We start from the raw sequence: 56,499 nt of genomic DNA on the forward strand, positions 1-56,499 counted from the left end.
TTTCTCGACCGGAATCGGGCGCCAACTGTCATCTTGCTTGCCTGTCAAAAAGGCGAGCGGCTTTTTTCTCCCTACCACGTAATCGGGCGGCAAAGTGATGACAAGCACAGCATCCCGATGATCGATGGTAATCGGATAGCCGATGCCGTAATAAGCAGATCCGAGAACAGCTTCTTCGACATACATTTCGACTTTGCTGCCTTCTTTAGCGACACGTGCCGCGATGGTGCCGGATGATACTGGCTGCCCTTCTTTAATGGAGAGATCGTGGACGCCGGCTTTATAGTAGATATAGTGATCGTCAGCCGCAACCGCGATCGATGCCTCTTTCGGAATCCAGTCTCCGATAATGAATCCTACCTGCTCCAATACAGTGTTTGCCATAGCCATTTCCCCTTTCAAGTCCATTCGTCCGAATATTCCGTCTCTTATCCGCCCATATCGGCTTTTGTCATTTTTTCGAGACAAGCTGAATATTCTGTTATATATTAATATACATCAAAACAAACTGTATTAATACAGTTGATATTAAAAAATATTTTCACTCCGGAAAGGGATGGTTGGAATGGTAAACAAACAACAGCAAATCGAGGAATTGAACAAAGCGTGGCAGGAAGATAAACGCTGGGAGAACATCGAGCGTCCATATACAGCGGAAGATGTCATTAAGCTTCGCGGATCGGTCATGATCGAGCATACACTCGCGAAACGCGGCGCAGATCGCCTCTACCGCCAGATCAATGAAATGCCTTTCGTCAACGCGCTCGGCGCACTTACCGGTAACCAGGCAGTGCAGCAAGTGAAAGCCGGGCTTCAGGCAATTTACTTGAGCGGCTGGCAAGTAGCAGCGGACGCCAACTCCGCAGGCCAGATGTACCCGGACCAAAGCTTGTACCCGGTTAACTCGGTTCCGGATGTTGTCCGCAAAATCAACCGTGCCCTTCAACGTGCAGACCAAATCGACAGCGTTGAAAACACAGAAGGCTTCGACTGGTTTGCACCGATCGTCGCAGATGCTGAAGCAGGATTCGGCGGCCCGCTCAACGTCTACGAATTGATGAAGTCGATGATCGAAGCTGGCGCAGCTGGCGTTCACTTCGAAGATCAACTCGCTTCCGAGAAAAAATGTGGACATCTTGGCGGTAAAGTATTGCTGCCGACTCAAAACGCAGTGAAAAACCTGGTCTCTGCAAGACTTGCAGCTGACGTCATGGGTGTTCCGACACTTATCATCGCCCGCACGGATGCAGATGCAGCGGATTTGATCACAAGCGATATCGATGAGCGCGACCACCAGTTCATCACCGGCGAACGCACACCGGAAGGCTTCTACCGCACAAACCCAGGCATCGACCAAGCGATTGCCCGCGGGCTTGCGTACGCACCATACGCTGACTTGATCTGGTGCGAAACGTCCCACCCGAACTTGGAAGAAGCACAACAATTCGCCGATGCCATTCATGCACAGTTCCCAGGCAAGATGCTCGCATACAATTGCTCACCTTCATTTAACTGGGCTGCGAAGCTTGACGAGGAAACCATCGCGAAATACCAAGTTGAACTTGGCAAGATGGGCTATAAATTCCAATTCGTTACACTTGCAGGATTCCATGCACTCAACCACAGCATGTTCGAACTGGCTCACGACTACAAAGACAACGGCATGGCTGCTTACTCGAAATTGCAGCAAGCTGAATTCGCTTCAGAATCAAAAGGCTACACAGCAACGCGTCACCAGCGCGAAGTGGGAACAAGCTACTTCGATGAAATCTCACAAATCGTCTCGGGCGGCACAAGCTCAACGACGGCGATGAAAGGCTCGACTGAAACCGAGCAATTCCAGACAGTGAAAGGGTGATCCGTGTGCTGACGAAATCGAATGTACAGATTACAGGTGAAGCAGTTCCAGGCATGGAGGAGATCCTGACTCCCGAAGCGTTGGAGTTCATTGAAAAGCTGCACACTCGTTTCGACAAGCGTCGGATCGAATTGCTTGAGAAACGCCAGGTGCGCCAACAAGAACTCGATAGCGGCAAAAAGCTTGATTTCCTCCCTGAAACGAAAGAAATCCGTGAAGGGGGCTGGAAGATTGCTCCCCTTCCAGAAGATATGAAAGACCGCCGAGTGGAAATCACCGGCCCGACCAACCGCAAAATGCTCATCAACGCGCTGAACTCTGGCGCGAAGATGTTCATGGCGGACCTTGAAGACGCAACAGCGCCAAGCTGGTACAACGTCATCGACGGACAAGTCAATTTGCATGATGCAGTTCGCCGGCAAATCGATTTTGAAATTCCTGAAACCGGCAAGAAATACACGCTTAATGAAAAAACAGCAGTGTTGATGGTACGTCCGCGCGGCTGGCATCTTCCCGAGAAAAATCTACTCATTGATGGAAAGCCGACTTCCGGCAGCCTGGTCGATTTCGGGCTCTACTTTTTCCACAATGCCAAAGAGCTGATAGACCGCGGCACTGGCCCTTACTTCTATTTACCGAAACTTGAAAGCCATTTGGAAGCACGCCTTTGGAACGATGTGTTCATCTTTGCACAAGATGAGCTCGGCATTCCGCAAGGCACAATCCGGGCGACGGTGTTGATCGAGACGATCATGGCAGCATTCGAAATGGACGAAATCCTTTACGAACTGCGCGACCATTCCGCCGGCCTCAACTGCGGCCGCTGGGATTATATCTTTTCTGTCATCAAGCGGATGCGCAACAATCCGGATTATATCTTTCCGGACCGCGCCCAGGTAACGATGACCGTGCCATTCATGAAAGCCTATACCTCACTATGCATCAAAATTTGCCATCGAAGAGGGGCTCCAGCGATGGGCGGCATGGCGGCACAAATCCCGGTCAAGGGCGATGAAGAAGCAAACACGGCCGCTTTCAACAAAGTTGCTGAAGACAAGCGCCGTGAAGTGACGGACGGCCATGATGGCACGTGGGTTGCCCACCCAGGCATGGTCCAGACGGCGATGGAGCAATTTGACAACTACATGCCGACACCGAACCAGATCGACAAACAGCGCGACGATGTCCACGTGGCCACAGAACAGCTGGTCGAAGTTCCTGAAGGATCGATCACTGAAGATGGCCTGCGTTCCAATATCTCAGTCGGCATCCAATATATCGCCTCTTGGCTTTCCGGAAACGGCGCTGCACCGATCAATAATTTGATGGAAGATGCAGCAACAGCGGAAATTTCCCGTTCCCAAGTGTGGCAATGGATCCGCCATCCGAAAGGCGTCTTAGAAGATGGACGTAAAGTCGACGTCAGCTTGTTCCACGAAGTCATCGAAGAAGAAGATGCTTTGATCAAACAAGCGGTCGGCGAACAGCGCTACAATGCCGGACACTACGCGGAAGCCCGCGAGTTGTTTATAAGTCTCACCTTGCAAAGTGATTTTGCTGAATTCTTGACGCTGCCAGGGTACGAAAAACTAAACTAAAAACTGGAGGAGATCACTATGAAAAACATGCAAACTTATGAGACGCGTACACACAAAGAATGCCGGGAATGCGGTTGTGAAATCAAGGAACGCCGCGAATCGATCATCTACGAATGCGAACGCTGCATCGCTAATAAAGACGAATAGATAATAAAGACGAATAGATAATAAAAAGGGAGATCCGAAATCGGATCTCCCTTTTCTATCGATTATTCCTGGTTCGATGCTTCAATGCGATAGCTTTCATCGGCTTCGATGGCGTTAAAGATATTGATATAGCGCATGCCTTGCTGCGCAGGTTCTTCCGGTGCTTCGTTTTCATCGAGAACTTCCTTAAGCGGCTGCTTTACCGGTTCTTCAACAGTCGCATCGTAATCTTCCATCAAACTTTGGAGTTCTCCGTATGAATCGATGTCTCTCGATTTTTTCACTTGTTCAAACAGGCGGTCCGATTCGTCTTGCGTCAATTCCACGTAACCGACCGTAATTCGTTGTTTTGCCATGTCTACCCCTCCAGCTTCATTGTTTCTTTTCCATACCCTTGTGAAGAAAACGGCTAAACATGCTTGGTGAAAACTGGAGATTTCCGCTATGATGGAAACAGCAGGAAAATGAGAGTGGAGGGATTCTATGCGCGTCGCCATATTCGATTTTGATGGCACTTTGTATGCAAAAGAAACATTTCAATTGATGATGAACCATCTAAAGAACCACCCGATCCATAGCCGCAGATACCGCAAGTTTTACCGTGCCATCATGCCTCCCTATATCGGCCATAAACTGAAGATTTATCCGGAAGCGAAAATGCGTGCACGTTCCGTCCAGGCTTATCTCGCAGCACTCGAAACCTTTTCAAAACAAGAGCTCGAAGAATACTTCGGTGAAATCGCAGATCTCATGCAGAATGATTTCAACCAGGAAGTCGTCGAACGCCTAAAGCAACACGTCTCCAACGAAGACTATTGCATGCTCGTATCCGGCGCATTCACGCCACTTTTGCATGCTGTAACGAAAGAACTGCCGATCGAGAAAATCATCGGCACGGAAGTCCCCTACGAAGCGGATATTCTCGCCCATCGGACACCTGTCATCCATATCCAAGGGCCACTCAAAACCGAAAAGATCCTAGAAGCACTCGGAAATGAGACAATCGATTGGAAAAACAGCTATGCTTACGGCGACAGCCTGTCAGACGTGCCTGTCCTTGAGCTTGTCGGCAATCCGGTCGCTGTTCGCCCCGAAGCCCGCCTCCGTACACTCGCCTCTGAACGCAACTGGGAAATTATCTAAAAAAAAGAACCGCAACTGCGGTTCTTTTTTTATGAAGCACTTCGCCATTCCATCAAACGAATGGCAATCGCCATGCAGATGCTGCCGAAACCAAGCAGCAGCAATAGCGGCATCGCGACTGCCTGCAGGCCGTTTCCGTAGACGGCGACACTCGTTAACGCCTGCAATCCGTATGTGATGGGCAATGCTTTCGATACCGCGAGCAGGATTTCATTGGTCACCAGCTCAATCGGCCAGAACGCACCGCCCACCATCGCCATCCCCGTGGCGACAATCGGAATAACGGCCCCGAGTTGCTGCGGTTTGGTGATGAGCGAGATGATCAACAACCCAAGTGCGACGATGGAAAATGTATAGCACGCCGCAATGGCGATCAATAACCAGAATCGGTCTCCCAGCTCAAAACCGAACGCAAAGCGGAACAGCAGGAAAATAAGGGTGATCTGGGAAAAACCGATCAAAAAACTATAGCCCAGATGGCCAAGGTACATCTGCCATTTGCGGACTGGCGAAATGATCATCCGGCTCCATGTCCCCGTCCTTTTTTCATCCACGATGCGTACCAGGCTGAACATGATTGTATAGATGACAAAGAATAAAGTCATGCCGAACAATAGCTGGAGTTGCCCGTTGTATTGAAAACTGTCTTCCTCACCTTGCAGTGATTCGACCGTTAGCGCCAGCGCCGGCTCGGACAAAGAAGATTCCATCTCTCCCCTGATTCCTGGCGTTGTTTGCTCCGCATTTTCGAGACGCAATTCTTCTGAATAGATGCGTCGCAGAAATGAATCCAGGGCAAACCGTGCCGGATCTCCCCTGCCGACAAGCAAACGGTAATCGGCTTCAAGTAAATTGACGGCTTGCGAGACGTCTCCTTCCGCTACATACGAACGGGCTTCGGATTCGGGCATTAATTCAAACTGGAATTCATCTTCGCCGTTCAAGCGCTCGAGCCAAGTTTGCGCTTGCAGCTCATTCATCGATTCATCTGCATAGACAGGTATCATTTGCGGCCCGCTTTGCCCGCCTGCCGCTGTGACGGAGACGAAAATGACGGTCAGCCCAAACATCGCCAAAACGAGCAGGGGTTTTCGGTAAAAACGGCGCCATTGCAGTAAGAACACAGCTTTCATGCCGCTCCCCCCTTTCTCGGAAATATGGCGAGTGCCAATAGCAAAAATATTACTGCCACGGCTGCAATTCGAATGAGTGGACCTGTCAGTTGGTCGATCTCAGGTTCCAGCAGCCAGGAAAAATAGGCAGACAGCGCCGCTCCATTCGGAGTCCAATTGCCGATCGCCCGAAGCATTTCCGGCATGCCGTCAAGCGGCATAAAACTGCCGCCGACAAACGCCATTAGGGAAATGACGCCGCCGGAGAAAATCGCCGGCACGGCATCGCTTTCAAGTCTCAAGGTTATAGCGACCATCAAAGCAGCAAGACCGCCGACCGCTAATGCCAGTACGATGGAAATGATGGCGATCCCCGACCAAAAAGCCCAGGAATCGGCTGCAAAAGTCTGGAACAATAGCGCCGATAAACCGAACAATAAAGTAAGCTGCACGGTGACAATTGCCGCTGCAGCGATGGCCTTGCTGCTCAAATACAACAGCGGTGGGCGGTTCGACAAACGAATGCGATCGAAGACCATCTGCTTTTGCTCCAGATTCGCCTGTCTGGCAATGGTCGACCCGACAAACAGTACGAACATAACGGCCATGCCGATTGTATAATATTGGAACGAAGTGATCGGCTCACGTGCGGTGATCGTTTCGATGCCGCCGGATACTTCCACTGACGACTCCTGTCCCGACAGCCTGGAAATCGACGCTTCAAAATTTACGGTGCGCACAAATTCGTCGAGGATGGACTCGAGTACTTCCGTTTGCGGTGAAGATAAATCCGCTACCAGCAATTCCAGTTCGCCGCTTTTGCTTTCACCGAATAGCATATTTCTCAAAGAATTTTGCGTAAAACCTTGCGGCAAGGTAATGACGGCATCTACCGTTTCTTCATCCAGGCTTTCTTGCGCCTGCGCCTGGCCCATCCGTTCGACCGTTATCAACTCACTCAAATTCTCATCTTCCAGCAGCGAGATGAGCATCGTTTGCGGACTGGCCGATTCAGCCGCCTGTTTCAACGCTTGTGTTTCTCCAGGCGGCAGCCCCATTTCCTCGATGTCACTTTGAAGCGACGCCACTTCCTGTGCTTCATCCTCTTCTGAAACAAGTGCGATGTCCATTTCCAATGCTTCCAGGTCCCCTGAAAAAATGCCGCGCAATGAAAATCCAAGAATTGCAATAAGCAAAAAAGGCATCGCCAACAGTATTAATAATTCGGAGCGGTCACGGAGCAATAACATCATGTCTTTTATTAAAAAAGCGCCCATACTGCTCCCCTCCTCAGTCCCGTAATTTGCGCCCGGTCAGCCGCAGGAATACATCTTCAAGCGTCGGCGTCTGGACATTGACGTTGACCACTTGGGCTCCGTAGCGTTCTGCTTCATGAAACAAAGCCCCAAGCAACCTTGTTCCTTTCGGGATGATCAACTTCAAGCTATGCTCCTCGGCTGTCGCGTGCTGGACTCCTTCTATTTCACTGAGTTTTGTAAAGAGTTCCGGATAATGTTGGTCGAATTCGATCAGTACTGTTTCCTGATCTGACAAAATCGCTTTGAGCTCTTCTTTCGTCCCTTCCGCGATGACTTTTCCGTGGTCCATGATGTAAACACGGTCACAGAGCTTTTCTACTTCTTCCATATAATGGCTTGTATACAGAACCGTCATTCCTTCGTCCTGGTTGAGCTTGCGGATCGTCTCTAACAGGTGGTTGCGCGATTGCGGATCGATGCCGACGGTCGGTTCGTCCATGATGAGCACTTCCGGTTCGTGCATCATTGCTGCTGCCAGATTGACTCTGCGCTGCATGCCTCCCGAATAATTTTTAACCAGTTCTTTTTTCCGGTCTGCCAAACCGACGAGCTCGAGCACATAATCGATGCGCTGTTCGAGCTTTTTCCCCGACAATCCGTAAAGACGGCCGAAGAATTTCAAGTTCTCATAAGCGCTCAATTCTTCGTATAAGGCGATTTTTTGCGGCACGACGCCAAGCACACGGCGCATTTCACCAGGCTTTTTCAATACACTCTTGCCATTAAGCCTGACATCTCCCGAGCTCGGCTTCATCAACGTGGAAATCATGGCAATCGCTGTGGACTTGCCAGCCCCGTTCGGCCCCAATAGCCCAACCGATTCCCCTTGCCTAAGCACCAAACTCACGTCATCGACCGCAATGGTATCTTTAAACTTTTTTGTCAGCTGATCCGTCTCAAGCATAAGGCACCTCTTTTCCTAAAAAACTTGTTAATTACATCCTACTGCAATTCACATTAAATGCCATTATATTCTACAAGAATATTCCAACTAATCAAAAATGATTTATATTGCAAATATCCCCCTAATAAAAGACAGAGCACCAGGAAGGCCACTCTGTCTTTTCGGTTTTACTATTTCCCTTCTTCCACATCGTTACTCAGCGTTTCCAAACAAATCTGCACACCGCGCAATAAGTCTTCATGGGACCAGCTCGGGAGCTTTCCGTGTTCAATTGCCAATTGGTGGTCCGCCGGGATATGGATAAAGCCCGACAGCATTTCCGGCTTGTTCGTGGCTGCGCAATGAAGCCCTTCATACATAATATTATTGCATAGATATGCACCGGCTGTATTGGAGATCTCCGCCGGCAACCCTGCCTGAAGCAGAGCTTGTGTCATACTGCGCACCGGCAAAGTTGATAGGTAAGCGGCGGGCCCTTGTGCGGAAATCGGTTCGTCGACCGGCTGGTAGCCTTCATTATCCGCATCGCCGTCTTTGACATTAAGTGCGACACGCTCAGGCGTAATCTTGTAGCGGCCAGCTGCGAGCCCTAAAGATACGACCGCATCAGGCTTCAACTCTTCGATCCATTTCAATATCAATTCGCCTGAATGGTTAAAATCGACCGGCAAGATGCGGCTGATGATGCGGTATCCGCCCATCTGTTCGCCGTCCAATTTCTCCGCAATTCTCATCGTCGGGTTGACCGTGTATTCCAAGAAAGGTTCGAATCCTGTCAAAAGCAAAGTTTTCATCTTTTCACACTCCCATTTTCTGAACTATTTGAATTAATAATTATTCATAAATATGTATAAAAACTCTTTTACTTGTTCTCTCGTCGTGTTAAGATTCATTTTATCGAATAAACATACAACGGAGGGAATTATTATGAAGAAATCATATTTACTTGCAGGCGGCGTTTCTGCACTGCTATTGACAGCTTGCGGCCAAGAAGACTCAGCGACTGGAGCTGCCGAGCAAAAAGAAGTACTGGAAATGGGCACATCCGCTGAGTTCGCGCCATTTGAATCACGCAACCCACAAGGCGACATCGTCGGTTTTGATATCGACCTTGCCAATTATATCGCAGATGAACTCGGCGTTGAACTGAAAATCACTGATATGAAATTCGACGGCTTGATCGGCGCTTTGCAAAATGACCGTGTCGACCTGGTTTTGGCCGGCATGTCCGCGACGGATGCCCGTAAGGAAAACGTCGACTTCTCCACGGAATACAACCATTCTGGTGAAATGTTCGTCTCCCAAAAAGACTCTGGCCTCGAGACACTTGAAGATCTGGAAGGATTGACGGTGGGTGTCCAACTCGGAACGATCCAGGAAGAAGGCGCGAAGAGCATCATCGAGGATGAAGCGATCGATTTCGAACTGAAGGCACTCGACGATTCCGGCGCGTTGATCCAGGAGATTCTTTCCAGCCGCATTGATGCCGCATATATGGATAAGCAAGTTGCGCTCGGCTATATCGAAGCACAAGGGCTCGATGCATTTGACGACCCGACGACTGCTTCTCCTGGCATGGCGGTTGCTTTCCCAAAAGGCAGTGAATTGGTTGATGAAGTCAATACCGTCCTCGCTGAAATGGAAGAGAGCGGCAAACTCGATGAACTAAAAGACAAATGGCTCACAGACGAGCAGTAAAATTCGCCCTTAGAAAAGAGTTGGAACTGTTATGAATCTTGATTTTTCACAAATCGTCCCGTATATTCCCTTCATGCTCGAAGGGATTTGGGTGACGTTAAAATTCGTCTTTTTCGCGATCATTCTCGGATCCATCCTTGGAACCGTGCTTGCGCTGTTTAAGATCGGTTCTGCTAAACCGCTGAAATGGTTCGCTGATGCTTATACGTCGATTTTTCGCGGAACACCGCTTATCTTGCAGCTGATGATCATTTATTACTCGATTCCTCAATTGACCGGCTATGACATCTCGCCGTTTCTATCCGCAATTCTTGCGTTCGGGTTGAACTCCTCCGCTTATATTTCGGAAATCATCCGCGCCGGCATCCAAGCGGTCGACAAAGGCCAGCTCGAAGCAGCACAGGCTCTTGGCGTCCCGTACGGCGCGATGATGAAAGACATCATCTTGCCGCAAGCGCTGAAGAATATCCTGCCTGCCTTGATGAATGAATTCATCACCTTGACGAAAGAATCCGCCATCGTCTCGACGATCGGCTACTTGGACTTGATGCGCCGCGCCCAAGTGGTCGGGGCAGACTTGTTCCGCAACTTTGAGCCGCTATTGTTTGTCGGCCTGATCTATTGGTGCCTGGTCATGGGCTTGACGGTAATCGGGCGCATGGTCGAAAGGAGATTGAAGCTTAGTGATTGATGTACAAGCCTTATCGAAAAAATTCGGAGACAACCTCGTATTGAGCGATATTACAACCAGCATCCAAAAAGGCGAAGTCGTTGCGATCATCGGCCCGTCCGGCTCCGGCAAATCGACTTTTCTGCGCTGCTTGAATTTACTGGAGACACCGAGCTCGGGAAGCATCGAAATCAACGGCAAGAACTTGACCGCCTCCAAAAAAGAGATTCACAAAATCCGCCAGCAAATCGGCATGGTGTTCCAGCACTTTCACCTCTTCCCTCATATGACGGTGAGAGAGAATTTGATGTATGCCCCGATGAAAGCGAAAGGCGTCAAAAAATACGATGCCGAAGAAAAGGCGCGTCAATTGCTCGAGCGCGTCGGCCTGGCGCAAAAAGCCGATGCCTACCCGAACAGCTTGTCCGGCGGCCAGAAGCAGCGTGTCGCGATTGCACGCGCACTCGCGATGGAACCGGAACTCATGCTGTTCGACGAGCCGACCTCTGCACTCGACCCGGAAATGGTCAAGGAAGTGCTGGAAGTCATGAAAGATCTTGCGAAATCCGGCATGACGATGATTATCGTCACGCATGAGATGGGCTTTGCCCGGGAAGTCGCAGACCGCGTCTTGTTTTTGGACCACGGCGTCCTTGTCGAAGAAGGCGAGCCTGAAAGCTTTTTCAAACATCCAGCGAGCGAACGCGCACGCGATTTCTTGGATAAAGTACTATAACAAAAAACGTTCATGTGATGCTCAAAACTCTTGCCCATTTTCGGCCTGTCCCCGTGCTATAATCGGTAATGCAGGAAATACCCGAAATTTGAGGTGGAAATTTTGTTCAGGAAGCTAGTCATATTAATCATTACTTTGTTTTTCATGGCGCTGATCATCTTTACAGCGGTTATGTTTTTGAAAAATGAGGAAACCCTTTATACACATGAAGACGTCGAACTCAGTATCGACAAGCCGACCTTCATCACGCTCGGTGAAGCACAGACGGAAACAAACGGAAATGTCACCACTGACATCTATCCCCTAACCTTCCTGACCTTGTCAATCGGTTCGCTGGCCATTACGGAAGAAACTTTACCGAACGGCGATGTCCTCCTCTTCGACAAAGTCGAAAATACCGGCTGGATGCCATTTACCTTTTCGATGAACCGCAGCGGCGTGGAAGATGCCATGATTACACGCTGGAATGAAGACACGATGCTGCAGCAAGAAGAAGAAATCTACGGCACTGATGCTACGCGCAATCCGTTCGGCGTCATTCGCAGCGCAGACACCGAAACGCTGCAAGGCAATATCTATGTTTCCCGCGCCCTGTCGCTCGGAAACGGTGAACGCGTGCAGGAACTGCGCCATGAGATCTACGATTTCCCTGTCGAAGAAGGCGTGATGGAAAAGAGCTTATGGCTCCCGCCGAAACACCAAAGCGAAAGCTGGATGCTCATTTCAAGCGAAGCGCTGTTCGACTCACCTGAAACAGAGACCGATTGGGTCCAATTCGCCAACGCCAACCGCCGCGCGCAATTCAATTGGCTGACGCCGGATGGCCCGCGCCAAAAGATGGCCTTGACGGATGATTTGCGGACCGAGCTTGCCTATACCATTCTAGAAGATCCGGAATCGGCGTACTCTGAATGGTTCGAGCAGACATCTTCACGCTTTTTTGAATCGATACAACAGTATTTAGCTGAATAAACCTAAATCCCCCTCGCCTAGAAATTGGCCAGGGGGATTTTTAAAATTCCTTAAGTGGCCGATTTCATCTGTTGATGGATTAAGAGCCCGATGTTCGCGATCAAATGACGGGCTTCCAGTGGATTACCCGCCCCTTCCACGAAAACCGCAGCGATGGCGACATTTTCTCCTTCCCCAAAAACCCCGACATCCGCCTGCAGGCCAGCCAGTTCACCGGTTTTGCCGTAAAACTGCACTTCCTCTTCCTCGATTGCCGCAGTCAGTTTGCGGCTTTGCTGATTGCCCAATATTTCCATGGCCCGTTTTCGCTCCCGCTCCGGCAAGACGCCTTGCATCAGGAAAGCTTCCAATAGACAAACCATATCGCTTGCACTGGTCCGGTTATCAAGCCCTTTTTCAGCCGCTTGGAAATCCATGAATTTCCGTTCGATTCGTGTATTTTGCAAATCCAGCGCGTTGCACGCCTGGTTAACGGCATCTTTCCCAAGCAACTCCAGCACCGCATTCGAGGCGGTATTATCGGAAACGATAATCATCAAGGTCAATACATCCCATAAGGCTAATTCTTTAAGTGATGGCAGATGGTCCAGCACGCCTGCTCCTCCAGTCGGCTTGTCCCCGAATGCAATTTTCCGGTCGCCCGATAGCGTGCCATTTGCGATTTGCCGGCACGCTTCGAATAACAGGGCCAATTTGATTGTACTCGCTGCGCGCATCGGGGCCTCGCTATTCATATACACTCGGCTTGACCGAAATTTTATCGCCACACTGACACGGCCTGAAGACTCGCCTATCAATTCTCTTATCGCCATTTCCACTGCTGCCACACACCTTTCCTTGATGGTTCAATTCTGCAAAAATCGTTCCAGTCCTTTAAGTCAAATTAATATTAAAAAGACAGAATAATCTGTATAATAAAAATTGAATATAGAGATGGTCCGTCGTTCTTGCGATTTTAACAGAAGGAGGATATCGTCATGGAACGCAAATGGGTGGAACGGAAAGAAGTCGAATTGCGGCTCGATGAAGAGTTCAATGCAATTTTGAACATGATCGGCGAAGGCGGCCCGGACTATGCAAGAATCGACGAAGACACAGAACCGAAGGAGTTGAAGGATTGGCTCGCTGAGGAATTCGATTCGATCTTGAACATGATCGGCGAAGGTGGCCCAGACTATGCACGGAACGATGAAGATATCGAAATGCAAATCATGAAGCACAACGAAGCCAAATCCCGAGACCTTCACTGATTGCTCCCCCTTCTTAACAGGAGGGGATTTTCTATTGAAAAAAGCACCAGCTCAGGGCTGGTGCTCAGGTTATTCCATCATTTCCGCAAGCAACGAATATGAATGCAGGCGGTCTTCCTGATAGAAAATCGGTGAATTGACAATGACTTCGTTGGCGCGGGTTTTCGAGACAAATGCTTCAAGCTTCTCGCGCACCACTTCTGGCGTGCCGACAATCATCGATTCGGATTTCAGTTTATCCCGGAACATGACAATTTCACGCGGCGTCCATACCGAGCCAAGATCATCAATCGGCGGTTGGAAAGTCGTCGGTTCGCCTTTCATCAATGCGAACATCTGCTGTTGCGAAGAAGTGGCGAGCCATTCTGCACGCTCCTGCGTATCAGCCACAATCAGTGACACGCCAACCATTGCATACGGGCTTTTCAAAGCGGCAGATGGCTTGAAGTTTTGGTGGTACAATTGCAGCGCCTGCATCGTGAAGTCCGGCGCGAAATGGCTCGCGAATGAAAACGGCAAGCCTTTTTGCGCGGCGAGTTGTGCGCTGAACCCGCTCGAACCGAGCAGCCAGAGCGGAATGTCCATGCCAGTTCCCGGGTACGCTTTGACACGGCCGACCGGTTTATCGGAGAAATAATTCTCCAATTCCATCACTTGCTGTGGGAATTCATCGCCTGTGCTGTGTAGCGTACGGCGCAAAGCATAAGCAGTCGCCTGGTCACTGCCAGGCGCACGGCCAAGGCCGAGGTCGATGCGGTCCGGATACAATGACGCGAGCGTCCCGAATTGCTCCGCAATGACCAAAGGTGCGTGGTTTGGTAGCATGACGCCGCCTGAACCGACGCGGATCGAGTTGGTTTTTCCGGCGATATGCCCGATCAACACAGACGTTGCCGAGCTGCCGATGCCTGGCATATTGTGGTGCTCCGCCAGCCAGTAGCGGTTAAATCCAAGTTTCTCTACGTGCTGCGCAAGTTCTACGCTATTTGCAAATGATTCCGTTGCGTTGCTGCCTTCATTGACTGGCGCCAAATCGAGCACCGCCACAGGAATCTGCTGAAATGTTTTTTGTGTCATATCTATAAGCACTCCTTTACCTCCCCTATTGTAACGCTCAAATTTCGGAAGGCGTACGAAAATGCTCAGAGATCGTATTTCATTGTGTCACTGAAGCTAAACTGCCCAGCGCAGGCATACCCATGCGCTGAGGAAAATGCTCACCCACAGCGCGAGGTTAATCAATAAAATGACTGGGTAGGAAACCGATTCTGCTTTCTTCTTATAGAAATAGATCACGACTAAAATTGCCTCCACTACCCATAGCGGAATCATCCAGAGAAATTCAGCTGCAACAAAGCGCTTGTCCGTGTAGTTCTCCGCGATGGCCCCTTCTGCAAAAAACATGGAAATCGAAATGGCCATAAAGCCGCTGAACAACAAATTGCCCCATAATAAGACTGCTTTCATGCACCGCCACTTCCTTTGCAAGTTTGATGAAACCTAACTTCTACAAAAGTTGATTTTATGCATTTAACTCTTGGACGATCCTATTCACTTCGTCCAACTCATCTATAGCGTAATCCGCCGCGGCTTCATTCCACCCAGCATCTTTCTTCCATACCCCGATCATGCCGGCATTTTTAGCGGCCTCTACATCCGTCGTTGGATGATCCCCGACAAACAAACTGTGGGAGGGCAAGACATTCAAGCGGGCCATCGCTCTTTCAAAAATCCGCGGATCGGGCTTTCTTAAATTCTCGCTTTCAGAAATTAAGATCACATCAAACCACTTCTCGATTCCCAAGGCTTTAATATTATCCATCTGGAACTTTCCTTTGCCATTTGAGATGATACCTAGCTTCACCCCTTGTTGTTTCAAGCTCTCCAGCGTTGCTTGAAGGCCATCGAAAGGATGGCAATGGAAACGAAAATGGGTGAGATAATCTTCCAATAAAAGTTCCACCGTTGTCTGTTCGATGTCAAATTCCTGGATCAACTGGGCATAGACCCGGTCTTTCCACACATAGCCCCGCCTGTCCAATTCAATAAAGCGCTCGGCATACACGTCCTTTGGAATATGCCCGAGAGATCCATGCATCCGTTCGTATTGATCGTCGATAAACGACACCACTGAAGCATCCCGATTGAGCAAGGTCCCATCCAAATCAAACAGCACCGCTTGAATCATCGAGATTCCTCATTCCACAATCGTTCCCCGCTCTTTCCATCTGGCGTATCAGTTAAAACAAACACATCCGGATTGCTTAAAGCACGCCATCCTTCAAATCCGAAGCCCTCTACATAACGCGACAGAAGCAAGGCCATAATATTACCGTGGGTAACGATTGCTGCTGTTTGGCCACTTTTTTCAAGCTCGCCCACGACTTGTGAAATACGGTCCAGTGCCTGTCTGCTGGATTCGCCGCCTTCAAGCACAAGATCGTGGTCATCGAATGTGCTCTTCAAGCGCTCGAACCAATCCGTAAGATTTCCTGAACTCAAGACCCGTTCTTTCAAACGCTCGTCGGTTTCGATTTCTACAGCCAACGCTTCTGCTAACGGTGCGATCGATTGGACGGCTCGCGTATACGGGCTCGAGACAATCCGCTCGATCCCCAGCTCACTCAAAAATCCGCTTAATTCTACAGCTTGTGCCATTCCGGTTTCCGTAAGCTCTGCCCCCGGCTCCTGTCCAGAAGCGGCACAATGCCTGATGATGTAAATCTTCGTCACTTGAAATCACTCCATTTCCGTTTATAAACCAAGCAAATCCGCCATGATTTCTGCGCTGCCTGGCGAGAACATGAATAGGGAAAAGCCGATGCATAGAGCACCGCCAACGAGCAAGCCGATTTTCACAACGAGCGGAAATCCTCTTTTCGGCAAAATCCCTGCGAAAAATAAACAAATTCCGATGAATAACAACAGCATATACCAGAAGCCCATCTGCCCACCCCTTTTCAATATGTTAATAACTGGACGCTTCTTGAATGAAAAGGTTCTGCTGTAATATGTCTATTGTCACTCCTGAATTCAGCTTACCATATGCCTGACTGCTTACTAGACAGAAAATCACCCGCTGCAAAAAATTGCAGCGGGTGATTTTTTTACTTATCCATCACTTCTTTAAAATAGTTCACGGTCTTCATTTCCCCGCCTATTGTTCTTGTGTTCCATGTCACTTCGGTGAAAATTTCCGCTAGCGGCGCATACATGCCGCCATGTTTTTCAGCCCATTCAAGCGCGACAGTGTTCTCGAAAAGCTGCGCCATTTTCTTCATAAAGCTCTTCGCCTCGAAGCTTTGCAGCGCCGCATCGAATCCGGCAAACGCCGTCAACTCCTCACCAAGCTCTTTCGTTTTCTCTTTCAGCAATTCCACATCAGCGCTCGCCTGCAGCTTTACCAAGCGTTTTTGGATATGGTCGATGAATATTTCATGCGCTGATAATTTATTAACGAGGCGGATCAGCTCGAGCCCAAGAATATTTGCCGTGCCTTCCCAAACGGTGAGCACTTGTGCGTCGCGCAATAGGCGCGGTGTGACAAAATCCTCGATATAGCCATTGCCACCGTGCATCTCGATCGCTTCGTGAGAGAAATGGATCGCCTGTTCCGCTGATTCTTTCTTTAAAATCGCGATGAGTAAGCGGTTCAGTACTTGTTCTTCTTGTGTCGCGCTGCCCTCTGTGACGTGGTCGTACAAGCCAATCAAATCGAAGATTGCCGCCGTTTCAAATTCCTGCTTGGCACGCAGCTTCATTAGGCTGTCCTGCACCATCGGGAAATCGGTGAGTTTTTTTCCAAACGCGTTGCGGCGTTCGGCGTATTCCGCTGCTTCATCAAGTGCGCGCTTCATGATGCCAATCGAGGCGACCGCGTTGCAGATGCGCGACAAGTTCAACGCTTCCATCATATACTTAAGGCCATGTTTCGGGTCGCCGACGATATATGCTTTCGCGCCGTCGAACTCGACTTCGCCGGAAGGCACCGCTCGTACACCGAGCTTGTCTTTCAAGCGGCGAATCTTGATCCCGTTCAGTTCGCCGTCCACTTTCCACGGCACCGCGAACAATGTCAGCCCCTTCGACCCTTCCTGTGCCCCTGGCATGCGGGCGAGCACCATCGCCACCCCCGCCATACCGGCATTCGACGCGAAATATTTTTCCCCGTATAAGCGGTAACCGTCATCGGTCTCAAGGGCCTGCACGACATTCGCCCCGACATCCGAACCGCCCTGGCGTTCAGTCAAGAAAGTCGCTCCTTCAAATAGTTCTGTGTCCCCTGTCGCACAGACATGCGGCATGAACTTTCTCTTCAGTGCTTCATCTGCATAATGGTCAAGTAAATAAGCTGTCGCCATCGTCAACGTCACCGGACAATAAAAGCCGGGTTCCGATTGCGATAATAAATAGCCTTGCGAAAAGCTGTAAACGTAATTGCCTTTTCTCCCAAGCTCCGGAATTTCCTTATGGACATAGCCGACAATACCGGTTCTGTAGGTTTCATCGACTGTCTTTTTATAGCCTTCATTGACCCAGACGTGTGAAATGTCTTCGCCGAGACGGTTGTATTTCTCGAGCTTCGGTGCGCCTTCCCGGTCAGTATAGCGTGCGCGTTCGTCGATATCGCCCGCAGCAAGTTTGCCGAATGATTGCAGCTCACGTTGTGCATAGCGGAGAAAATCCTCCGGCAGTTGTTGTCCCAATATTTTCTTCAAGGTCTCGTCATTTTCATAGAAATTGCGTTCGCCGCTCGGTGCGGCACCTTTCAAGACGACCATTTAAACACGTCCTTCCCGCAACGGCTGCTTGAGGATCTTGCCGGATGCGTTGCGTGGCAATGCTTCGACTTGTTCGATGAGCTTCGGCACTTTATAGCTTGCCAGTTCATTTCCTGCGAATGCTTTAATTTCCTCTGCACTCAATTCACGCGATGCGGCGAAATACGCTTTTACCGTTTCGCCCCATTCCGCATGCGGCACGCCGATTACTGCGGTTTCATGGATATCGGGATGAGTAATGAGCACTTCTTCGATTTCCTTTGGGTAAATATTGACGCCGCCTGAAATGATCAAATCCTTCTTGCGGTCGACAACCCAAATAAATCCGTCTTCATCGAATTTCGCCAAGTCGCCGGTTTTCAGCCAATCGCCGATAAAGGTTTCTTTCGTCGCTTCCTCGTTCTTGTAATAGCCGAGCATATTGCCTTCGCCCCGGAGCAGGATCTCCCCGACTTCGCCGGGCGCAACGTCCTGCCCGTCCAGACCCACAATGCGGATTTCGGTATGGAGCGCGGCGCGTTTGCCGATGCTCCCCGCTTTTTCCGCATGTTCCGGCCCCGTCATCAAGGTTCCGCTCGGCCCTGCTTCTGTCAGGCCATACACGCAGACCAAATTATCGGTACGGAATGATTCTTGGACGAATTTCACTTCTCCCGCAGACAGCGGTGCACTTCCGTAAATCCACCATTTCATCGAAGACAAATCGCGCTGGCCGACATCTGGATGTTTGGCGGTCATGAGATAAGCGACCGGCGCACCAAAGAAATGGGTCGTCCGTTCCCCTTCGACTGTATCAAGCAACAAGTCCGGCGTGAACGTCGGGACGAGCACATGCTTCGCGCCGACGATCATTCCGGCCACCAAAAACAAATGGAGCGGTGCAGAATGGCTGAGCGGCATCATATGGAGCAGGCGGCTATCCGGTTTCATCTCCATTTCGACACAGATCATCTGCGCAACCGTCAGCACATTGCGGTGGCTGAACAGGACGCCTTTCGGTTTGCCGGTCGTTCCGGACGTATAGAGAATCGTCGATGGCTCGTCGTCCTGCGCATGGGAAGATAATATTTCTTCCGTTTCCGTTCTTATCAAGTCGGAGAATGCTTCCCAGCCAGGTACTGCTTGCCCGGACTTGACCAAAAGCAATCCATTCGTTTCCAGAGACTTTACAGCATCAAATATCAGTTCATGAACGAAAAGCGCTTTGGCATCCGAATGCTCCAAGATATAGCCGATTTCTTTTGGCCCGAGTTTTGCACTGATCGGCACGATGATCGCATTGATACGCTGCACAGCAAAATAGGTTACAACGAATTCCGGTACATTCGGCATGAACAAGACGATTTTGTCCCCTTTGCTGATACCCCGTTTCATCAGTGAGTGCGCCAAGTTATTCGCAATTTTGTCCACTTCACGGAACGTCAAGCGCTGCCCCATCCCCACGAGTGCTTCTTGTTCCGGATATTTCCGTGCATTCCGCTCCAGCAATTGTGAAATATTCATTTCTCCATCCCCTTTAGTTTCGATAATTTTTCGTTAAACTCCCCCAGTAAAGACCCCATCTCTTGTTTCGTCTTTTCAAGCTCCTCGATGCGGCGCTCCATTTCCTCTATCTGCTTTTTACCGTACTCGATTGTGCGTTCGAGCTGTTTCTTGCCCGAGCGGTCAGCATCGAACAGCAGAACCATTTCCTTGATTTCCTCTAGTGTGAAACCGTATTTTTTGCCTCGATCGATGAGCTTGAGTTTCGCGATTTCGGCATTCGAAAACAGCCGCTTATTGGAATCTGTTCGTTCTGGCTTCAGCATGCCTAGTTCCTCGTAATAGCGGATCGTCCGCGTGGTCACCCCGAATTCCTCTGCGGCTTCTCGTATCGTTTTCATCTCCCATCCCCTTTGTCTGATTTTTTTGATAGTTAAAGCTTACCATTGACGTTAACGTAAAGCGCAAGAGCTTTCTAAATATAAAAAGCCAGCAGCCTGCCGAATGGACAGGATGCTGGCTCGAGATAGACCTTATTCAATTCCATACCATTTCAATGCATTCTCATAGAGAACTTTCTCTGCTTCGATGTCACCCAAAGTTTCTTGGATAACTGTGACATCACTCGCTTGAAATGGTGTTTTTGCCCGAGTCGACGGCAGGTCGGTGCCGAATAGCAACGCCTCCGGATTAATGTCATGGATGGCCCGGACTGCGTAAGACGGGTCGAAGTCAATCCGCCCGAACCCGGTTGCTTTCACTTTGACACCTTGTTCCACCAGCTTCAACAGTTCGGGGAATCCTTGTTTCGATAAGCCGAGATGATCGATGGAAACGGCAGGCAAGCGGCTGATTACGTCTTTCAGTTCTACGAGATCTTTTGAATCGATGTACAACTCAGCATGCCATCCGGAAATCTCATGGACACGGCCTGCGAAATGATCGAGCCGCTCGATCGCTTCTGAACCGCCGCGCTTCACATTAAACCTTACGGCACGTACGCCTTTTCCATGCAACTTGAGGATTTCCTCATCGGACGTGTCCGCCGGCAATTGCGTCACGCCGACAAACCGGTCACCGAGCGTGTCGAGTGCATCCAGTAAATACGATTGGTCAAAACCTTGGAACGATCCCGACACAATGGCGCCTCCGGTTACTTCGAACTTTTCTACAGCGGCCACATAATTCGAAGCGGTGAATGCAGGCGGCAAATAGCCTTGATTTTCGGTCAACGGAAATCGCGGGTCGATAATATGTAAATGGGCGTCGAAGATTTTCACTTTCTTCATCGTTTCAGTTCTTCCGTCAAGGCTGCAATCGTTTGCTTGACACTCCTTAGATTTGCCTCATCGTTCATTTCATTTCGTGCATGCAAAAGCACCGGCCGCACCGATTCGACGGAACGCCCGAACTCATACATCCATTCATACCGCGGCACCATCCACGTATGGAAATGATGTGTCGTGTCTTCATTATAGAAATAATAGACCGACTCGATGCCCAGGACGTTTCGCTGCGCTTTGCGAATTTCTGACAGGACCGTGATGTAATCCACCCGCTCTTCTTCCGTCAATTCATCCAAGCTTTTCAAATGGCGCTTCGATGCAAGGATAATCAAGCCGGGAATGGGATAAGCCACATCTTGATGGGCGTGGAAATGCGCCGTCTCCACTACGACTCCGCCTTCCGGTTCGATCAAGCCATCCACCAACGCGCAGCTCAGACACTCCACTTCGACGGTTTCGCCATTTGCCAAGGTGATCGTTCTCATTTCAATCGCCCTCCTCGCTAGTTTCTTTGCTAAAAACTTCTGAAGCGAAAAATACCACGAGCCCGATCATCAAAATCACAAACCAGTTGTCGATCAATGCGTTTCCAATAAAATATTCAGAAATGCCATTCGCCAACAGAATCAATCCCCACGCTGCGAAAACCATAAAGTATCCATCTTTGCCGCCGTCTTGTTTATCGGTGTCTTCTACAAAAAATAAACTGAGCAATTTTTTCATCATCCTATCGCCCCTTTTGCATTTTAGCTTTCTGCAAATTTACGTATTGCCTCCAACTACCTGAATGAACCATCCCATGCATAAGTCGAAAAAGAGGCCAATTTCTCGAAATAATGCTCCATGCGCTGATAGACCGAAGGCATGATCAAGCGCTCCCGGTTCATTTGCTGAAACTCAATCCAATTGACCAGCTGCGCGGCGCACACTTCCCCAGGCTGAAGCTGCAAGGCATCCATATCGATGCGCTCTTTGCATCTCCACACATAGCTGTCCAGAAAATAATTGCCGCCTTTCGTTTGTCCTAAAAAGCGCAGTTCATCAGGCCTTGCCAATAATCCTGTTTCTTCTTCCAGTTCGCGAAGAGCCCCCGTCAAACTGCTTTCTCCTACAGTCACGGACCCGCCCGTTGTTTCCCACAGCATCGGAAGCGGTTTTACCGGATCTCTTTGCGTCATGAAAATTCTTCCATCTGCATTGAGCGTAATGACTTCCACGACAATATGAAACTCGCCAGGCTGCAGTTTATTGCCTCTAATATGTGTCTTTCCGAGCGGGTTGCGCTCCCCATCATACAAATCCCAGACTTCCATTTTCTATATCTCCCATTCCTTTGAATTATAGTTCTATGTCATACTTCTTTCCTATTTTAGCCCTGTATATACTTTAAAGAATATTCCCATTAATTAACAGACTTTTTTTACTGTTTTATTATTTTCTTCCGAAATAAAAAAGCACCGAAGGCAGACGCCCCCAGCACTCGATTTCTCTCTCACAATATCAAAGTAAACGGAAGCCACTAAAAAAAGAGCTCACGGATGAGCTCTTTTTTCTATTCAACAGCCAGTCGGCGCACCGATCATGACCAGGCCGCCTTGCTCGCCTTGCGTATCAAAATCCAAAGCGAGCTCCTCTGCCATTTCTTTAGCGTCCGGCGCGACCGCTACACGGATGCCGTTCACATCGATAAGTTCATCCGTTTGTTCCGGTGCATCGAGTGACAAGCCGATTTGCGGGCCGCAGCAGCCAGCGACTGCATAAAGGCGCAAGTTTTCCGTTTGCTGTTCTTCCAGAATGGATTGGATATAGTTCTTAGCTTCATCGGTAATCATCATAAACTCCATCTCCCCTATTCTTTTCAATTATTCTTTACGTTAACATGGATTAGGCTTGCGGAAAAATGCGGTGCAGCGATTCTTTCAGTTCCGGCTTCACGCTGATGATCGGCCGTACGTTCGTCGCCATTTGTTCAGCTTCTTCAACAGTCTTCGCTTCGCCTAATGCAAGCAAGGTTCCGATTGCGACAGTACCGGTGCGGTTGCTGCCGCCTGCGCAGTGGAAAAAGATTTTCTTTCCTTCCTCGTAAGCGGTGACGACTCCGTCCACTGCTTCTTGGATCGACTCATCCTGATGTTCTTTGGAATCATCGACAATCGGTGCATGGATGCGTGTATAGCTTTCATCGCTGGCCCCTGCTTCTGCGCGCAAATCGAAGACGACGTCGATGCCTTCGTTTTCCACTGCTGTTTTCGCATCTGCTGCGCCGCCGATGAAAATGCGGCCTTTCACTAATTGCTGGTATGCTTCACTCATCGTTTGCCTCATCCCTTCCAAAATAAGTTGATGTCCACATTATTATAAAATGAATTCTTTCAATTGATCATAACCAATTTTCTCTTCTTCGAGCCAAGGAATGATGGCGCATTTTGTGGCCAGTTCCTCATCAACTTTGCGAATCCACTTTTTCTCGGAGATCGCGCGTCCCCTCAGCACAGCATCCGCTGTATCTGTAGCATAGAGACTTTGGTTAATGACCCACCATTTCGGCTCGATCCCGGCACGCTTTAAGTCTTCTTCGAGACGCGCAGCTTCCAATACCGGTGTCGCTTCCGCCAAGGTGACGATGACGACGCCTGTTTCTTTTGGATTGCGCAGGCGCGGCAATAGTTTTTTCACACTGTCCGGCACATCACCGGTCGAGCGGCTCATTTCCTTATGATAGGCTTCTGTCGAATCGAGCAGCAATAAAGTATGCCCCGTCGGCGCGGTATCTATGACGACGATTTCGTTCTCGGACTTCTCCACTACTTTGGCGAAAGCTTGGAACAACGCGATTTCTTCAGTGCACGGCGATTCCAGATCTTCTTTCAAATAAGCGAGCTCTTCCTCAGTCATCCCGCCGCCTGCCTGCTCGATGACGGTTTCTTTATAACGCGCCACTTCGATGTCTGGATTGATGCTGCTGATGGACAAATTGTCGCGTGTGCCGCTTCCTTCAAACGTATACGCTAAATGCGCGGCAGGGTCGGTCGTCGTCAAATGGACTTGATGGCCTTTCTCGGACAAGCCGACTGCGATGGCGGAGGCGACAGAAGTTTTGCCGACGCCGCCTTTGCCCATCGTGAAAATGACACGCGTATTGTTTTTGGAAAAGTCATCGATGACGCTGTTCAATCCCGGCAAGTCCAGCTGCTCTCCTGCATCTTCCGTTTCGAACGAAGTGATTGCGTATGAACTGAACAGATGGCGTAAGTTTTCCACGCCCGTGAGCGAATAAGAAACATATGGCAATGAATAAGCCATCACTTGCTTCAACGCTTCAGGTGTCTGTTCAATCGCTTCACGTTGCCGCTTGTAGAATGCCGTAGAGACCGCGTCTTCCGGCTGATGCGTCTGAAGAAGCCCATTGACGATGAGCAATTGGTTTTTGATGCCGATTTCTTTTAATTCAAATGATGCGCGGTCCGCCTCGAGCAAGGAGGAATTGTCAGGGCGCGCCACTAAGATCAAAGTCGTTTTATTGCCATCGGACAGCGAATCGACCGCCTTCTTATACAGCTCCTTTTTGCCTTCAAGCCCAGCGAGCGGGCCGAGACATGATGCGCCGTGCGTGCTGTCTTCCAAAAAGCCGCTCCACGCCGTCGGCAATTGCAACAGGCGCAGCGTATGGCCGGTCGGTGCCGTATCGAACAGCACATGGTCGTACTGCGCTAAAATCGCTTCATCTGCCAGCAAATGCGAAAACTCATTGAACGCCGCGATTTCGACCGTGCAAGCTCCGGATAATTGCTCTTCCATCGTCGCGAGCACCGCATCCGGCAATTTGCCGCGGTATGGGCCGACGACGCTTTCTTTATAAGCTTTGGCCGCTTGTTCCGGATCGATATTGCAGGCGGACAAATTGGCAACAGACGGAATGGCTTTCGGGTCGTTCGTTAGTTGGACTTCTAGCACGTCTTGCAGATTAGAAGCAGGATCGGTGCTGACGAGCAATACCTTCTTGCCCTGATCAGCTAAGGCGACAGCTGTTGCACACGCAGTCGAAGTTTTCCCGACACCGCCTTTACCGGTGAAAAACAGAAACGGAGTGACGGCCATTTGATTCGGATTGAACAATGAATACATAGGAACGCTCCTTTAGTTGTTGATGTTCAGTGACACGCGCACGCGTGGCTTTTCCTGCAATTCGGACGGTGCGGCCTCGAACCACTCTGCCAATTCTTCTGTTGTCGGGTATTCGGCAATTTTTACGACTTCTCCGTTAACCAGCACAACCGGCAACGCATCCGGACCTTTTTCGACCAGCACTTGATTGACTTGTCTATTGTCCACAAACGCACCCGGATCATCCGTCAAATTATGGCGTGAAATCGCAAATCCTTTTTTCTCGAGTGAATACACAGCCGACGCAATGCGCGTCAGTTCCGGATCCACAGTGGGGCCGCAAACACCCGTCGAACAACACATCGCCGGATCGAAAATTTCTACCTTTTTCATATTCAGCTCTCCTTCAACCTGTGTAGTTTGGTTCTATTAAATAAGACTAGAGTCATCGTACATATGCTTACTCTATTCAAAAATTCGAACAGCTAGATTTGAAAGATTTAACATTCTAATATTGGAGATGAAGCAGAAGGCCATGACTCCTGGGGGATCGCCGGGCAGCCGATATCGCGACGTCCTGTCGCATCGCCTGCATGCCCCACATCCTGTGGCCCTAAAGCAAGGCCTGGAGCGCAATCTCCCCCTCGCGAAACTTCACTTACTCACCAGTTGCAGCGAAATGGCGGATGCGCGCTTCGATATCATCGCGTACCGATTGGAACACTTTCCATTTCTCTTCTTCGGTACCTTGCGCTTTCGCTGGATCCGTAAAGCCCCAGTGGTCGCGTTTTACGTGAGGCGGCGTCATCGGACATTTATCTGCTGCGTCGCCGCAAAGTGTCACCACAAAATCCGCATTGTTTAAAATTTCGGTATCGATGACATCGGATGTTTGATTCGAAATATCGATATTCACTTCATTCATCGCTTTTACCGCGTTCGGGTTCAAGCCATGTGCTTCGATTCCGGCACTCAATACTTGCCACTCGTCGCCTAAAATTTCTTTCCCCCAGCCTTCCGCCATCTGGCTGCGGCATGAATTGCCTGTGCATAAAAAGTACAATGTTTTTTTCGTCATATTGATTAACTCCCTTGTTCCATGAATGGTTTTTAGTATCTCTATGTTTATTCAACGTGATGCCTTTTCCGTATCGACAATTACTCACAACGAATGCGTAATCCCTGCTCCACCAATCTCTCGATGCGCTCATCCTGGCTCGGAATGAATGCCAAGACTTGCATGAGCATATCGTATAATTCACTGTCCTGGTTCAATGAATAGAAAATCCATTGCCCCTTGCGTTTTTCCTTCACTAAACCGAGATCGCGAAGCTTGCGCAAGTGCTGGCTGATCGCCGACTGGCTGACGTTAAAGATTTCCACGAATTCACAGACGCAGCAATCGTTTTTTTCGAGCAATTTGACCATCGACAATCTCGTCTTGTCGCCTAATAGCTTCAGCACCATGCTCGCCTTGTCGATTTCTATTTCGCGCGCTTTTACTTCCATCGGATGATTCCCCCCGCTTCTAAACTTAGGTCTGGTTAAATACTGTTATGCCAAATACAGCATATCAGCATATGCTTATATGTTCAAGCAGTGGTCTGGATGATAAAACATATACAACACGTATTTTTTATAGAAAAAAGGAGCGGCATGTTCCCGCTCCTTACTGGTCGATTCTTTTCTTCATTGATGATGATGCCCTTCCGCCCCAGGTTCATCTTGCCCTTGGCAGCGAATCGAGTCGTCGTGGGGGTGGTCTTCGGTTTCCAATTGCACGGTGACATGACCGATTTTGAGCTCCAACAACGCTTGTTCAATGTCCCTGAGCACTTGTTGACTGCCTTTTAACGAGATATCTTCATTGATGACCACATGTCCCGACATGGCATTTTTTCCGCTGGTGATGCTCCACACATGAAGGTCATGGATGCTTTTCACGGCCGGCAGCGCTTCGATTGTCTGCGCTACTTGTTCCAAGTCGACATTTTTTGGCGTGCCTTCCATCAAAACATGGATCGCTTCTTTCGTCACGCGCCAACCGCTGATCAAAACGAGGATGGCGACGACTACACTCGCCAATGGGTCTGCCCACGCCCATCCGAAGAAAATGATCAAAAGGGCTGCCGTGATTGCACCGACCGACCCGAGCAAATCACTTAAGACATGCATAAAAGCGGCACGGAGGTTCAAGTTTTCTTTCGTATCGCCCCCGCGCATCAAAATCCACGCGACGAGGATATTGACGAGCAAGCCGATGACCGCAATGGCCAGCATCCCAGAAGTCGCAATTTCCGGTGGATCGGAAATCCGGTGGTAGGCTTCATAGAAAATATAAAGCGAAATCAATACGAGCGTTACTCCATTAAAGACTGCCGCTAAAATTTCAAAACGTTTATAGCCGTAAGTCTTCGTCTGGTCGGCCGCTTTTTCTCCGATGGAAAAGGCCAGGTAGCCGACGCCGAGCGAAATGGAGTCGCTCAGCATATGTCCCGCATCCGCGAGCAGCGCAAGGCTGTTCGTCAAGTATCCGCCAATCGCCTCGACCACCATATAACTGGTGATGATCAAAAAGGCGATCAATAATGTTTTTTTATTGCGGCTATGTGAATGATCATGTGATGATTCCATCGCCAACACCTCCGCTGCAGCTTCTTATAATTCTCTTCTCTATCTGTATTCCCGAAATATCGCCAAATATCCTATGGAAAACGAAACAAATATCCAGTCACTAGTCTTCCTAACCATAAAAAAACCGGCTCCCATGGCCGGTTTCATCAATGATTTTCTGAGGCTGTTGTCAGGACGGATTCCAGTGATGCTTCAAAACGCAAATTCATTTCCCGTTTCAACAGATGCAATTTTTGGGCATGCTCTGGTTTCACCCCGGTAATGACCGCATCAATCCCCATGACGCCTAAGGTCTGCACGAGTGATTCCAGGTAACTGACACCCTCTTGCGCCACCGTCCCCATCGCTGTCAAATCGACAACAACTGTTTCAGCTGCGTATTCGTAGATTCGCGTCACAATATGCGGGCGGATCGCTTCAACTTTTTTGGCATCCAAATTGCCGAACAACGGAATGAGCACATAGCCTGCCCCGATTGCGATGCATGGTGCGGAGAGTTCGCGAACTTTCTCCAGCAGCGCATCCGATCGTTCTTTTTCCTTGAGCAATTCATAATCCGTTTCTTTCAGGCGCCCCCGCAAGCGAATTAATTGCGCTGTGATCGCAGCCATTTGTTCATCTTTCGGCACCAGTACCAGATTTAGCGAAAAATCGCTGTCCCAACGGTAATAGACGTCTGCCAAGAAAAAGCCGGCCGCTGTGATGAAATTCAATTCGACAGGTTTTTTGCTGCCGCGGGTTTTTAAAAGCCGTTCCGCTTTGGAGCGGCTGCCTTCATCGAGCAAGTCAAAAAATCTCACTGGATTTCCAAAGAGCTGTTCTGCCTCTTGGGAATAGTCGACGACCGTAAAGCTATTGTTCAATTGAAAAGCCGGAAGCGGCCATTCAGCCAGTGGAGAGCGTGTCATCGTTCGACCCCTTTCCTGTGCGGATCCATTCGCGGAGCGCACCGAGTTCCCGGACGACGACCGCTCCTTTTATATGCAAATCCGCAAAGCTCGACAAGGTGACGGCCCTGCCGCCAATGAGGACAGCAGGCTTGGATTCCACTTGTGCAAATGCTTCTGCGTAGGTTTTCAAAACCGGCAAGCGGTGTGCGAGTGCGCCCGACAATGCAACAACATCCGGCTGCCAGTCACGAGTCGATTGGAGTGCTGAATCGAGCGGCAAATTCGGCCCCATATAACGGACTTCGTATCCCTCTTCGCGGAACATCGCAGCGACCATCTTGAGCCCGATATAATGCTCTTCGCCTTCCGGGCCAAAAATCATCGCCTTATTTCGTCCCTCTTTATTTTTATTGCGCAGTTCCGTAGCGGATAAGACAAAATCACAAACGGCGGTTGCCAAATGCTCTTCTGCAACTGAAATCTCATTTTGTTCCCATAATTCCCCGATGCGGTACATCGCCGGCGTCAAAAGTTCGCCGTAAAGCTGTTCATGCGAATGGCTTTCCAGGAAATCCTGGACATATTTCAAAGCTTCCTCTTCCTGTCCTTGCAGGAAAAGATCCGAAAGCTGTGTTGACTCGTTCATTTGATCAGCCCCTTTTATGTGGAGGGAGCTCCAATAACCGGACTGCGCGATCGAGGCAGCCCCGCATGAAATCTCCTTGCGTTGTTTCAGTATAGCGCGGCACAATTTCGATAAGCCGTTGAAAATTATCGATGATGAGCGCAGTTTCGACATTGCGGCTCACGAGCACCGTCTCGAGCCAGATGGCATAATCAAGAAAGGATTGTTCACTCTGCAGCTCCCAGGCCGTTTCAAGGTAATCCAAGTGGTGATGATTGTCTTTGACCGTGTGGGCATAGCCCCGATCTCCGAAACGTTCCCATAAGTTCGGGTACGCTTCGTAAATGCCGTCTGCCGTGACTTCCGCGATTTGCTGTTTTTGCTCCTGGTTCATTCGGCCACCACTTCGTATTGATGGACTTTCGGGACAATGCCCGCGAGTTCCTGATCAGGATAGTTCTTCTCCAAATCATGGATCTCCTTGAACTCCTGGCTCTTGACCCAATTCATATATGCCTGTTTGGATTGCCATTCCAAGTGGACGGTCAATTCATGGCGCTTTTTCGTGTTTTGGATCAGCCGGAATGAAGTGAAGCCTTCCGCCCGGTCAACACGGCGCGATCGTTTTTGATATATTTCAATGACGTCTTGTATTTTGTCTTCCGGTACAATGACGGTCGATGTGACGATGTACATAATTCAGAACCCCTTTGCAACTGACTTTGTATAAGCTGGGCAGGATAAAAGTATACCTCAGCATACCATTTCAGCTTCCGAAATAAAAGCGAGCGCATTTAGGGCATTTACAAGAGTATTTTCAATATTCCGCTTGTGTTTCGAAAGTAATTACCGTATGATGGAAAACATCAACCAACCACAACTATATAAAATGATTCTTATCGAGAGAGATGGAGGGATTTGGCCCTGTGAAGTCTCAGCAACCGGACATTGTCACGGTGCTAATTCCAATAGGTGCAGCCTAGTAGATGAGAAGATAGCATATACGGCAGGGGCTTTCTTCTTAACACAGAAGAAAGCCCCTGCTTTTTGATTTGAAAGGATGAGGATCATGACACAACATAGCTTAGAAACACGCCTGGTACAACTCGGCAACCGCAGCGACCAACGCACAGGAGCGGTTAATCCACCGATTTACCTTTCGACTGCCTACGAACATGAAGGCCTTGGCAAATCCACAGGCTATGATTACACGCGGACGAAAAATCCGACACGCCAGCTTCTTGAAGAGGGAATCGCAAACTTAGAAGGCGGCGACGCAGGCTTTGCGTGCAGCTCTGGAATGGCCGCGATCCAACTGGTCCTCTCCTTGTTCCGCCCGAACGATGAAATTTTGCTTCCTGAAGATATTTACGGCGGCACGTATCGTCTGCTGGAACAATATAAAGAAAAATACCATATCCGTCCCGTATACGATCCCTTCGTCGATCCGAAAACGGCCGAAGCGAAAATCACTGACAACACAAAAGCGATTTTCATTGAAACCCCGACCAACCCGTTGATGCAGGAAATCGATCTGGGATTGTACGCACAACTGGCAAAACGCCACGATCTATTGCTGATTGTCGACAATACCTTTTTGACGCCTTTCCTGCAGCAGCCGCTCACAATCGGCGCTGATATCGTACTCCATAGCGCGACCAAATACATCGGTGGCCATAACGATGTGCTTGCTGGGCTAGTCGCCGCAAAAGGCGAGGATTTATGCGAGCAGCTTTTCAACGCCCATAACTCAGCCGGCGCAGTGCTGTCACCGCTCGATTCCTGGCTGTTGATCCGCGGCTTGAAAACCTTGCCGCTGCGCATGCGCCAACACGAAGCGAACGCTAAAGAACTCGCCCGCTTCCTTGAAACTCAAGAGACCGTGACAGACGTACTATACCCTGGAAAAGGCGGCATGCTGTCGTTCCGCCTGCGCGAAGAACAATGGGTCGGAAAATTCCTCGAGAGCCTGTCGCTCATCACATTCGCCGAGAGCCTCGGTGGTGTGGAAAGTTTCATCACGTATCCTGCGACGCAGACCCATGCCGATATGCCGATTGCAGAACGGACGGCACGAGGCGTCTGTAACCGCCTGCTCCGCTTCTCTGTAGGCGTCGAGCAGGCAGAAGATTTGATCGCTGATTTGTCACAAGCCCTGGCCAAACTGGAAAAGGAGGTCGTTTCCCATGAGTGAACGACGCGAGACGAAATTGATCCATTCAGCAGGCATTGATCCATTAACAGGCGCAGTCAATGTGCCGATCTATTTATCATCGACTTTCCACCAAGAAAGCATCGATTCGTTCGGTCCGTTCGATTATAGCCGCTCCGGCAATCCGACGCGCAAATCACTTGAAGAAACGATCGCCAAACTTGAAGGCGGCGCGCGGGGCTTGGCCTTTTCTTCCGGCATGGCAGCCATCTCATCGGCCTTTATGCTATTGAAAGCCGGCGACCATGTACTGGTCTCAGAAGATGTTTACGGCGGCACTTATCGCTTCATTACGGAGGTGCTGGAAAAATTCAAAGTCGATTATACATTCGTCGATATGACCGACCTCGGCGAAGTGGCCGCAGCGTTCCAGCCGAACACGAAAGTAGTTTACATCGAAACGCCTTCCAATCCCGTCATGAAAATTACCGATATTGAAATGGCTGCGAAACTGGCGAAAGCAAACGACGCCATGACATTCGTCGACAATACCTTCATGACGCCGCTTTACCAAAATCCGCTTGAACTCGGCGCGGATATTGTGCTCCACAGCGCGACGAAGTTCCTCTCCGGCCATAGCGATATCACAGCTGGCCTTGCGGTGACAAAAGATGCTGGCCTCGGCGAACAATTGGCATTTATCCAAAACACATTCGGATCTGTGCTCGGCGCACAGGATTCCTATACATTGATCCAAGGCATCAAAACGCTCGGCGCCCGCACAAAACAATCCGGCGAGACGACCGCACGCATTGCCGAGTATCTGCATAGGCACCCGCTTGTCGAAGAAGTCTATTATCCCGGCTTCTCGTTTCATCCCGGAAACCCTATCCATAAGCGTCAGGCTAGCCACGCAGGTTGTGTGCTGTCATTCCGCCTGGCGGATAAGGACGCCGCCCGCATTCTCGTAGATGCTTTGGAAATTCCTGTGTTCGCCGTCAGCCTCGGTGCGGTCGAATCGATCCTGTCCTATCCGGCCACGATGTCCCATGCCGCCATGCCACCCGCTGAACGTGAAAAGCGCGGCATCACCGATGGGCTTCTGCGCTTCTCCGCAGGGCTTGAGCATCCCGATGACTTGATCAACGATTTCAGCCAGGCACTCGAAAAAATCGCCATTGCCAAAGGGCTCAGCGTCGCTGATTAATTTTGTTCATTCAAAAAGACCGTCCCACTCGTCATCAAGCTAATGAGTCGGACGGTCTTTTTTTCATGCCTTTGCATCATACGCCACTAAACCTAAGAAAGCCTGAATTCCAGGGGGAGGGAATTCAGGCTTTCTTCTATTTATTATAAGACAATCTGCTGGGCAGGCTCTTTGAGCGATACTTTGGCAACGCCCGTTTCTTCGGCAGCCCTTGCGACTGCTTCAGCGACCGCCTGTGCCACACGCGGATCGAACGGCTTCGGTATCACATAATCTTCGTGAAGTTCATGGGTGGCGATCAAGGCGGCGATCGCTTCGACTGCTGCGATTTTCATCGCGTCATTGATGTCACTTGCTTGTACATCAAGGGCGCCGCGGAACAATCCGGGAAACGCCAGCACATTATTGACCTGGTTGGCAAAATCGGAACGTCCTGTCCCGATGACCCGTGCACCGGCAGCTTTCGCAGCATGCGGCAAGATTTCGGGATTCGGGTTCGCCATCGCAAAGATGACCGGATCTTCATTCATCGAACGCACCATGCTTTCCGTCAATGCGCCTTCTGCTGAGACGCCGACAAACACGTCAGCACCAGCGATGACATCCGCCAACTGCCCTTGTTCCATGTGATAATTGCTCATTTCTGCCACTTCCGCCTTGAAGGGATTCATGCCATTCGGGCGCCCGTCGTATATCGCGCCTTTCGTGTCACACATGACGATATGGCCAAACCCGAATTTCGAGAGCAATTTGACGATGGCGATGCCTGCTGCACCGGCGCCGTTGACAACCACTTTCACGTCTTCGATTTCCTTTTCAACCAACTTCAACGAATTGATCAGCCCGGCAAGCGTGACAATCGCGGTGCCGTGCTGGTCATCATGGAACACTGGGATGTTCATCTCCTGTTTTAAGCGCTGTTCCACGACAAAGCAAGTCGGGGCGGCAATGTCTTCCAAATTGACGCCGCCGAAGCCTGGCTCGAGCAATTTGACGGTTCGGATGATTTCTTCGGCATCTGTCGTATCCAGGCAGATCGGGAATGCATCCACACCGGCAAATTCCTTGAACAATAAAGCTTTTCCTTCCATGACCGGAAGCGCTGCTTGCGGGCCGATATTGCCGAGCCCAAGCACGGCGGTGCCGTCTGTAATGACCGCTACCGTATTGCCTTTCATCGTGTAGTCATGCACTTTGCTTGGATCGGCATGAATTTCACGGCACGGCGCAGCGACGCCAGGAGAGTAGGCGAGGCTCAAATCCCTCTCGTTTTCCACAGTCACTTTTGAACGAATCTCCAATTTCCCTTGATGCCTTCTATGCAAGTTCAGCGAATCGTTTTTCAGATCGGTCATTTGCCTCATCTCCCTTTTGATTATAATTGTTTATTATATCCCCTCTTCATTAAATTGAAAGACTTTTCTTATAATTCTGATTAATTTCAGACTTTAGGCTGATAGAGAAAGAGTGAGGTTCCATCACTCTTTTTCCATATCCTGTTTGAGGAAATAGATCAACGCTTCTTCCCGCTTCGCTTGCACAGCTTGAGATTGCGCTTCCGGCCAGTCGTAGAAACCGCTCCCTGTCTTTGCCCCGAGCTCGCCGTTTTCTGCTAGTCCACTCAGTGTGCGTCCCGGTTTCTGGTCCGTCGATAGGTCTTCGAACAGATAATCAGAAATCGCATAAAAAATGTCCAAACCGCCGAGATCTGCCGTCTGAAGCGGACCGGTTACCGGCAAGCGCCTGCCGATGCTATATGTGACAGCTGCATCAATATTTTCTTTCGATGCCACTCCCGCGTCCAGCAAAGCCTGCGCTTCACGGAACAAGGCAAACTGAAGCCGGTTTCCGATAAAGCCCGGTAATTCTTTTTTCAATAGCACCGCTTGTTTGTTCATCCGTTCGATAAGCTCTTTCGTTCGCTGCAAAGTTTGTTCATCGGTCTTCTCTCCGCCGACGATTTCCACGAGTGGAATTAAATGTGCCGGATTCCAGAAATGCGTCAGCACAAAACGTTCAGGATGCTTCATCCCTTCAGCAAGAGCAGTCGGCATCAGCCCTGAGCTATTGCTCGCAATGATTATATCGTTGGCTACAAGTTCCTCCAGCTGCCGATAGAGTTGATGCTTCAGTGCCATGTTTTCCGGGACGGCTTCGATGATGAATTCCGCCTCTTTCACGGCTTCTTCCAAGGAAATTGTGAACGCAACACGTTCCGCTATCTCTTTTTCCTGCTCTTTACTGATCAGTTCATGATCTGTCATAAGGTGTAATTTTGCTTCGAATCCTGCTCTTGCAGATTTTACATCACGTGCGTCGATTCCGAATATTTTAACCGATAACCCGCTCCAGGCCGCTGACAATGCAATCGAATGCCCCATTGTCCCCGCTCCGATAATTGCGATATTCTCCATCTCAATCCTCTCCTTCATGTAATAAAAATATTCCTCTATATAAAGCCAAAAAACCCGCTGCATGAGCGGGCTTATCAGCAATTCCATCTGTTCACTTCACTTTTTCAGCGAGTTTGATTGAGGCAAGTGTAGAAGTGATTGCCAGTTCATCGGGATCATCTAAATTTGCCTGGAATTCACGTTTCACTTCGCCATAGCCTTCGACAAAATAATTCCGGTTGACCGAGCCATCTTCTTCTGCCACGGATTCAAGGACAAAGACATCATTGAAATTTTGGTAAGGTGTCTCTAAGCTTGTGCCGGTTTCAATAACCGTCGCATCTCCGATTTCCTGCCCCTCTTCGATTGGGAATTCAAGATAAGTCGAAATTACTTCCAAAGCTTCCAATTCCTCAAAGCTTGCTGTGTACTCATCATAAAACTCACCTTCTTGTTTGACGAGTTCAATGCGGTCATCGTGCAAACGATAGACTTTGAGTACAACAGTCCCGCCATTATCTTCGTAAGTTGCGACATGATTCGCTTCCATATAATCGGTTTTCAATGTAAACTCTGCAAACTCATTGCCATTTCCCTCAAATCTTGCAGTCGACCCATCTTCTAGAAAATAATCGTACGGATCGACAGCGGCCTCTTCGCTATCATGGCTGTCTCCGCTAGTGTTCTCCGCTGGCGTTTCTTCTGTTGCCGTTTCTTCTGTTGCCGCTTCTTCCTGAGCGGAATCTTCCTGAGGCGCCTCTTCTATAGGTTCCTCTGTCACCGTATCCTGCGTCCCGCAGCCAGCTACCGTAAGCACGAGTGCCAGCCCTCCTAAACCAAGGTGATATTTCATCAACTCTCCTCCTTTTTAAATAATCGTTCTCTAAAAAAAGAATATTCAGTTATTTAAAAACAGAACTGAATGAAATTCCCTTGTTCTATCCAGCTGATTACAGATGGAGTGAATCGTGGTAAATCGGCTTCAGGTGGATGTCGTATTCTTTCCGCACTTCGTTTAGATCGTAAATATGCCCAGGAAGTTCCGGATCTTCAAGCTTTTCGATTTGCTCATGCACCAGATCCGCAAAATAGACGCCGACGGCCACGCCTTTTGGATATTTACTCTTCACTTTAGCCACGAACTCATCCGTCAGTTCTTGATTGAAAGCATGATAAAGCGCTGCGTTCACCACGGTCAAAGAATCTTTCGTCGCATACGAAACGACATAATAATTGCCATAATCGTCTTTCAAAAGATCACGTTCAGCTTTTATATCCATTCTCTTCTCCTCCTTTAAACACTATTACTTTTCCATACCCTTGAGAAGCTTGGCGAAAACAGTTTCACCCGGATCTCTGAAACCATAAAAAAATCACCTGGACGCCTTTTAAAGGCTCACAGGTGATTTCTACTCAATACGCCAGTTGTACCAAATCGCCGAACAGCGAAATGAGCAATAAACTGACCGTTCCAACGGAGATGGCTGCAATCAAGCCGATATAAAACGGCTTCATTCCCATTCCGCGGAATATTTTTAAATTGGTCGATAACCCGACCCCCGCCATCGCGAGGCCGAGCATATATGTCGAGCCGAAGGAACTCCAAAAGCTGTAGAACTCTTCCCAACCTGACGCTCCGAAGATGCCGAACGCCTGGCCGCCTGACGCAAGCGTGGCATCCCCTATAGTGCGGAGAAGCGACAGCAGAAGAAATCCAAGAATGAAGAACGGAAATAGTTTATACCATTTCGGCATGTTTGCTCCGTCCTGCCCTTCACTCCGGAAGAATAAATATGCGATAAGCGGGATGACGGCGATGATGAACAAATTGCGCGTCAATTTCGTAATGGTCGCCACATCAAGTGCAAGCGTTGAATTATACATCTGTTCGTACATTAAGGCTGCACCCGTCACTTGCGCTGTGTCATGTATGGCAGTACCAAGAAATAGCCCGGCTTTAATTGGCTCATCTGCAAAAAAGAAATGGGCGAGATATGGATAAAACAACATGCCCACTAGCCCGAAAACCGTAATATTGGCGATGGCATACGATATTTCATTTTCTTTTGCGCGGATTACAGGCGCTGTGGCCATAATAGCAGTCACGCCGCATATTCCTGTTCCATTCGCGATCAGTGCCCCAAGCCGGTTGGACTGGCCGAAAAGTTTCGTGAAGAATAAAGTGACGCCGATGCCGACGGTGATGCAAGCTATGATGAGCGGCATGCCCCAGGCACCGAGCGTCAAAGCTTCCGTTAAGCTCAAGCGCAGGCCAAGCAGGATAATGCCCAAACGCAATGCGTATTTGACCGCAAAACCGATACCGCTAATGAAGATTTCCGGCAAGCCGGTGGTATTGCGGATAATGATGCCGATCAGGATCGCCACAAAAATCCCGGATACCGGGCTTTGCCCGCCTTCCGGCAATAGACCGGTCGCACCGAGTGCAGCGCCGATCAAATCCGCTCCATAAATTCCTGCCCATATAACCAACAGACAAAGGGCCAGGCCTGGAAGCAGCCTGACCATTCGCTGTTTTTTTGTGTTTTCATTCACGCTCATCTGCTCCTTGCGAACTGTCTTTTGATTTCGTACTAATCGTACCACCAAAATGCAGCTTCGTCTAAGAACGGCATTTAGCCCAATATTTTTTCAAGCAGCTGGATGATGCGTTGTTGCTGTTCCGGTTGCAAGTCTGATCCCGAAGGCAAGCAAAGACCTTCTGCAAACAATTTTTCACTGACAGCCGTCTTGCCATGCGGGTTATGTGAATAGAACTTGCAGCCTGCAAATAAAGGCTGCAGATGGAGTGGCTTCCAGACACGGCGTGATTCGATATTTTGTGATTCCAGCCATTCACGGATGTAATCAGGCGATCGGTCGGTTCGAGACGGATCGAGCAGCAGGACTGTCAGCCAGCGGTTCGAGCGGGTGCCTTCAAGTTCGGGCTGAAATTTTACTGCTTCGTATTTGCCGAGCGCTAAAAAATAGCGGTTGAAGACAGCTCTGCGGGCCGAAACGCGCAGCTCGATCGCTTCGAGTTGCGCACGCCCGATTCCTGCCAGCACATTGCTCATCCGGTAATTATAGCCGACCCGGCTATGTTCATAGAACGGCGCATCGTCTTTCGCCTGCGAGGCGAGAAATCTCGCTTGCGCTACGCCTTTGCGGTCGTTCGACATCAGCATGCCGCCTCCGGACGTCGTGATGATCTTATTGCCATTGAATGAATAAATGCCGTATGTTCCGAGACTGCCGGTTTTTTTCCCTTTATAGGTGGATCCGAGCGATTCCGCTGCGTCTTCGATGATCGGTACCCCATAATGATCGCAAAGGGCAGTGAGTTCATCCATGCGGGCGCTTTGTCCGTAAATATGTACAATGATCACCGCTTTTGGAAGTTTGCCCTCTTGTTCTGCCGCTGCGAATGCTTTTTGCAGCGCCCACGGAGACATATTCCACGTTTCTTCTTCCGAATCGATAAATACGGGCTCCGCCCCAGCGTAGAGGATCGGATTGGCACTTGCCACAAACGTCAAACTCGAACAGAATACACGGTCTCCTTTTCCGATCCCCAGCAACTGCAGCGCCAAATGAATCGCGGCAGTCCCTGAAGATAAAGCAGCTGCTGCCTGTGTCGTGGCATACGCTGCCATCTCCGCTTCGAACTGGTTGACATTCCCTCCCATTGGCGCAATCCAGTTGGACTCGAACGCTTCGCTGATATACTTCTGCTCATTCCCTGTCATGTGCGGGGCAGAAAGAAAAATCCTATCGCTTGTTTCTTTTACCGGAACTGGAAACGGCACAACCGATGCTCCTGTATCCTGTCGAATGTTCATGTACAACAGCCTCCTCTTATTCATCAGCATGTTCAGTCCATGCCGTAATCGTTTTGGCAATTTTTGGGAAATTGCAGATTATTGATAATCAATCCGGCAGACCCTATTTCTTCTGCCTGTTTATTCGAGCGGCCTCTCACCGTAAAACTCATGTCTTCGCCGAATATGCCGGCCATTTCCTGGACAATGTCTTGCTCAAGTTTTTTAGAGACCATTTCGGTTCCGCTAAGCCAGATTTCAATTGCATCTACTGAATTTTGGATAAATTGCATCGAAGGCGCTGCTTGCTGGAATTTCTCCTGCACAGTCGCCAAATACAAACTGGTCACCCGGCCCCTGCTCCTGGATTGCAAAAAAGCAGAGATTGGCTGAAGTGGCTTGCGGACCACCGGATGAACGCTCCCGCATGGGCAAGGGCAATCTACTGGCATCCACTGATCTTTAATCTTTAGCCGGATCAGTGGCGTCCCTTTTGTATGGAAGCGGGTCAAGAGTACTTCGCCTTGCTCTGTAAACTCCATCACCCCTGTCCGCATATTGAAATGCAGATTCCCAGCTGCGCATTCCGAGAGAAATGGTGAGCGTTCGGTTTTCATGGTCCACAGGCGGACAGAACAGCCGAACGCGCTCTCGATTTCCAATCGCTCGCTGTCCGACAATATCTCCGTTTCCACAAAAATGGCAATGGGCTGAAAATCCAGCAACAAGCGATGATCGTTGATGAAACGGGCAAGCGTGAGAATCGCTTCAGATAAACCGTCGACAAAATCAGGACGGAAACCATTCAGGTTGCGCACCACTGCCGAAAGATACGGCTCCGTGCAATGATGAGCTGAATACAGCCGCTGATTGAGATAATAAATATCACGCCAGAACGCCCCTTGTGTTTGGCCGCGTGGAACAAAATCACCTTGGTAGAATGTCGCACGTTTCATCTCCAAGTTGATCGCGCCATGCTGCTTTTTGAAATGGTCAACTGCTGCCGTTTGTTTTTGCAGATCCAAATTGGTCAGCCATAAACGGGGCAACGGGCCTTCTCCTGAAGTTTTGTGTACTACTTTTTTATTCGCAGTAAATTTCATGCGGATTTCGTTAATCCGTTCATTGAAAAGTTCTTCTTCGATGAATGGAAGCTGCCGCAAATCGCTGGCAACTCGAATATCAGCCAAATTACTCCCATACAGTTCCTGATAAAATGCACTATGCTCGGCGGAATGGCGGAGCAGCGAGCGCAGTTCCAGGTCCTGGTAGCGCTCTTCTGACTGTCGGTCATTCTCGTTCATGCCAGAAAGTTGATGGAGAAAGCGGTAATAGCCCATTCCGTATCGTTTTCGTGAATTGGCGTATTCGCGGAAACTGAGCAGCAGATTTTGGAGGTAAACAGGAGAATTCCCATACAGTTCCGTTGATAGCAGTTTCACTTGGCATCCCCCCTGCGCTTGTAGGAAGCAACTTTAATCAGGCCAATCCTCCTTCGATTTTCCATTCTTCTTGCCATACCGGTTCTTTCGTTTTTTCTTCTTTCGGCCGATTCGCGAGTTTCAATAAGGTATCGCGGATATCCTGTTCTTCCATTTCAGGAAGCTTCTTCAAAATTCGGCTGATTTCAACTTGGCTGATCGGAGTGGCTTTTCCGATATGGATTTTTGCAAACACTTTTTCCGATTGGATCTCACTCGGATCCAGCAGTTCTTCATAGAGCTTTTCACCAGGTCGCATGCCCGTGTACTTGATTTGGATTTCATCCTCTTCAAAGCCGGATAAGCGGATCATATTGCGTGCCAAGTCGACGATTTTTACCGGTTCTCCCATATCCAATACGAACACTTCACCGCCTGAGGCAAGCATGCCAGCCTGGATCACCAGTCGAGATGCTTCCGGAATCGTCATGAAATAGCGGGTCATTTTCGGGTCGGTGATGGTGACTGGGCCGCCTTTAGCGATTTGTTCGCGGAATAGCGGTACGACACTGCCTCTCGACCCGAGGACATTGCCGAAACGCACTGCAGCAAATGTGGTATCGGAAGACACCGCTAAGTTTTGGACGATCATTTCCGCGAAGCGCTTGGAGGCTCCCATAATATTCGGCGGATTGACAGCTTTATCGGTAGAAATCATAACGAAGTTGCCAACCCCGTGGCGATCTGCCGCTTCTGCGACATTCTTTGTCCCGAAAATGTTATTTTTCACCGCTTCAAGCGGATTTGCTTCCATCAAAGGCACGTGCTTATGGGCAGCTGCATGATAAATGATATCCGGCTTGTATTTGCCGACCATTTCGAAGATCCGTTCGCGGTCCTGGATATCGGCGATGATCGGGACGATATCGATTTCTTTCGGCACTTTCGCCCGCAACTCACGGTCGATTGTGTAAATCGAGTTCTCGCCATGGCCGAGCAATAGGAGTCGTGCAGGTTTAAATACACTGATCTGTCGGCAGATTTCCGAACCGATCGATCCGCCGGCGCCGGTGACCATGATGCTCTTGCCTGCAACCTTTTCCGTTAAAGCTTCCATATCGAGCCGGACCTCTTCGCGGCCGAGAAGATCCTCGATTTTCACGTCCCGGATATCGCTGACTTTGACCTTCCCGACCATCAAATCTTCAATTCGCGGAATGGTCTGTACTTTAATGCCGGTTTCAATGCATAGTTTTGTCACTTCCGCCATTTCCCTTTTCGACAGTGATGGAATGGCGATGACAATTTGGTCAATCTCGTTGTGGACAGCTAAGCGCGGAATTTCTGAAATCGGCCCCGCCACTCCTAATCCAAAAATTTCCAACCCCCATTTTGTACGGTCATCATCGATGAAAAGAATCGGCTTTCTGCCCCATTGTGGATTCTGCTTCATCTGCCGGACGATCATGCGGCCAGCTTCCCCAGCCCCGACAACAATCGTTCGGCTCAATTGGCCTTCACTTTTGCGCGGCTCGCGTTCATGATAAAGCCGGAATGAAAAGCGCGATGCCCCAAGAAATAGAATGAGGAACATCCATGTCAGCGCCAGGATCCGTACGAACACCCCGCCCGTTTGGATATATTGCATGACCGTCGCCACGAACATTGTCAAAGTGACTGCTTTAACGATTGATTTCAATTCATGGACCGAAGCATAAGCCCATACTTTCCGGTAAAGCCCGTAATGCCAGGCAAAAGAATGATGGGCAATAAACAAAGTGATTGTCATGAGCAATAGCAGCCGGTTCGACATGATGTTGTCGAATGGCAGCAAAAACAAATAACAGAGATACGTGGCTGAGAGGATGATCAGCGAGTCGATTATGAACAATGATGTATAGCGTTTTGTAATCGTCATGTCATTAGCTCCTTCACATCGCGCAGGCAACGCTTATTAATTGTAGTCATGGCTGTAATAATGGTCCTTGCTGAGTTTGTAGTTATTCATCACGACTCCAACGATATAGGCTCTAGAAGTCGCTAAACTGTCGCGCGCCTTAATTGCGCTTTGCTTTTCGGTTTTCCCAGTATTGACGATGAGCACTGTACCGTCGCATTTATTCGCGAGGATTTTGGAATCTGTCACGGACAGGATTGGCGGTGAATCGAAAATGATCAAATCGTAGCGTTCCTTCATCTCAATGACCAATTGATCCAGCATCGGCGAATCCAGCAGTTCTGCCGGGTTGTGTGGAATCTGCCCTGATGTCAACAGTTCCAGTCCGCGAATGCCGCTGTCGCGGACACTTTGCTCAAGCTCCCCTTTTCCGACCAACAAATTCGACAAGCCAATATGATTGTTCAAATTGAAGGTATGGTGCAGTGTCGGTTTTCGCATATCGGCATCGACCAGCAGCACCTTTTTTCCGGATTCAGCAAAAACGATCGCCATATTGGCTGAAGTCGTCGATTTCCCTTCTTCTTTCGAAGCGGAAGTGAACAATAAAGTTTTCATTTCATTCCCAGGCAAGGAAAAATTGATGGTCGTGCGAATTGTGCGATATTGTTCGCTGATCACCGAGTTCGGCTTAGTACGTGCTACCAACTTTCGGGCGAGCGGCCGTTTTGACGCTGTCTGATTCAACATTCTCATCCAACTCCATTCTGTCAGTATGTTTCGATGGTTTATCGATTCTGTCCAAGTCGCCGACCGGGCTCACTACGCCAAGCACTTGCAGGCCAAGCAATTCATCGATATCTTCTTCCGTACGAACTGTCGTGTTCAATTGATCGAGGACGATCGCCAGGCCTGTGCCAAGCATGAAGCCGATAATCGCGCCCACTGCCATATTGAACAGAGGATCCGGCTTGACTGGCTCAGGGCTCGCTGGCATCGTCGCTGGCGCCAGGATGCTGACATTGTCGACACGCATCAAATTGCGGATCTCCTGTTCAAATACTTTGGCGGTCGTATTGGCAATCAACACCGCCTGCTGCATCGATCCATCTTCAACTTCCAGCGTCACGACTTGTGAATCTTCAATGCTCGACACTTCGATCCGCTCATTCAATGATTGCACCGTTTCGTCTAATCCAAGCTCATCGATGACTTCTGTCAAAATCGCCGGGCTCTTAATGATGACGTTATAGGTGCTGATCAATTGCAGGTTCGTATCGATGTCTTGCATGCTGAATTCCTGGGCATTTGCTGGTGCTTTATTAACCAGGATCTGTGTCGATGCCTGGTAGACTGGTTTCATCCATAAATAACTGACAGCTGCCGCAATGGCGACGAAAGCGACCGTCATCGCAATGATGAGCGGCAGGCGTTTCTTCAGGTTCTTGAAAAACTCTTTCATATTGAATGTACTTTCCATGTCTTCACCTCATATCCCCATATACGGGGTGATTTTGCTTGTTCAATGGAGCTGTTTTTCTGCAAAGCGCCCGATGATCCATAGACGCATCGCCTTTCCGTTATGTGCATTCAACATGAGGATGATCCACAACACCAAGCCAATCGGCATCAATAGAACTTCGGCCACCCATCCTGTCATCGGCATCATGCCGGCTGCTGTAAACAATGTGAAAAAAAGAATCGAGACGTATACAGACTGGAAAGCGTGGTAACGGACGAAACGATTTTCCCGCTCAACAATCAGCAGGATGAACCCTGAGAAAAATCCAAGCAAATACGCAAGCGATCCTGCAACATTTTCCGAAAGGCCCAGCCCAGTGATGGGAGGCTGTGTACTCGGCGCTTCCCGGCTCTGCTTAAAGACGGTCTGCTTCTCAAAACTGATAGGCGGTTCATTCGTCATTTTGATTTTGTTTTCAATCATCTGCTTTTCCTCCTTGAGATCTGTCTTCCTATCTATTACGACCCATACTAAAGAGAGCAGGTTAAAACAAAGTTAAATAGTTTCACTAGTTTTATTTATCTAATAAATTAATTTCCGGTGGCGCTTTTGTCCTGCTCGCATGCAAAAAGACCCGCAAAATTTCAGCAAATAAAAAAACCGACCGCTTTTGCCTGTTTGGCAAAAACGATCGGCCTTCCCATTTTCAATTCGTGAACTTATAACCGAATCCACGGACGGTCTGGATATAGCGCGGGGTGGCAGGATCGTTCTCCACTTTCCGCCGCAGATTGCTGATGTGGACCTTGACGGTTTGGACGTCGCCTTCCGAATAATAACCCCATACCTGGTCGTATAATTGTTCGGCTGTCCAGACGCGGTTCGGTGTTTGGGCCATCAAGAGCAATAATTGAAATTCTTTATGGTAGAGTTTCACCGGTTTGCCTTTCACATACAGTTCGCGTGAATCGACATGGATATGGAGATCCCCAAATTTCAGGATCGACAGTTTGTCCTCCTCCCCACTCTTCCAACCGTTGCGGCGCAGGATCGCTTTGACGCGCGCTTCCAATTCCGTAAAATCGAACGGCTTGGTAATGTAATCATCGCCGCCCACTTCCAGCCCTTGAATTTTATAGGCTAGTTCTTTTCGGTAACTGACGAAAAGGATCGGTGTCTTGGTGCGTATTCGGATTTTCTCGCATAATTCCAAGCCGCTCATGCCAGGCATCTCGATATCCAGCAAGATCAAGTCCGGGTTTTCTTTCGACAGCACATCCATCGCCTCATAGCCATCTTCGGCCTCGATGATTTTATAGCCTTTTTTCACCAAGAACAAACGCATCAACTCGCGGATGCCGTCTTCGTCTTCAACAATCAATACAGTCGCACTGTTCATGAAGATCCCTCCCATGTGTTAGTATCTCAAGGGCAGGGCAATGATGAATGTGCTGCCTGCGCCTTCTTCGCTTTCCGCCCAGATTTCGCCTTTATGCGATTGGATGATTTCTTTGGCAATCGCAAGGCCGAGCCCGCTTCCTTTATAATGGATCGATTCATCGATTTTGAAGAACCGGTCGAAGATATGCGGCAATGCTTCTTTTTGGATGCCGCACCCATTATCTTCTACACGGATGATCAATTCGCCATCCGCTTCCGTTTCATCCAGTACATTTGCGCTTTCCCGGATGGATGCAGACAAGGTGATGCGCCCTTCTTCCGGCGACGTGTGCTTGACCGCATTCCACAACAAGTTGGAGAAGACTTGATCGACACGGTCCACATCGACCAAAAGCTGCCAATCCGCTGGCTGTTCTTTTCCATTCGGCCCTTCAAACCGGAAGCGCCTGCCGCTTTGTACAAGGTCCGCTTCCATGGAGGCCGCAATCCGCTCCAGCCACTCTTTCAACTTCAGTTCCTCGAAACGCAGCGTCATATTCCCGGATTTGTATTTCGACAGTTCCACCAAATCTTCCGTCAAGCGCTCCAGCAATAGCAACTTTTTGTGAATCATATCCAAATAGCGTGGATTATTCTCTTCAATCAAACTTTCTTTCACCGCTTGTATATAGCTGTGGATCAAGGTAATCGGCGTGCCCAGTTCATGTGAAATCGCCGAGAGCATCTCATTGCGTGATTTTTCGACTTCCTGGATTTCGTCATTCACCGTCAACAAGTTCATATTGGTGATTTCCAAAGCCATCGTCCGCTCTTTGACATTGCGTTCAAGGAAGAAATTCAAATTGGTGATTTCCTGTGTCATGCTGCGAAGCGTGGCAAGCGTTTCGACCCTCATGAGAAACTCTTCGACATCGCATGGTTTCACCAAATAATCGTTGGCCCCTGCACTGAACGCATTGGTCTTTTCCTTGACTCCTTCTTTATCTGATAGCATCAAAATCGGTAATTCCGTTAATGTCGCATTGAGCCGGATGCGGCGGCACAATTCGTCCCCCGCCATATCCGGAAGCTCATCGTCGAGAATGACCAAATCCGCCTGCCGGTTCTCCAAATGCACAAGAGCTTCTTCGCCGCAACTGACGCCTTCCGCTTTATAGCCTTCTCCTTTAAGTTGATGGACCAGCATCAGCCGGTTGACTTCTTCCGCTTCAACAACAAGGATGCGCAAGCCTTTTTTGACGTTCTTTTCTTTGACCAGCGAGTCTGCCAGCTGCGAAGCTGTCAGTTCCCTGATTTCTGTCGGCGACACAGTTTCCAGTTCCTGTTCTTCTGTAAGCGGCAGCGTGAAGGTAAAGGAAGAGCCTTTGCCAATGGCCGATTCTGCCTTCAGCCAGCCACCCTGCATTTCCACCAGCCTTTTGGTGATTTTCAGGCCCATCCCGATGCCCAGATGAGGGGTTGTCGAAGTGCCGATCGGGTCAAACAAGCTATCCAGCTGCTGTTCTTCCATCCCGCTTCCCGTATCTTTGACCGTGATGGCGACTTGTTTTTTAATGATTTTTGCAGAAATCGTAATATCGCCGCTTTCCGTATGCTCCACCGCATTTCCCACAAGATTGTAGAGCACTTGGCGCACCCGTTCCGGATCGGCGATTGCTTCCGGGAAATCAGCGGGGATTGTATGTTTCAAGTTGACTTCACTCGATTTCAGTAAAGGGGTGCATAAGCGGATGACTGAATCCGCTATGGCTGGAAGTTTCACTTTTTCCAGATGCAAAGACAGCATATGATGTTTCGACCCTGAAAAATCCAATGTTTCATTGATCATCCGCGCCAGCTTTTTGCCGCTTTCAGAAATCGTCTCCAATTGCTGGATAACGGAATGGGGCATTTTGCTATAGGCGGATTCCTGAAGAGATTCCGCAATTCCGACCATCCCATACAGCGGAGTCCGCAAGCTATGTGAAGTAATGGCGAGCAATTCATCTTTGCGTTCATTGACTTGCCGGAGCCTTTCGATTTCAATGCGCTGCCGTTCAGTAGAATTGCGCTCACGCTGGAGCCTTTCCTGCTCCCTGATTTTCTCTTTATCCCGGAGCGCTAATGCAGCGAACAGGACCGCAAAGATACCTAAAAAGAAAATCAAACCCTGAGCTGCTATCGTAATCGGCAAGATTCCCGAGACATAAAAGGCATTCAAAGCAGCCGAAACTGAAAAGAATATTAATGATACCGAATAATAACGGGCATGCACCAATCCCCTTTTCATGCCATAAGCCGCCAATAATAAGCTAACAGCCAATGTAGAGCTGAGTGCCAGCACGAGCAAGAGCCTCGCCCATTCGAGCGAAATGAATAAAGTAGTCAAAACCACTGCATTGAATATGAGCAGCGACTTGATCATGCGGTCCGTTTCAGGCAAATGGCGTTTCGTATTCAATAAGCCTTCCGTCAGCAGCGTCACCGACAGTGCTGACAGCCCGACCATGAAGAACACGCTATGCCCGTTCCACAAATCCAGTTCTGGCCAAATCACATCCAAACTCAAGCCGGCTGCAGAAGAAAAAAGGAAGAACGCCGTGATGGCATAAATGACGAAATACAAGTAGGCGCGCTGCCGGATTACAGTAAAGCGGTGAATATAATAGAGCAAAAACATTAACCCGAGCCCGCCAAGTACACCGACAAACGCGACCTGCTCCCTGGTCTGGCTCTCAAATGCTTCCCGATCCCAAACGGTCACCGGCAGTTGAATCGGCGCAGAAGATTCAACACGCATCCAGTAAACGATCGATTCACCTGGAGGCGGTGCTATCGGAAAAACTGCCGTTCTGTGGATGATCTCCGCCTCAACTTCCTGGCCTGCCTGCTCCACTGTGAATCCGCCTTCGCCGTCAGCTGTATAGAGGCTCACTTCGTCGACGCTCGAAGACCCTAGTTCAAGAAGCCATTCCGTGTTTGTTTGTGCCTCGTTTTCCACTTCAAGCATGAGCCAGTAAACCGATGAGCTAAACCCGATATTCAACGGTGTATTGCCAGCGGGCATGAAGTTCCAAAGATATGGCGGTTGTTCAATATCCGTGATTTGCAAACTGCCTGATTCGTCTTCAAAAACAGAAAGCCGGCTGCCCGCTGCAATTTTTTCTTTCCCATCATCCAGCAAGAGCTGGCGCCCAGAATCCGCCGATATGTTCATGCCACCCCAGAAGATTGCCCCACAGCATATAAGGAAAAAGAATAGAGCTGAGCTTATGTTCCTGTTGAACTTACTCATGGCATCGCACCTCTTTTTTCCAAATTATCAGATATTTAAGTTTTCGACCTTTTCTTTGCAATTAAAAAGAATAAGAACAAAGAATAATCATTATACCTAAGCCTAAAGATTTACTTTGATAATTATAAATACATTTTATGTATATTAAATAGGTTTATTGATTTAACAGAATTATATCATTTATCACAGGAAAAGAAAACCATTTTAATTTCCGAATATTCAAATATACATTTCGGACTACATTAACTCTCATATTTTCTTAAATCGCATCTAAAGTATCAAAATACTTGGCATAGTCAATCCAATTGGCTACATCAGCTCAACTTGCAAGCATTCTATAAGCCAAGCTCATCTACATCCGCTATAATGAAATCAGTTTCATGCACTTGAACTAATTTTTCGTTCATTTCCTGACCGGACTGCAATTAGGAGGGACTATTGTGTGCTTAATCAATTTGCAATTCCAGCAGCATCCCCGCTATAAGTTAATCGTCGCCGCAAACCGCGATGAATTTTACGGACGCCCCGCCGCACCGGCCCATTTCTGGGAAGATTCGCCGGGAATTCTCGCCGGCCGAGATCTGAGCCAGATGGGTACTTGGCTCGGTGTCCATAAATCGGGGCGTTTCGCCGCGCTGACCAATTACCGGGATCCTGAACATATGGCAGCCGGCGCCAAATCACGCGGCGAGCTGGTCACCCAATTCCTCGATGGCCAAATCTCTCCGGAAGATTATTTGCGGGCGATCGATGACCAGGACTATGCTGGATTCAATTTAATCGCAGGCGATGCCGAAGGACTGTATTATTACAATAATATTCACGGCGAACCGGTGAAAGTTCCGCCGGGCACGCACGGGTTAAGCAATCATTTCCTGAACACGCCTTGGCCAAAAGTCGAACGCGGAAAAGAAAAGCTCGAAGCCTATGTATCGGTGAATGAACAATTGGAACTCGACCGCCTGTTTGAAATTCTAGCGGATGCGGAACAAGCGCCCGACCACCTCCTCCCACAAACCGGCGTCGGCCTGGATTTGGAGCGTGCTTTGTCGCCAATGTTCATCAAAATGCCCGACTATGGCACACGCTCAGCCACGGTATTGCTCATCGATCATGACGGGCTAGTCACTTTCGCTGAGCGAAGCTACGAAAATGGCGAGTTTCAGGAAGACCGTAAATACGAATTCCGGATTTCCTGAAGCAACAGATGGCTTAACAATCCATCTCGGCACTTTTACCTTTTTGCCCATGAGCGACTTCATACACCTAATCCATCCCTAAGAGACCAATCTTCATTTAAAAAACGAACGACCCCAAGCGGATTGCCCGCTTGGGGTCGTTCGTTTTTTATGCAAAATCGACGCCCATGCTTTCGAACAAGCGCTTATATTCAGGATACCAGCGCTCCCATTCAGACGTGCGCTCAATTCCGCGGCCATCCAAGATCGCTTCCATAATATCCAAGGCCACGTGCCAACCAGCCACGTCTTTCGGGGTTTGGCCGGTAATGTCAGGCAAAGTCTCGACCATTTTCACTCTCGTTCCCTGGCCATCCGGGCCAAGTTCAAAATGCACATGGTCGTCTCCCCATTCAAAAGCTAGAACCTCGCCTTTTTTATAGTCAGTAATGGGAAATTCTTTCTTTTTCCCATGCCCCATGTCCAGCGTCAAATGGCCATCTTCGCCTTCCTTCTCTACTTGAAGACCTGAAAACCAGCGATGGATTTTGTGGTTGTCTGTCAGCATTGCCCACACTTGCTCAGGGGAGTGCTCAAAATATCTGTCGAATGTAGCGTTGTAGCCGGTAGGATTTTTGGTGATTTCTGCTGTCATTGAAATTCCTCCTCCACTCGTCTTTACCAATAGTATACCCAAGTTCCGTGTGTTTTCTACGTAAATCGGGTATATTGTGCGGGAGGAGCTGAAAACGATGAAATTAGGATATGCATGCATGAACACCGAGCTGAAAACGGTTTTTCGCACATTGCGTCTAGCCACAGCTGAAAAAGAAGGCGTCGAAAAAATTAAAGAATTGACAATCCAAAATATGGAAACTACTTTAGAAGTCATTCGCTGGAATTTGGAGCAAGGCATTCTTTTTTACCGCGCCTCCAGTTCCATCGTCCCGTTATCAACACATCCGATTAATGATTGGCGCTGGTGGGAAGATGAAGATTTCCTGGCGATAGCTGGAGAGATTCGCCGGTTGGTCAATGAGCATGGAATCCGGGTTTCTGTACATCCCGGGCAGTATACGGTCTTGAATTCGCCTAAGCCCGAAGTAGTCCGGAAATCGATCGAAGACCTTGAATATCACGACAAACTGATTCAATTGCTTGGTGGAACAGATATCATCTTGCACACAGGCGGTGCATATGGCGATAAAGAAACTGCCAAACAGCGTTTCGCAGAAAATTATTTGAAGTTATCCGATAGCATTCGGCAGCGGCTAAGGCTTGAAAACGACGACAAAACATTTACATTGCGCGATGTGCTCGATGTACACGCCATGTGCCATGTGCCAATTTGTTTCGACATCCACCATCATAACTGCAATAATGACGGAGAGCCGGTCGATTTCTCGGAAATTCTGGCTACTTGGGAAGGATACGGCCGCCCTAAAGTCCACATCAGTACTGGCCGCGAAGGATTTACTGATCTGCGCCATCACGACCTGATTTCGGAAGAAGATTTCAGTGAATTGCTGAAGCTCGTGGAAGGCTATGAAGTCGATATCATGTTTGAGGCAAAGCTAAAAGAACAAGCAGTCTTGCCATTTCTCCATAAACTCCAAAACCAATAGAAAAACCGCCTGGGCAGCCGTCAATTAGCTATCCAGGCGGTTTTCTATTTATTCGGCAGTTTCGGGAATTCTAATGTAAACTTGGTGCCTTTGCCGACTTCTGATTCGACGGTAATTTCCCCGCCCATTTGATTGAGTATGCTGTAAGTGACCATGAGCCCAAGCCCTGTCCCTTTTGACTTATTGGAAAAATACGGTTCTCCCAGTCGCTTGACCTGCTCTTTTGTCATGCCCACCCCTTCGTCCTGGATGTGCACACAAACCGTTGGGGCAGAAGTTTCAAGCTCGACCTGCAGCTTTCCGCCTTCTGGCATCGCTTCAATGCCGTTTCGGATAATGTTCACTAAAGCCTGATGGAGCTTTTGGGAATCACCCAAAATCGGGCTGGATGCGTCAGCACCCTGCACTAAAATCTCAACATTCCTGGCATTGGCATAAGGCGTCATGATTTTGATGACATGGGATAATTCAAGTTCCACTTCGATGCGCTTCATTTCACCATAAACCGGTTTTGCATAGATCAAGTAGTCGTCGATTAAGTCTTCGGCTACTTTGATTTCTTCTAGAATAGTCTGCTGGAACTCCAATTGTTTCGCCCGCGGATATTCATATTCCTGAAGCAGCTGGACAAATCCTTTTACGCTTTGCAGCGGATTGCGCAGCTCATGAGACACGGCCGCAGCGAAATGGCTAACCGTCTCCATCTTTTCATGGCGCATGAGCGAATTATATAAATACTCCTGTTTTTGCAAATGCTCGATGAGCAAAGCAGTCAATATAATGATGCCGCCTTGATTGAGCATGAGCATGAGCCAAATTCCAATGAGGTTGTGGATCGGATCCCCGAAGAAAAAATAGCCTGCAAACATATTGAATAACAGCGACACAATCGAAATAGAGAAAACAAGTGCAGCTTTCCACCAGCGATTGACTTTTCGGTAAAGCGGCCCAAGGAAAGGCACGCCTGCCGCCACTAACAGCTGGTTCAAGATGGCAATATACATGCCGTCCCCGCCAATGGCTATGCGCCCCACAGCCGATACCACGAACAACACTGCACTGACTAGCGGCCCACCGTATAACGCACCGACAATCATTGGTACTTGCCGGAGATCGAATATATAATCTTCTGTGAGAAATTGATATGGAAACACCATGCACAGGATGATGGAAATGGAAAACATGACTGTCATGGTAATCCGGTGGCTGACGAAGAAGTTTCGCTGCCCGGCTGTCGCAAACATCTGGTAGAGGATAATCGGAAAAATGATGAAGAAAATATTATTGATCATGCCCGTCATCATCGCTTCCATGGGTGCACCTCCCTTTACCGTTTCAGATTACTATTATACCGATAACTCCCCCTCTCCTTCCAGCTATTTTTAGCGATCTTTATACGGATGGTCAATTGCCGCCCTTATCTTCGTCAAGGTCCGCTCCCTGCGCTTCTTCATACCAGATAAAGTGACCCCATAATGTTTTTGCAATTCTGTCAGACTGTAGCCATCTATATACATCTCCTGGAGCAACCGCCGTTCTTTCTGGCTCAATAAAGCCGCATCCAGCCAATCCGGCAATTTTTCAGCTACCCACTCTATCGCTTCTTCTTCCTCAAGGAATAAATCGGAGTTTTTGACCTTCTTGCCTCCTTTTTGGCGCCTTGTCAATTCGTCTTTCATGGCGCCTTTGATGCTGCGATAGGCAAACGGCGCAAAATGGCCGATTTCCGGATCATGTTTTTCCCACGCTTGCCACAGCGCGATAAATCCAAGCTGGCGGAATGCGTCATAATCGGTATAGATATTCAATTTGCGGATAAGCGAGGAGATCATCGGTGCGTACTGTTCGGCCACTTCCGTAAAAGCTTCCATCTTCTTTTCCTTCTGGACATCCTGTTTATTCCCGGGTGAGTACAGCTTATGAGAGCTTCCTTTTTTAGTACAGATTAGAATGTGAATAGTAATGCTTTTAATTTGGATAATAAAACCATTTTATAATACTTAAGTTTTTAATAAATTCCATAATAATTACAATTATATGTATATTACTATTGATTCATTAAAAGAGAAATGATACGATTTTCATACAAACCAAAGGAGAGACACGGAATGAAAAATTGTGGCGATTTACAGGTTGATCGGGACGTCTTATTTCTCGAATCATGGTACGAGACAGGAAGGCGTTCACGCATCACTACTACATACGGCGTCTTCTATTCGCCCGACGCGCCGCTAACTTTGATCGATAAAGCATCTATGTTGTTCGCTTTCCCTAACGGCAGACGTGCAAAAGCTACGCGTCATAACCTCAAGATACATGGGGAGAACATCATTTTATTCTCAAATTGCGGGCTTGCCGCCTACCCGACTCACTCTCCTTGCCAATTGGGGTGTGTATGGATCTTCAATCACCGCTACAAACTGGAGGCCATCTCATCCATCAGGACACGTATCATTTACGAACGCTTCGGGATCTCCAAAGAAGTCGATGCCTCTATCCATAACTTATCCAAACAGAGGAAAAGGCTGCATGAAATAATTTTTTAATGATAAGAAAGCAGCGTTTCCATCAGCTGAACCCATAAAGAAACCACGCCGTCTGCCGGCAGAATCCGGCAAATGGCGTGGTTTCTTTTTTTATGCGGCATGATCAGCGAGCAACAAAATAAACAACTCAATCGCCCAGTCATCCTGCCTTTCTTTTTCTAGCGGGTCGGTAACAAAAAATGCCATATGTCCATCCCATATCTTTGTTTCAGCTTCGTAACGCAGTGCCGCGGAAAGCCCTTCCCTTTCCAGCCAGCCCGCCAGTTCATCTGTAGACGCCCAAAGTTCTTTCGCGGGACCATGGTAAATAGCGTGGGCAAAATCCCCTCCTGGCAAATACCCCGATAGAATGCGTTGATCCTCAGCCAGCAGCTTTTTTGTCGGAATGCCGACTTCAATCAGCCGCTGGTCATTGTCATCCATGCACCAGAAGCGGATAAACGGCAGCCCCGCAGGCGATTCATTATGCGCACTCAACCACGTCAACACTTCAGCCGCTAGCTCAGTCGTTTTTCCAATATGGCTTGAAACCCTGACTTGAATGCCGACATATGGCTGTTCTCCGCGCGTCTCAATGTTCGGTTCATTTATATAACGCATGTACAAGCTCCTCCCGTTCCATCATTTGCTTCTCCATACCCGCCGTGAGACTTTTTCAGTCCAAGCGGCATTCCACTAACTCAGCTGTTATTTTTCAGTTTGCCTGGAAGCTTTCATTACCTAGGAAAGATTTATTGTATCCCATTCAATATTTACTGAATTTTCAATCAATAATATAGTTTTTGTATGATAATGTGATATAATAAGACTATAAAAATGAACGTTTTAAAGATTATAAAATTTTCATGTGCCCCGAGACATACAAATCTTTTCCAAATACATAAGCCGTCTGTCGGCTAAATCAAATAAGAGGTGAGCAGAATGTTATCCAGATGGAGCAAATTGCTAGCGATCACGGGGTTATTGCTCTTTTCACTGCTGTCGTTCACAGGCCAGGCCGATGCCGCAGCCTCAACTTATGTCACAAAAGGCAATACGACGAGCAAAGTGGTCGCTTTAACTTTTGATGATGGATCCGACGGAACGAACATCAATAAAATCCTCGACATCCTGAAAACCAATAATGTTAAAGCCACTTTCTTTCTAACTGGTTCCGGCATCAACCATCATCCGAGTTGGATCCGCAACATCGCTAATGCAGGACATCAAGTCGGCAACCATTCCTATTCGCATCCGGATTTCACAAAGATCAGCATTGCAGCCATGCAAAGTGAACTCGCCCGAACGGAAACCGCTTATAAAAACGTCACAGGCAAATCGACGAAACCTATTTTCCGAGCTCCATTCGGCGCCTCCAACGCAACCGTTTTAAAAGGAGTCGGTGATGCGGGTTACACACATACGATTCAATGGAATATCGACACCATCGATTGGAGAGGCCTATCGTCCACAGAAATCACCAATAAAGTCGTCAACAATATCGTGCCAGGCTCCATCGTTTTGATGCATACCGGCGCGGGAGCTTCCGGAACACCGGGTGCATTGCCTGGCATGATTAGCAAACTGAAAGCGAAAGGCTATAAATTTGTCACCGTTTCCGAACTGTTGAAATTGCCTCCAACAAGCGGAGCGACTTATACAGTCAAAGCGGGCGACACGCTATACAGCATCGCCAAAAAATATAATGTCACTGTTGCCGCTCTAGCAAAAGCCAATAACATCACCAATTACAATTTGATCCGTGTCGGCCAAGTCTTGGTGATTCCAGGAACCACTGCCCCCACACCACCGCCGTCCACAACTGTCAAATACACCGTCAAAGCCGGCGATACACTATATAGTATCGCGAGTAAATACAATACGACTGTTGCAGCCATTGCATCTGCCAATAAAATCACCAACACCAATCTCATCAGCGTCGGGCAAGTCTTGATCATTCCAGTTAAACAAGCACCGCCGCCAGTGACGACCGTCAAGTATACAGTGAAAGCGGGCGATACACTTTACAGCATCGCCAGAAAGTACAATACGACCGTCACTGCAATCGCCAAAGCGAATAACATCACCAACGTTAATGCCATTCGCGTCGGCCAAGTGCTGATCATCCCCCGCTAACAATTGACATAAAGAAAAAGCCATCCTCGGATGGCTTTTTTGTATTTCCTGATTGATAAAATATTGATTCCACAGTGAATTAAGCCGGGCTTTTCCTGTACAAAAATCGTTTATACAAACGAAAAATAACAATTGCCATCACTAGCAAAAAAACGATGGCCAGCACTGGCACAAAGAAAATCAAAATCGGCGCAATGGTGGCGGTGACATCCTCAGCAACCGAGATAGCCGGGCCCATCAACGCTGTATCGCTGACCCCTTTCACTGCCGTCAAAGTCGCATGAGAAGCCGTAGCCACACCGCCGCCCCCAATAATCGCGATTGCCCATTCCAGAAACGGGTTCATATCGCCTATAAACGATGCCGTCAATAAAATCCCTGCCAGGGCCGCGACCGGCGTGGAAATCAATTTCATAAACGACCCGACTGCTGGAATATAATTGACCAGAACTTCGAATATCGTGGCTGCTCCGAACGCAATAAGCGCCGGCGTGCTGCCAACCCAACTGAAACCTTCAGACAAAGTGATCCAATCCACCCGTTCGAAAATCCCTGTTATCAATAATGGGGTGAAAATACGGAATCCGACCGTCGCGCTCAACGCCAGGCCGATAAGAACCGCCATGACCATTTCCATTTAACCACCTCCAGAAATCTTCTCCTTACCGATTCCATACCCTTCTGGAAAACAAACTAACTATATGAGCTGAAAACACACGAGCCATCCTCATTAAAAAAGGATGAAAAAGGATTCCCCTTTTCATCCTTCCACCGAAACGGCTCGATTATTGTTCGTCC

At 48.8% G+C, this 56,499-nt stretch carries 64 protein-coding genes and 1 riboswitch (2 of these 65 only partly in view); of the genes, 15 read left to right on the forward strand and 49 right to left on the reverse strand.

What is annotated here, in order from left to right:
• Positions 1-384: the 5' portion of a LytTR family DNA-binding domain-containing protein gene (locus tag G3255_RS12060; protein WP_211654678.1), read on the reverse strand. Its footprint begins 267 nt before the window's first position; 384 of the gene's 651 nt are visible here — the first part of the coding sequence; its start codon is at positions 382-384; the stop codon falls past the left edge of the window.
• A 181-nt stretch (positions 385-565) separates the two neighbouring features.
• Between G3255_RS12060 and aceA the strand changes: the two genes are divergently transcribed.
• From aceA to G3255_RS12075, 3 genes are read left to right on the forward strand one after another with little or no spacing between them, the layout of a single operon-like run.
• Complete coding sequence (gene aceA / locus G3255_RS12065; protein ID WP_211654679.1) at positions 566-1,858, forward strand: isocitrate lyase; 1,293 nt, start codon at positions 566-568, stop codon at positions 1,856-1,858.
• On the forward strand, positions 1,855-3,456 hold the full coding sequence (gene aceB, locus G3255_RS12070; protein ID WP_442757080.1) for a malate synthase A: 1,602 nt from the start codon (positions 1,855-1,857) through the stop codon (positions 3,454-3,456). Before aceA ends, aceB begins: the two co-directional genes overlap by 4 nt.
• Positions 3,457-3,474: 18 nt before the next feature.
• Positions 3,475-3,603 carry a YhfH family protein gene (locus tag G3255_RS12075; protein WP_211654681.1) on the forward strand — a complete coding sequence of 43 codons (129 nt, stop codon included), beginning with the start codon at positions 3,475-3,477 and terminating at the stop codon, positions 3,601-3,603.
• Between the two features lie 62 nt (positions 3,604-3,665).
• Here the strand turns inward: G3255_RS12075 and G3255_RS12080 are convergent, their stop codons facing one another.
• On the reverse strand, positions 3,666-3,959 hold the full coding sequence (locus G3255_RS12080; protein ID WP_211654682.1) for a hypothetical protein: 294 nt from the start codon (positions 3,957-3,959) through the stop codon (positions 3,666-3,668).
• 127 nt (positions 3,960-4,086) lie between these two features.
• Here G3255_RS12080 and G3255_RS12085 point away from each other — a divergent pair, with 127 nt between their 5' ends.
• Positions 4,087-4,746, forward strand: a complete 660-nt coding sequence (locus tag G3255_RS12085) for an HAD family hydrolase (protein ID WP_211654683.1) — start codon at positions 4,087-4,089, stop codon at positions 4,744-4,746.
• Positions 4,747-4,775: 29 nt separating this feature from the next.
• Here G3255_RS12085 and G3255_RS12090 read toward each other — a convergent pair whose 3' ends face one another.
• The 4 genes from G3255_RS12090 to pcp all read right to left on the reverse strand — a co-directional run bounded on the left by G3255_RS12090 (position 4,776) and on the right by pcp (position 8,875).
• Complete coding sequence (locus G3255_RS12090; protein WP_211654684.1) at positions 4,776-5,879, reverse strand: ABC transporter permease; 1,104 nt, start codon at positions 5,877-5,879, stop codon at positions 4,776-4,778.
• Complete coding sequence (locus G3255_RS12095) at positions 5,876-7,135, reverse strand: ABC transporter permease (protein WP_211654685.1); 1,260 nt, start codon at positions 7,133-7,135, stop codon at positions 5,876-5,878. The genes G3255_RS12090 and G3255_RS12095 overlap by 4 nt, the downstream gene beginning before the upstream one ends.
• 13 nt (positions 7,136-7,148) lie before the next feature.
• Positions 7,149-8,081, reverse strand: a complete 933-nt coding sequence (locus tag G3255_RS12100; protein WP_211654686.1) for an ABC transporter ATP-binding protein — start codon at positions 8,079-8,081, stop codon at positions 7,149-7,151.
• Positions 8,082-8,251: 170 nt separating this feature from the next.
• On the reverse strand, positions 8,252-8,875 hold the full coding sequence (gene pcp, locus G3255_RS12105; RefSeq protein WP_211654687.1) for a pyroglutamyl-peptidase I: 624 nt from the start codon (positions 8,873-8,875) through the stop codon (positions 8,252-8,254).
• A gap of 133 nt (positions 8,876-9,008) precedes the next feature.
• On the opposite strand from pcp, the gene G3255_RS12110 reads away from it, so the two are divergent.
• The 4 genes from G3255_RS12110 to G3255_RS12125 all read left to right on the forward strand — a co-directional run bounded on the left by G3255_RS12110 (position 9,009) and on the right by G3255_RS12125 (position 12,157).
• Positions 9,009-9,779 (forward strand): ABC transporter substrate-binding protein, encoded by a 771-nt coding sequence (locus G3255_RS12110; RefSeq protein WP_211654688.1) that lies wholly within the window; start codon positions 9,009-9,011, stop codon positions 9,777-9,779.
• A 31-nt stretch (positions 9,780-9,810) separates the two neighbouring features.
• Entirely contained in the window at positions 9,811-10,470 is a 660-nt protein-coding gene (locus tag G3255_RS12115; RefSeq protein WP_211654689.1) for an amino acid ABC transporter permease, read from the forward strand.
• Positions 10,463-11,185: an amino acid ABC transporter ATP-binding protein gene (locus G3255_RS12120; protein ID WP_211654690.1), complete on the forward strand. Its 723-nt coding sequence runs from the start codon at positions 10,463-10,465 to the stop codon at positions 11,183-11,185. The genes G3255_RS12115 and G3255_RS12120 overlap by 8 nt, the downstream gene beginning before the upstream one ends.
• Before the next feature lie 102 nt (positions 11,186-11,287).
• Entirely contained in the window at positions 11,288-12,157 is an 870-nt protein-coding gene (locus G3255_RS12125) for a hypothetical protein (protein WP_211654691.1), read from the forward strand.
• 50 nt (positions 12,158-12,207) lie between these two features.
• Here G3255_RS12125 and G3255_RS12130 read toward each other — a convergent pair whose 3' ends face one another.
• Positions 12,208-12,984 (reverse strand): serine hydrolase, encoded by a 777-nt coding sequence (locus tag G3255_RS12130; RefSeq protein WP_211654692.1) that lies wholly within the window; start codon positions 12,982-12,984, stop codon positions 12,208-12,210.
• A gap of 150 nt (positions 12,985-13,134) precedes the next feature.
• Between G3255_RS12130 and G3255_RS12135 the strand changes: the two genes are divergently transcribed.
• Entirely contained in the window at positions 13,135-13,407 is a 273-nt protein-coding gene (locus tag G3255_RS12135; RefSeq protein ID WP_211654693.1) for a hypothetical protein, read from the forward strand.
• A gap of 69 nt (positions 13,408-13,476) precedes the next feature.
• On the opposite strand, the gene G3255_RS12140 is transcribed toward G3255_RS12135, so the two are convergent.
• From G3255_RS12140 to G3255_RS12250, 23 genes are all read right to left on the reverse strand, one after another.
• On the reverse strand, positions 13,477-14,484 hold the full coding sequence (locus G3255_RS12140; RefSeq protein WP_211654694.1) for an LLM class flavin-dependent oxidoreductase: 1,008 nt from the start codon (positions 14,482-14,484) through the stop codon (positions 13,477-13,479).
• Positions 14,485-14,580: 96 nt separating this feature from the next.
• Entirely contained in the window at positions 14,581-14,874 is a 294-nt protein-coding gene (locus G3255_RS12145; RefSeq protein ID WP_211654695.1) for a hypothetical protein, read from the reverse strand.
• Positions 14,875-14,929: 55 nt separating this feature from the next.
• Positions 14,930-15,595 (reverse strand): HAD family hydrolase, encoded by a 666-nt coding sequence (locus G3255_RS12150; RefSeq protein WP_211654696.1) that lies wholly within the window; start codon positions 15,593-15,595, stop codon positions 14,930-14,932.
• Positions 15,592-16,140, reverse strand: a complete 549-nt coding sequence (locus G3255_RS12155; RefSeq protein WP_211654697.1) for a histidine phosphatase family protein — start codon at positions 16,138-16,140, stop codon at positions 15,592-15,594. The genes G3255_RS12150 and G3255_RS12155 overlap by 4 nt, the downstream gene beginning before the upstream one ends.
• A 21-nt stretch (positions 16,141-16,161) precedes the next feature.
• The gene (locus G3255_RS12160; protein WP_058383303.1) at positions 16,162-16,353 is read right to left on the reverse strand and encodes a hypothetical protein; all 192 of its coding nucleotides are present in this window, start codon (positions 16,351-16,353) and stop codon (positions 16,162-16,164) included.
• Between the two features lie 161 nt (positions 16,354-16,514).
• Positions 16,515-18,188, reverse strand: coding sequence for an acyl-CoA dehydrogenase family protein (locus G3255_RS12165; protein ID WP_211654698.1), 1,674 nt, complete (start codon positions 18,186-18,188; stop codon positions 16,515-16,517).
• Positions 18,189-19,691, reverse strand: a complete 1,503-nt coding sequence (locus tag G3255_RS12170) for a class I adenylate-forming enzyme family protein (RefSeq protein WP_211654699.1) — start codon at positions 19,689-19,691, stop codon at positions 18,189-18,191.
• On the reverse strand, positions 19,688-20,071 hold the full coding sequence (locus G3255_RS12175; protein ID WP_211654700.1) for a MerR family transcriptional regulator: 384 nt from the start codon (positions 20,069-20,071) through the stop codon (positions 19,688-19,690). The genes G3255_RS12170 and G3255_RS12175 overlap by 4 nt, the downstream gene beginning before the upstream one ends.
• A gap of 132 nt (positions 20,072-20,203) precedes the next feature.
• Positions 20,204-20,959, reverse strand: a complete 756-nt coding sequence (locus G3255_RS12180) for an amidohydrolase family protein (RefSeq protein ID WP_211654701.1) — start codon at positions 20,957-20,959, stop codon at positions 20,204-20,206.
• Positions 20,956-21,441, reverse strand: coding sequence for an HIT family protein (locus G3255_RS12185; protein WP_211654702.1), 486 nt, complete (start codon positions 21,439-21,441; stop codon positions 20,956-20,958). The genes G3255_RS12180 and G3255_RS12185 overlap by 4 nt, the downstream gene beginning before the upstream one ends.
• Before the next feature lies 1 nt (position 21,442).
• A complete protein-coding gene (locus tag G3255_RS12190) occupies positions 21,443-21,682 on the reverse strand; it encodes a hypothetical protein (protein ID WP_211654703.1) in 240 nt (79 codons plus the stop codon).
• A gap of 53 nt (positions 21,683-21,735) precedes the next feature.
• Positions 21,736-22,269: an NUDIX hydrolase gene (locus tag G3255_RS12195; RefSeq protein WP_211654704.1), complete on the reverse strand. Its 534-nt coding sequence runs from the start codon at positions 22,267-22,269 to the stop codon at positions 21,736-21,738.
• 243 nt (positions 22,270-22,512) lie between these two features.
• Entirely contained in the window at positions 22,513-22,791 is a 279-nt protein-coding gene (locus G3255_RS12200) for a HesB/IscA family protein (RefSeq protein WP_058383291.1), read from the reverse strand.
• A gap of 49 nt (positions 22,792-22,840) precedes the next feature.
• On the reverse strand, positions 22,841-23,269 hold the full coding sequence (locus G3255_RS12205) for a protein-tyrosine phosphatase family protein (protein WP_211654705.1): 429 nt from the start codon (positions 23,267-23,269) through the stop codon (positions 22,841-22,843).
• A 42-nt stretch (positions 23,270-23,311) separates the two neighbouring features.
• Positions 23,312-25,081, reverse strand: a complete 1,770-nt coding sequence (arsA, locus tag G3255_RS12210; protein ID WP_211654706.1) for an arsenical pump-driving ATPase — start codon at positions 25,079-25,081, stop codon at positions 23,312-23,314.
• A gap of 12 nt (positions 25,082-25,093) precedes the next feature.
• Positions 25,094-25,453: an arsenite efflux transporter metallochaperone ArsD gene (arsD, locus tag G3255_RS12215; protein ID WP_211654707.1), complete on the reverse strand. Its 360-nt coding sequence runs from the start codon at positions 25,451-25,453 to the stop codon at positions 25,094-25,096.
• A 265-nt stretch (positions 25,454-25,718) separates the two neighbouring features.
• Complete coding sequence (gene arsC, locus G3255_RS12220) at positions 25,719-26,138, reverse strand: arsenate reductase (thioredoxin) (protein WP_058383287.1); 420 nt, start codon at positions 26,136-26,138, stop codon at positions 25,719-25,721.
• 80 nt (positions 26,139-26,218) lie between these two features.
• On the reverse strand, positions 26,219-26,569 hold the full coding sequence (locus G3255_RS12225) for an ArsR/SmtB family transcription factor (RefSeq protein ID WP_211654708.1): 351 nt from the start codon (positions 26,567-26,569) through the stop codon (positions 26,219-26,221).
• A gap of 180 nt (positions 26,570-26,749) precedes the next feature.
• On the reverse strand, positions 26,750-27,694 hold the full coding sequence (locus G3255_RS12230; RefSeq protein WP_211654709.1) for a cation diffusion facilitator family transporter: 945 nt from the start codon (positions 27,692-27,694) through the stop codon (positions 26,750-26,752).
• Between the two features lie 146 nt (positions 27,695-27,840).
• The gene (locus G3255_RS12235) at positions 27,841-28,602 is read right to left on the reverse strand and encodes an STAS domain-containing protein (protein WP_211654710.1); all 762 of its coding nucleotides are present in this window, start codon (positions 28,600-28,602) and stop codon (positions 27,841-27,843) included.
• Entirely contained in the window at positions 28,580-29,230 is a 651-nt protein-coding gene (locus G3255_RS12240) for a cobalamin B12-binding domain-containing protein (protein WP_211654711.1), read from the reverse strand. Before G3255_RS12240 ends, G3255_RS12235 begins: the two co-directional genes overlap by 23 nt.
• A 4-nt stretch (positions 29,231-29,234) precedes the next feature.
• On the reverse strand, positions 29,235-29,603 hold the full coding sequence (locus tag G3255_RS12245) for a hypothetical protein (protein WP_211654712.1): 369 nt from the start codon (positions 29,601-29,603) through the stop codon (positions 29,235-29,237).
• On the reverse strand, positions 29,600-29,905 hold the full coding sequence (locus tag G3255_RS12250; protein WP_211654713.1) for an antibiotic biosynthesis monooxygenase family protein: 306 nt from the start codon (positions 29,903-29,905) through the stop codon (positions 29,600-29,602). The genes G3255_RS12245 and G3255_RS12250 overlap by 4 nt, the downstream gene beginning before the upstream one ends.
• A gap of 197 nt (positions 29,906-30,102) precedes the next feature.
• A riboswitch (SAM riboswitch) is annotated at positions 30,103-30,202 on the forward strand.
• A 76-nt stretch (positions 30,203-30,278) separates the two neighbouring features.
• Here G3255_RS12250 and G3255_RS12255 point away from each other — a divergent pair.
• Both G3255_RS12255 and G3255_RS12260 read left to right on the forward strand, forming a co-directional pair.
• Positions 30,279-31,403, forward strand: a complete 1,125-nt coding sequence (locus G3255_RS12255; RefSeq protein ID WP_211654714.1) for a methionine biosynthesis PLP-dependent protein — start codon at positions 30,279-30,281, stop codon at positions 31,401-31,403.
• A complete protein-coding gene (locus G3255_RS12260) occupies positions 31,396-32,568 on the forward strand; it encodes an aminotransferase class I/II-fold pyridoxal phosphate-dependent enzyme (protein ID WP_211654715.1) in 1,173 nt (390 codons plus the stop codon). The genes G3255_RS12255 and G3255_RS12260 overlap by 8 nt, the downstream gene beginning before the upstream one ends.
• A 143-nt stretch (positions 32,569-32,711) precedes the next feature.
• On the opposite strand, the gene ystJ is transcribed toward G3255_RS12260, so the two are convergent.
• From ystJ to G3255_RS12325, 13 genes are all read right to left on the reverse strand, one after another.
• Positions 32,712-33,923, reverse strand: coding sequence for an NADP-dependent malic enzyme (gene ystJ, locus G3255_RS12265; protein WP_211654716.1), 1,212 nt, complete (start codon positions 33,921-33,923; stop codon positions 32,712-32,714).
• Positions 33,924-34,046: 123 nt separating this feature from the next.
• The gene (locus G3255_RS12270) at positions 34,047-34,982 is read right to left on the reverse strand and encodes a 3-hydroxyacyl-CoA dehydrogenase family protein (RefSeq protein ID WP_211654717.1); all 936 of its coding nucleotides are present in this window, start codon (positions 34,980-34,982) and stop codon (positions 34,047-34,049) included.
• A gap of 91 nt (positions 34,983-35,073) precedes the next feature.
• Positions 35,074-35,814 carry a hypothetical protein gene (locus G3255_RS12275; protein WP_211654718.1) on the reverse strand — a complete coding sequence of 247 codons (741 nt, stop codon included), beginning with the start codon at positions 35,812-35,814 and terminating at the stop codon, positions 35,074-35,076.
• Between the two features lie 97 nt (positions 35,815-35,911).
• Positions 35,912-36,241, reverse strand: coding sequence for a hypothetical protein (locus tag G3255_RS12280; RefSeq protein WP_211654719.1), 330 nt, complete (start codon positions 36,239-36,241; stop codon positions 35,912-35,914).
• Positions 36,242-36,374: 133 nt separating this feature from the next.
• Positions 36,375-37,517, reverse strand: coding sequence for a YeiH family protein (locus tag G3255_RS12285; RefSeq protein ID WP_211654720.1), 1,143 nt, complete (start codon positions 37,515-37,517; stop codon positions 36,375-36,377).
• 80 nt (positions 37,518-37,597) lie between these two features.
• On the reverse strand, positions 37,598-38,803 hold the full coding sequence (locus G3255_RS12290) for an aminotransferase class I/II-fold pyridoxal phosphate-dependent enzyme (RefSeq protein WP_211654721.1): 1,206 nt from the start codon (positions 38,801-38,803) through the stop codon (positions 37,598-37,600).
• Positions 38,804-38,835: 32 nt separating this feature from the next.
• Positions 38,836-40,224 carry a phenylacetate--CoA ligase family protein gene (locus G3255_RS12295; protein WP_211654722.1) on the reverse strand — a complete coding sequence of 463 codons (1,389 nt, stop codon included), beginning with the start codon at positions 40,222-40,224 and terminating at the stop codon, positions 38,836-38,838.
• A gap of 37 nt (positions 40,225-40,261) precedes the next feature.
• The gene (locus G3255_RS12300; protein ID WP_211654723.1) at positions 40,262-42,121 is read right to left on the reverse strand and encodes a polysaccharide biosynthesis protein; all 1,860 of its coding nucleotides are present in this window, start codon (positions 42,119-42,121) and stop codon (positions 40,262-40,264) included.
• Positions 42,122-42,157: 36 nt separating this feature from the next.
• Positions 42,158-42,850, reverse strand: a complete 693-nt coding sequence (locus G3255_RS12305; RefSeq protein ID WP_349291436.1) for a CpsD/CapB family tyrosine-protein kinase — start codon at positions 42,848-42,850, stop codon at positions 42,158-42,160.
• On the reverse strand, positions 42,792-43,580 hold the full coding sequence (locus G3255_RS12310) for a YveK family protein (protein ID WP_211654725.1): 789 nt from the start codon (positions 43,578-43,580) through the stop codon (positions 42,792-42,794). The genes G3255_RS12305 and G3255_RS12310 overlap by 59 nt, the downstream gene beginning before the upstream one ends.
• A gap of 42 nt (positions 43,581-43,622) precedes the next feature.
• Complete coding sequence (locus G3255_RS12315; protein WP_249222118.1) at positions 43,623-44,045, reverse strand: DUF4870 domain-containing protein; 423 nt, start codon at positions 44,043-44,045, stop codon at positions 43,623-43,625.
• A 223-nt stretch (positions 44,046-44,268) separates the two neighbouring features.
• Positions 44,269-44,961 carry a response regulator transcription factor gene (locus tag G3255_RS12320; RefSeq protein ID WP_211654726.1) on the reverse strand — a complete coding sequence of 231 codons (693 nt, stop codon included), beginning with the start codon at positions 44,959-44,961 and terminating at the stop codon, positions 44,269-44,271.
• Between the two features lie 18 nt (positions 44,962-44,979).
• Positions 44,980-48,159, reverse strand: a complete 3,180-nt coding sequence (locus tag G3255_RS12325) for an ATP-binding protein (RefSeq protein ID WP_211654727.1) — start codon at positions 48,157-48,159, stop codon at positions 44,980-44,982.
• A gap of 518 nt (positions 48,160-48,677) precedes the next feature.
• Between G3255_RS12325 and G3255_RS12330 the strand changes: the two genes are divergently transcribed.
• The gene (locus G3255_RS12330; protein ID WP_211654728.1) at positions 48,678-49,436 is read left to right on the forward strand and encodes an NRDE family protein; all 759 of its coding nucleotides are present in this window, start codon (positions 48,678-48,680) and stop codon (positions 49,434-49,436) included.
• Between the two features lie 148 nt (positions 49,437-49,584).
• On the opposite strand, the gene G3255_RS12335 is transcribed toward G3255_RS12330, so the two are convergent.
• A complete protein-coding gene (locus G3255_RS12335; RefSeq protein WP_211654729.1) occupies positions 49,585-50,070 on the reverse strand; it encodes an SRPBCC domain-containing protein in 486 nt (161 codons plus the stop codon).
• Between the two features lie 97 nt (positions 50,071-50,167).
• On the opposite strand from G3255_RS12335, the gene uvsE reads away from it, so the two are divergent.
• On the forward strand, positions 50,168-51,040 hold the full coding sequence (gene uvsE, locus G3255_RS12340) for a UV DNA damage repair endonuclease UvsE (protein ID WP_211654730.1): 873 nt from the start codon (positions 50,168-50,170) through the stop codon (positions 51,038-51,040).
• Positions 51,041-51,084: 44 nt separating this feature from the next.
• On the opposite strand, the gene G3255_RS12345 is transcribed toward uvsE, so the two are convergent.
• Both G3255_RS12345 and G3255_RS12350 read right to left on the reverse strand, forming a co-directional pair.
• Complete coding sequence (locus tag G3255_RS12345) at positions 51,085-52,353, reverse strand: ATP-binding protein (protein WP_211654731.1); 1,269 nt, start codon at positions 52,351-52,353, stop codon at positions 51,085-51,087.
• A gap of 69 nt (positions 52,354-52,422) precedes the next feature.
• Positions 52,423-52,911, reverse strand: coding sequence for a sigma-70 family RNA polymerase sigma factor (locus G3255_RS12350; protein WP_211654732.1), 489 nt, complete (start codon positions 52,909-52,911; stop codon positions 52,423-52,425).
• A gap of 237 nt (positions 52,912-53,148) precedes the next feature.
• Here G3255_RS12350 and G3255_RS12355 point away from each other — a divergent pair, with 237 nt between their 5' ends.
• The gene (locus G3255_RS12355; RefSeq protein WP_211654733.1) at positions 53,149-53,586 is read left to right on the forward strand and encodes a competence protein ComK; all 438 of its coding nucleotides are present in this window, start codon (positions 53,149-53,151) and stop codon (positions 53,584-53,586) included.
• Positions 53,587-53,676: 90 nt separating this feature from the next.
• Here G3255_RS12355 and G3255_RS12360 read toward each other — a convergent pair whose 3' ends face one another.
• Positions 53,677-54,186: a GyrI-like domain-containing protein gene (locus G3255_RS12360; RefSeq protein ID WP_211654734.1), complete on the reverse strand. Its 510-nt coding sequence runs from the start codon at positions 54,184-54,186 to the stop codon at positions 53,677-53,679.
• Positions 54,187-54,507: 321 nt separating this feature from the next.
• On the opposite strand from G3255_RS12360, the gene G3255_RS12365 reads away from it, so the two are divergent.
• Positions 54,508-55,701 carry a LysM peptidoglycan-binding domain-containing protein gene (locus G3255_RS12365; protein ID WP_211654735.1) on the forward strand — a complete coding sequence of 398 codons (1,194 nt, stop codon included), beginning with the start codon at positions 54,508-54,510 and terminating at the stop codon, positions 55,699-55,701.
• A gap of 79 nt (positions 55,702-55,780) precedes the next feature.
• Here G3255_RS12365 and G3255_RS12370 read toward each other — a convergent pair whose 3' ends face one another.
• Both G3255_RS12370 and G3255_RS12375 read right to left on the reverse strand, forming a co-directional pair.
• Positions 55,781-56,338 (reverse strand): DUF4126 domain-containing protein, encoded by a 558-nt coding sequence (locus G3255_RS12370; RefSeq protein WP_211654736.1) that lies wholly within the window; start codon positions 56,336-56,338, stop codon positions 55,781-55,783.
• A 148-nt stretch (positions 56,339-56,486) separates the two neighbouring features.
• Positions 56,487-56,499, reverse strand: the 3' portion of a protein-coding gene (locus G3255_RS12375; protein WP_211654737.1) for a hypothetical protein. It continues 890 nt past the right edge of the window; only the last 13 of its 903 coding nucleotides appear in the window; the start codon falls outside the window, past its right edge; its stop codon occupies positions 56,487-56,489.

Source organism: Planococcus sp. MSAK28401, from assembly GCF_018283455.1.
Taxonomy (GTDB): Bacteria; Bacillota; Bacilli; order Bacillales_A; family Planococcaceae; genus Planococcus; species Planococcus alpniumensis.

Bases quoted from the DNA above. Each gene is read 5' to 3' on its own strand.
- G3255_RS12180 (WP_211654701.1), bottom strand. From the start codon at position 20,959: ATGAAGAAAGTGAAAATCTTCGACGCCCATTTACATATTATCGACCCG.
- G3255_RS12350 (WP_211654732.1), bottom strand. From the start codon at position 52,911: ATGGAAGCTTTTACGGAAGTGGCCGAACAGTACGCACCGATGATCTCC.
- G3255_RS12200 (WP_058383291.1), bottom strand. From the start codon at position 22,791: ATGATGATTACCGATGAAGCTAAGAACTATATCCAATCCATTCTGGAA.
- G3255_RS12270 (WP_211654717.1), bottom strand. From the start codon at position 34,982: ATGGAGAATATCGCAATTATCGGAGCGGGGACAATGGGGCATTCGATT.
- G3255_RS12090 (WP_211654684.1), bottom strand. From the start codon at position 5,879: ATGAAAGCTGTGTTCTTACTGCAATGGCGCCGTTTTTACCGAAAACCC.
- G3255_RS12300 (WP_211654723.1), bottom strand. From the start codon at position 42,121: ATGACGATTACAAAACGCTATACATCATTGTTCATAATCGACTCGCTG.
- G3255_RS12145 (WP_211654695.1), bottom strand. From the start codon at position 14,874: ATGAAAGCAGTCTTATTATGGGGCAATTTGTTGTTCAGCGGCTTTATG.
- G3255_RS12190 (WP_211654703.1), bottom strand. From the start codon at position 21,682: ATGATGAAAAAATTGCTCAGTTTATTTTTTGTAGAAGACACCGATAAA.
- G3255_RS12235 (WP_211654710.1), bottom strand. From the start codon at position 28,602: ATGACACGCTCTCCACTGGCTGAATGGCCGCTTCCGGCTTTTCAATTG.
- G3255_RS12150 (WP_211654696.1), bottom strand. From the start codon at position 15,595: ATGATTCAAGCGGTGCTGTTTGATTTGGATGGGACCTTGCTCAATCGG.
- G3255_RS12360 (WP_211654734.1), bottom strand. From the start codon at position 54,186: ATGCGTTATATAAATGAACCGAACATTGAGACGCGCGGAGAACAGCCA.
- G3255_RS12075 (WP_211654681.1), top strand. From the start codon at position 3,475: ATGAAAAACATGCAAACTTATGAGACGCGTACACACAAAGAATGCCGG.
- G3255_RS12195 (WP_211654704.1), bottom strand. From the start codon at position 22,269: ATGGAAGTCTGGGATTTGTATGATGGGGAGCGCAACCCGCTCGGAAAG.
- G3255_RS12225 (WP_211654708.1), bottom strand. From the start codon at position 26,569: ATGGAAGTAAAAGCGCGCGAAATAGAAATCGACAAGGCGAGCATGGTG.
- G3255_RS12305 (WP_349291436.1), bottom strand. From the start codon at position 42,850: ATGTTGAATCAGACAGCGTCAAAACGGCCGCTCGCCCGAAAGTTGGTA.
- G3255_RS12275 (WP_211654718.1), bottom strand. From the start codon at position 35,814: ATGAAATATCACCTTGGTTTAGGAGGGCTGGCACTCGTGCTTACGGTA.
- G3255_RS12230 (WP_211654709.1), bottom strand. From the start codon at position 27,694: ATGGAATCATCACATGATCATTCACATAGCCGCAATAAAAAAACATTA.
- G3255_RS12115 (WP_211654689.1), top strand. From the start codon at position 9,811: ATGAATCTTGATTTTTCACAAATCGTCCCGTATATTCCCTTCATGCTC.
- G3255_RS12160 (WP_058383303.1), bottom strand. From the start codon at position 16,353: ATGGGCTTCTGGTATATGCTGTTGTTATTCATCGGAATTTGTTTATTT.
- G3255_RS12165 (WP_211654698.1), bottom strand. From the start codon at position 18,188: ATGGTCGTCTTGAAAGGTGCCGCACCGAGCGGCGAACGCAATTTCTAT.
- aceA (WP_211654679.1), top strand. From the start codon at position 566: ATGGTAAACAAACAACAGCAAATCGAGGAATTGAACAAAGCGTGGCAG.
- G3255_RS12260 (WP_211654715.1), top strand. From the start codon at position 31,396: ATGAGTGAACGACGCGAGACGAAATTGATCCATTCAGCAGGCATTGAT.
- arsD (WP_211654707.1), bottom strand. From the start codon at position 25,453: ATGAAAAAGGTAGAAATTTTCGATCCGGCGATGTGTTGTTCGACGGGT.
- G3255_RS12245 (WP_211654712.1), bottom strand. From the start codon at position 29,603: ATGAACCAGGAGCAAAAACAGCAAATCGCGGAAGTCACGGCAGACGGC.
- G3255_RS12280 (WP_211654719.1), bottom strand. From the start codon at position 36,241: ATGGATATAAAAGCTGAACGTGATCTTTTGAAAGACGATTATGGCAAT.
- G3255_RS12240 (WP_211654711.1), bottom strand. From the start codon at position 29,230: ATGAACGAGTCAACACAGCTTTCGGATCTTTTCCTGCAAGGACAGGAA.
- uvsE (WP_211654730.1), top strand. From the start codon at position 50,168: ATGAAATTAGGATATGCATGCATGAACACCGAGCTGAAAACGGTTTTT.
- G3255_RS12080 (WP_211654682.1), bottom strand. From the start codon at position 3,959: ATGGCAAAACAACGAATTACGGTCGGTTACGTGGAATTGACGCAAGAC.
- G3255_RS12335 (WP_211654729.1), bottom strand. From the start codon at position 50,070: ATGACAGCAGAAATCACCAAAAATCCTACCGGCTACAACGCTACATTC.
- G3255_RS12250 (WP_211654713.1), bottom strand. From the start codon at position 29,905: ATGTACATCGTCACATCGACCGTCATTGTACCGGAAGACAAAATACAA.
- G3255_RS12135 (WP_211654693.1), top strand. From the start codon at position 13,135: ATGGAACGCAAATGGGTGGAACGGAAAGAAGTCGAATTGCGGCTCGAT.
- G3255_RS12320 (WP_211654726.1), bottom strand. From the start codon at position 44,961: ATGAACAGTGCGACTGTATTGATTGTTGAAGACGAAGACGGCATCCGC.
- G3255_RS12255 (WP_211654714.1), top strand. From the start codon at position 30,279: ATGACACAACATAGCTTAGAAACACGCCTGGTACAACTCGGCAACCGC.
- G3255_RS12365 (WP_211654735.1), top strand. From the start codon at position 54,508: ATGTTATCCAGATGGAGCAAATTGCTAGCGATCACGGGGTTATTGCTC.
- G3255_RS12175 (WP_211654700.1), bottom strand. From the start codon at position 20,071: ATGAAAACGATACGAGAAGCCGCAGAGGAATTCGGGGTGACCACGCGG.
- G3255_RS12100 (WP_211654686.1), bottom strand. From the start codon at position 8,081: ATGCTTGAGACGGATCAGCTGACAAAAAAGTTTAAAGATACCATTGCG.
- arsC (WP_058383287.1), bottom strand. From the start codon at position 26,138: ATGACGAAAAAAACATTGTACTTTTTATGCACAGGCAATTCATGCCGC.
- G3255_RS12205 (WP_211654705.1), bottom strand. From the start codon at position 23,269: ATGAGTGAAGCATACCAGCAATTAGTGAAAGGCCGCATTTTCATCGGC.
- G3255_RS12170 (WP_211654699.1), bottom strand. From the start codon at position 19,691: ATGAATATTTCACAATTGCTGGAGCGGAATGCACGGAAATATCCGGAA.
- G3255_RS12110 (WP_211654688.1), top strand. From the start codon at position 9,009: ATGAAGAAATCATATTTACTTGCAGGCGGCGTTTCTGCACTGCTATTG.
- ystJ (WP_211654716.1), bottom strand. From the start codon at position 33,923: ATGACCGATCTGAAAAACGATTCGCTGAACTTGCATAGAAGGCATCAA.
- G3255_RS12085 (WP_211654683.1), top strand. From the start codon at position 4,087: ATGCGCGTCGCCATATTCGATTTTGATGGCACTTTGTATGCAAAAGAA.
- pcp (WP_211654687.1), bottom strand. From the start codon at position 8,875: ATGAAAACTTTGCTTTTGACAGGATTCGAACCTTTCTTGGAATACACG.
- G3255_RS12315 (WP_249222118.1), bottom strand. From the start codon at position 44,045: ATGATTGAAAACAAAATCAAAATGACGAATGAACCGCCTATCAGTTTT.
- G3255_RS12095 (WP_211654685.1), bottom strand. From the start codon at position 7,135: ATGGGCGCTTTTTTAATAAAAGACATGATGTTATTGCTCCGTGACCGC.
- G3255_RS12345 (WP_211654731.1), bottom strand. From the start codon at position 52,353: ATGGAAGCGATGATGACGGGCATGATCAATAATATTTTCTTCATCATT.
- G3255_RS12310 (WP_211654725.1), bottom strand. From the start codon at position 43,580: ATGGAAAGTACATTCAATATGAAAGAGTTTTTCAAGAACCTGAAGAAA.
- G3255_RS12355 (WP_211654733.1), top strand. From the start codon at position 53,149: ATGAAAAATTGTGGCGATTTACAGGTTGATCGGGACGTCTTATTTCTC.
- G3255_RS12290 (WP_211654721.1), bottom strand. From the start codon at position 38,803: ATGAACATTCGACAGGATACAGGAGCATCGGTTGTGCCGTTTCCAGTT.
- arsA (WP_211654706.1), bottom strand. From the start codon at position 25,081: ATGTATTCATTGTTCAATCCGAATCAAATGGCCGTCACTCCGTTTCTG.
- G3255_RS12185 (WP_211654702.1), bottom strand. From the start codon at position 21,441: ATGAGAACGATCACCTTGGCAAATGGCGAAACCGTCGAAGTGGAGTGT.
- G3255_RS12140 (WP_211654694.1), bottom strand. From the start codon at position 14,484: ATGACACAAAAAACATTTCAGCAGATTCCTGTGGCGGTGCTCGATTTG.
- G3255_RS12370 (WP_211654736.1), bottom strand. From the start codon at position 56,338: ATGGAAATGGTCATGGCGGTTCTTATCGGCCTGGCGTTGAGCGCGACG.
- G3255_RS12325 (WP_211654727.1), bottom strand. From the start codon at position 48,159: ATGAACATATCGGCGGATTCTGGGCGCCAGCTCTTGCTGGATGATGGG.